Origin of the sequence: Vibrio bathopelagicus (assembly GCF_014879975.1) — a bacterium.
Taxonomy (GTDB): Bacteria; Pseudomonadota; Gammaproteobacteria; order Enterobacterales; family Vibrionaceae; genus Vibrio; species Vibrio bathopelagicus.
The window spans coordinates 1,903,156-1,960,826 of the sequence record NZ_CP062501.1 but is presented as its reverse complement, the minus strand read 5'-3'; the positions used below and the strand labels follow the sequence as shown (position 1 = coordinate 1,960,826).

The following is a 57,671-nucleotide window of genomic DNA, read 5'->3' as shown; positions in this document are numbered from 1 at the left end:
ATTTTCCCTTCTGGTCCGATAATTGTGCCACCTGCAATTCCATTATCTTTGATCATTACTTCAGTGCCATCTAAGAGAGTTACAGTTAGAATATCGTCTTCTAAGTCAAAGCCAATCGTAGGTAATTCTATAGACGCTTCACCTTCAATAGGGTTGATAGGTGCAGGGCGTTCAATTGGGTTCTCGACATTTGGTTTGCCAGTAATTGCAGCGAAAAGACGTCCGTTATCATTACGGAACGTAATTTCTGCGCCATTTTCTAAGCTCACAACAAAACCGACCTCTTGCATTTCGGCGCGAGCGATAACTTCGCCATCCATATTAGTGATTGTACCGTCAGCATTGAACACAGCTCCACTATCGGAACTTGGATGATATAAAACACCATCTTTTAAAATTAGGGTCTCACCGTTGTCTAGAGTAATGATAGTTGTACCTAGAACGTCATCTATGTCGCCGTAAGTTGGTGCTGAATCAGGCCCTTCGTGTTCGTGACCGTGACCGAATACAGTCGCAACTAATCGACCATCTTCATGGCGGATGACGATTTCTTCACCGCGGGGAGTGTTGAATGTTAAATGGGTGATTTGGCCTTCAGTTCGATGAGTTTCAACTGTGATCCCGGTGCTCTCACCAGACATAGTTAACACTTCACCATCTACGATTTTGTGGGTTGGTTTTGCATCTGAACCGTTGATGTTAAGGAAGTAGGCATCATCACCTTTGATAACCCACATGTAGTTCCCATTGTCACCTTCGATAAGTGCTACTGGCATTCCAAGTTCGTCTACAATCATGTAATTAGCAAAGAATTCATTGCCAGCAGAAGGCCCCCACTCGTCATCGCCGAACTCTGGGTCTAGCTCTGAGCCTTCGATGATTAATCGGCCGTTTTCAACAGCTAAAGTATATGATTTATCGTTGATATAAACTGTAGCAATACCATCGTCTGTGACAACTGTACCCACAATATCACCATTAGCGTTTACAACAACATCACCTTGTATAGTGAATATTTCGCCATTCACGGTTACTACCGCGTTACCTTGACCATCGCCAATAACGACTGCGTTGTTTCCTTCATCACCAATGATGTAAGCAGTATTTAGGTCTTCGTTGTAAACAACATCAGCTACGCCAACTTGTGGTCCAGGTGTTGTACCATTATCACTACTTCCTGAAGAAGAGCAGCCAGCAAGGAATGTCGCGGCAATAGCAGTACTTAGTAATTTTAGTTTCATGGTTTACTCTCAAATATTGTATAGGAACAAAGGTTGCTTCTTGCAGTGTTATGTGGCGTTCCTAGCCGATGAGAGAAGTATATGGATTGAACAAAAAAGCCTCTAATCCCTTAAAGGAATAGAGGCATTAACGTTTAGTTATTAATAAAGGAAAGTAAAGACGCTGATAACTACTGGTTATTATTGAGTAGGTTATCCAGTATCTTCTTAAGCCATAGGGTAGTAGGGCTGTTACGATTCTTGTGGTGGAAGTAAGCACACACGACAGGGTTGATATCTCGATTATCAAAAAGGATGTCGATTGCTCGTAAAGACGTTTTCTTTTCGATGCCTAAAAATTTAGAGGCAGGAAACATCATATCGGAGTTTTGTACGACATCGATAACTGCTGATGGCAGTTCCGAACGAAAGCCAATTCTTGCTTCAAGACCTTTGATTTTCAGAATTTTTTCAGCAAGCGTTTGATGGGAGTTCCAGTCAATAGCAATGATAGTCGCTAATTCAAATTTGACGCCATCTTTAACTTCAATGGAGTCTTTTTTGTAAGGGTGGCCTTCTCTTAAATAACCTTTAAAGCTGTCTTGGGCTATCGGTTGCTGTAATAGTTCTTTGGGAGCGTGGTTAATTTCATAATTGAAACCAATCAGTATCTCATCATTAATGATGTCAGCCATTGTTGTTTTAGACCAGTTTAATAACTGCACTTGAACATGTGGAGCTTGAGAGCGGATTGCGTTGAATAACTTACTGGATAGTGAACTAAGCAGAAATGGCGATAGTGCTAACTTTAGAGGCCCACGAAGTTCACCTGGATCGAACTCATTACTGTTATTGAGTGCTGACGAGAGCTCATCCAAGATAGGTGAAATACTTTCGGCTAGCATGTTGGCATGTTCTGTTGCTCGTAATCCATGGTGAGTCTTCACAAAGAGCTCATCATCGAAATGGTCACGCAATCGTTGGAGGGCTTTACTTATCGCTGGCTGAGATACGAATAGGCGCTCGGAGGCTTTCCGCATATTTCGTTCTTGATGCAGGATAATAAAAGTTCGTAGTAGATTTAAATCCAAACTAGAAAATAGGTCTTTTGCCATATTGAGAGCCCAAGTTTTATCATTATTTAATAATAAGATGGTGTTCGGTCTAGGACAAATAGATATTTCGCATAGGTGTGACGCCAATAAAATAAAACCCGCACTGGGCGGGTTTATTGGAGTCACTTACTCTTATTGAGTCACGGGTTTGATCGTTTTGGGTTGTCGGATTGCAAGGATGAGTTGCGGTAGCAGCGACATTACGATCATACCTGTCATTAGCGAATATTGGACTGGAGTAAATGATTCACCCATCAATAGCATTCCGGTAACGATGCCGGCAACAGGGTTGGCGATGCCACCGAAAGTGAAATCAACCACAGACATACGTTGTAGTAACCACACGTACATGCTGTAACCGAGTGCCGTGTTCAATCCAATCACCCACATTAGCCCCATCGCGTTACGAGAATCGAAATGGGTAACGGCATTAACATAAGGTTGAGGGTCGATGTACGCGTGAACGCCAGAAGCGACAGACAAAATCGTACCACCCAAAATCAACTGCCACGTTAATACCTTCCACCAGTGCATGCGGTTACCCAGTGATTTGGTAATGCTGCTGCCAATGATGATACACATGATAGCGGCGAACATGGCGCCTAAACCGATTGGATCCAAAGATATCTGACTCGGATTGAACAGTATCCACGCTAAGGTGATCAAGCCAATACCAGACAGGGCTTGAATTAGATGCGGGCGCTGCTTTTTCACTACCCAATGGAAGATCATCGCGAACACAGGCACTGAGATCATACCCACACCAGAAATTGCCGAAGGCAGCGTTAGTGCCATCACAAAGATCAGGCCAAAGAAGGTCGCAATATTGATAAGGCCCAATGTGAAAATTATCTGCCACTCGCCTTTTTTAGGCAGTGTCGGCTTTACTGCTAGCAATAACAAACCAGCAGGTAATGCACGCAAAGCACCGAGTAATAATGGTGGCCACTCCTGTAGCGTAAATTGCGTCACTGCATAGGTTGTTCCCCAAAAGAACGCGGGGATCATTGCTAATAATATATTCATTTAAAATATCTTTACGTTAAGATAACTATTGTGTGAACTGTATACTGAGAACTAGTGGTTGTAAAGTATCTTTATGTTAAACTAGTTTGAAGTATTCAAGACTAATAACGGAGCGAGATTGCAAATGGATGCTATCGACCGCGTAGTAGAGCAATGGGCAAAGGAAAAGCCTGAGCTAGAAACTGAGCCTATGGCAATGATGGGCCGGATTATGCGTATTGCCAAGTATATGGAGACTCAGGTTGCCGAGCTTCATAAAAAATACGACATGAAACTCGGTGAGTTTGATGTGCTAGCCACCTTGCGACGTTCTGGAAAGCCTTACCGACTCACTCCCTCAGAGCTGATAGGTTCGATGATGCTGACATCAGGTGCGATGACCAATCGCCTTGATAAGCTAGAAGCCAAAGGGCTGATCAGTCGTGAGCACAGTAAAGAAGACAGACGTAGCGTGAGCGTTCAGCTAACCAAAGATGGTCTGATTCTGATTGACCAAATGATGACTGAACATGTCGAAATGCAGAAAAAGCTGGTTAAATCTCTGTCTGCGAGCCAGAAGAAGAACACAAACCAATTGCTAAAAACATGGTTGAGTGCTTACGAGTAATCTGCTTGCTGAACTTAGTGAATTGAACGAGCTGAGTTTGATTTGAAAACCGAAGTGATGAGCTTCGGTTTTTTTGTGTCTTCAATTTGGTGTCGTGCTATTTAGTATCGGTTAATTTGGGAACGGCACTAAGCCAGAAAACCGAACAAGTTCCATCGATGTAATTCAATATTTTAGGACATCCTATTTAAGACTTCCCGTTATCAATAGATGCCACCCATCAGTATATTTCTCGTATTCCCACAATACAGAGATTACTGAAATGAAACTTAAAATAGCCCTTAGCGCAGCACTACTAGTGACGTCATTTGCATCTCATGCAGAATTGAAAATGTCGATCAACGAACAAACCAATGGCGTCGTCGTCACGGTTTATCAAGATGGAGAACGCGTTCCTAACGCTCAGGTCACCACCAATATTCGTGGGCAACAAGTGACAGAAACATCAGACAAAGGACAAGCATTTTTCTACAAGGGAAATATCCCGAGGGTGTACCGATTTGAAGCAACCACACCTCAAGGAGAGAGTGTCCAACAAAGTCGATTTATCGGACGAGATAAATAGACTTTTCGAAGTGCCTAGCTAGGAGCAAGCTAGTGAGTTTGAGCCGACGCTCTCCAGCACTTCTCTAACTTTTTTAAAGCGAGTGTTTTTGCTTTCCCCATATTGCCTATTTGCCACGCGAGCACGATATCAACGGTTCTTGCGTGGCCAATTTCCACTAAACTTCCGGCTTCTAACTCGGCGGTTATAAGCTGTTTAGGCAGAGTGCCTATACCAAGGTTACGTTGAATTGCCGTTAACTTACTACTCATTGAACTGACCGTACTGGTTTTTTGGTTTAGTAAGATGTTTTTGGTGATTTTAGGCGCTGACTTAGCGGTATCGGCAACCGCGATGATTGTGTGTTCACGTCGTGTGGATTCACTGAGTGGATTTGATTCGTTTAAGATGGAGGCATTTTTCGCAGCTACCCAGATCATTTCTACACTGCCGATGGTTTTACTGTTTACGGTATTCGGTAGCTCGATATTGGGCATTGATGAGATGAGAATATCCGCTTTTCCTGAGATTAATGCCTCCCAACCGCCCGACAATATATCCTCTTGGACGTACAGTTGCGTGCTGCACTCCGTTGCCATATCAGCGATTAATGACAACGCAATATCTTGTCCGATAATGCCGTCATAAGAAACAAACAGTTCGCTTTCCCAACCACTGGAGAAACGTTGTACTTGGTTTATGAGTTCATCTGATCCCGCTAGCAGCTGTCGGCCATTTTCCACCAACATTTGTCCTACCTGGGTAAACACGGCTCTGTGTCCTGATCGATCTAAGATCAAGATGCCGAGTTCGTCTTCCAACTTTTGAATTTGATAGCTCAATGCAGAAACGGATCGATTGAGGTGCGCAGAGGCTGACGAGTAAGTCCCTTCACGTTGTAGAACATCCAATATTTGTAAGGTGTCGAGCGGCAGTGTCTTCTTCAGAGTCTTCATAAAATCAAGCAAGTGTTTCGATGAATTTAAGCTAATGGTAACAGCATTGAGGTTGTTGAATCTTCGGATTTAGTCAGTAATTTGTATGCGAGTATGTCTACTAAAATTTCAAACAAGTTGTTCTATTTTTCTCGTTATCATCTCAATGCTAAGTCGAATAACCTATCGGCAATGAAACTTATCAAGGCTTAGAACTATGAACACCAGATGGAACGATACACTGACTTTTTTCGCTCGTATTTTATTGGCTTACTTGTTTATTCAAGCGGGTTGGGGAAAGCTATTTAGCTATGAAGGAACGGCGGGATACATGGCTTCTCAAGGAGTCAGCGCTCACTTGTTGCCTTTGGTTATTTTACTAGAACTTGGCGGTGGACTAGCGATTTTAGCTGGGTTTATGACTCGCTTTACTGCGTTGTCGATTGCGTTTTTCTCTTTAGTCTCTGGTGTTATGTTTCACTTCGACCCAAGTTCATCGGGTCAAATGATTCATTTCTACAAAAACGTCTCTGTTGCTGGCGGGTATCTTGCTTTAGCTGTACTTGGTGCAGGATCGTTTAGTGTTGATTACTGGCTGTCTAACAAGCTGAAGCAAGACACGAAATGGGCGCGCTTAGTGGCTTTTGTTCGTTAATTTCATTGATGCAGATTGATGTCCTACGAATAATAAAAACCGAAGCTGACTGGCTTCGGTTTTTGTCGTTTAAGAACTTAAGAACTTAAGAACTTAAGAACGGCTAACTGGTGAATTAAGCTTGCAGCATTTCATCACTGAACAGTTCCGCGCACCCTATACCATTGATGGCGCAGCTTTCGTCTATATCTGAAATGTCACCACTTACCCCAATAGCACCGAGTACCGTTTTATCCTTGTCTCGAATCAGTAAGCCCCCTGGTACTGGCACCATATTACCGTGTGCGAGTACGTTTACGGCGGAGATAAATGCTGGTCTGGTGTCAGCATCTTGGGCGAGTTTTCTAGAGGAACAACCCAGTGCGAGGGCTCCCCATGCTTTAGCGATAGCGATGTCTGGTCGCATCATGCTAGAGCCGTCTTGACGTTGCAAAGAAATCAACTTGCCACCACTGTCTAAGACGGCGACCGTCAAAGGCTCGGTGTGGATCTTGTTTCCTGCTTTTAAGGTTCCATCTATGATGGTTAACGCTTGTTGTAGAGTCAAACTTCCCATGTTATCTCCTAGTTTTTCAAGGGGCATATGTACCAAGCTCAGTCAGCCAATTGCTACTCATGTTCGTGAATACCATTGACGGATTCAACTTGGTACAAGAGTCCTAACTGGACTCTTGTAGTAGCCCATAGCTGGGTAAAGTTAGGAAGGCAGCGAACTCATCGGCTGTAGAAAGTTGATAGAAAAGATCGGCTGTCTCTTCAAATCGACCAGCTGCATAACGCGAGTCTCCGACTTCATGTTTTATCGTGTCTAGCTCTTGGTAAAGCCAAGAGTGGAACAGTTGTTTGGTAAAAGTTTGGCCGTCATCAAGTGTGACTCCGTGGTGGATCCATTGCCAGATGTTGGCTCTTGAGATCTCAGCGGTTGCGGCATCTTCCATCAAACCGTAGATAGGTACACAACCGTAGCCTTGGATCCAAGCTTCAATGTAATAAAGCGCGATGCGTATGTTTTTACGTACGCCCGCTTCGTCGCGGCTTCCTTCACAAGGTTTCAATAGCGTGTCTGCGTTGATCACATGCTCAGGGCTTTGGAAATCCATTTGGTTTACTTTGCCATCAAGGTGTTTATCAAAGATCGACATTGCTAAATCAACCAATGCTGGATGCGCTACCCACGTGCCATCGTGACCATTTTGAGATTCTCTTTGCTTGTCTTCGATAACTTTGGCAGTTACACACTCCATCTCTTGAGGATCTTTTGCTGGAATGAAGGCTGACATACCGCCCATTGCCAGAGCACCGCGTGCGTGACAAGTGCGAACCAACAGTTGGCTATACGCGTTAAGAAACTCTTGATCCATCCCGATCCCATGACGGTCAGGCAGGATGCGGTCTTTATGGTTCTTCAGCGTTTTGATGTAGCTGAAGATGTAGTCCCAGCGGCCGCAGTTCATCGCTACGATATGATCACGCATGGCATACAAAATCTCTTCCATCTGGAATACAGCAGGAAGCGTTTCAATCAAAACGGTCGCGCGAATGGTGCCTTTTGGTACGTGGAAATAGTTTTCGGTGAAGCTAAAAATGTCGTCCCACCACTGTGCTTCTTCCATGCTTTCAAGTTTTGGAATGTAGTAATAAACCCCTAAACCTTGTTGTGCGCGTGATTGGTAGTTATGGAAAAAGTACAAAGCGAAGTCCATCAGGCAACCACCGATAGGCTGATTGTTGAATTGGATGGACTGCTCTGGTAAATGAATACCACGTGGACGAGCAATCAGTAGCGCTGGATCGTTATTTAACTGGTAATTCTTTTGCTTCTTTTCATCGAAGTAACTAATGGTACCGAGGTTGGCGTCTCTAAGGTTGATTTGCCCTTCGACCATATTGGCCCAAGTTGGGGAAGACGCATCCTCAAAGCAGCACATGAAGACTTTTGCTCCTGAGTTCAGAGCGTTAATCACCATCTTGCGCTCTATTGGGCCGGTGATCTCTACGCGGCGATCCAGTAGCTCTGGTGGTGGTGTTGCCACTTTCCATTCTTTATTCTGGCGAATAGAGATAGTGTCTTTTCTGAAATTGGGTAACTCACCCTCGTCGTATTTAGCCTGTTTTATGTCGCGGTCATTTAGCAGGGCATGACGGCGATCTCCAAACTTATTCACGAGAGCTTCTAAGAATTTTAATGCATCTTTAGACAAGATCTCTTTGTACTCGGAGTTGTCCATATTCCCGAGTACCTGCATACACTGTACTTCTTCTCTCTCTTTTACGTCATTCATCATTGTTGTCTCCTTTAAACAATACGATGCCACTTTGTATACAAAATGCTCTTTTTAAGGATATTTATATTGCATAAATTGTAAACAAGCAAAGGGTATTTAACATTTATTTATCATTTAATCTTTTTGTAATTTATTTTTACGTAAAGATATTTTATGTAAAGCAATGAATTGTAAGCTTTTCAGGCTTGTTTGCTGTTCAAGAGGATAGGTTGATGTAACAAAAATGTTTCAATCTGGGGTTGATAAATGCTGAGGATGATTCATAGTGTACAAAAGTTAGTTTAATTGTATACAATCTGAACTGGAGGTTCGAATGGCAATTATGAAAGCGATTGAAGCAGCGGTAGAAGTGCTTAAACGTGAAGGCGTAGACATCGCATTTGGTGTTCCCGGCGCAGCAATAAACCCTATGTATGCGGCTATGAAAAAGCTCGGAGGAATCGACCACGTCTTAGCTCGTCACGTAGAGGGTGCATCCCATATGGCTGAAGGGTACACGCGTACCAATCAAGGCAATATTGGTGTGTGTATTGGTACCTCTGGTCCTGCGGGCACGGATATGATCACGGGTCTTTATTCTGCATCTGCAGATTCGATTCCAATTCTATGTATCACAGGCCAAGCGCCACGTGCTCGTCTTCATAAAGAAGATTTTCAAGCGGTCGACATTGAATCTATCGCTAAGCCAGTAACAAAGTGGGCAACCACGGTACTGGAACCTGCACAAGTGCCACGCGCATTCCAAAAAGCGTTTCATTTAATGCGTTCGGGTCGTCCTGGTCCTATTCTGATTGACCTGCCTATCGATGTTCAGTTGGCTGAAATTGAGTTTGATATTGATACCTATGAACCGCTAGAACCGTATAAGCCACAAGCAACACGTGCGCAAGTTGAGAAAGCACTAACCATGATGTCTCAATCTGACAAGCCGCTGATTGTATCTGGTGGTGGCGTAATTAACGCAGGCGCATCTGAGTTGCTGCAGCAGTTTGCAGAAATCACGGGTGTACCGGTTATCCCAACCTTGATGGGCTGGGGTTCTATCCCAGATGATCATGAATTGATGGCCGGCATGGTGGGGCTACAAACCTCTCACCGTTACGGCAACGAAACCATGCTCAACTCTGATTTTGTATTTGGTGTAGGTAACCGCTGGGCAAACCGTCATACCGGCTCTGTCGATGTTTACACCGAAGGGCGCAAGTTTGTACACGTTGATATTGAACCGACCCAAATCGGTCGAGTGTTCTGTCCTGATTTAGGTATTGTTTCTGATGCGAAAGCAGCACTTGAATTAATGGTTGAAGTTGCTCAAGAGTGGCGTGATGCAGGCAAACTGCCAAACCGAAATGCTTGGGCAAGTGAGTGTCAGGAACGAAAATCGACCATGCTGCGTAAAACCAATTTCGATGAAGCACCAATGAAACCAATGCGTGTTTATGAAGAGATGAACAAGGCATTTGGTCGTGACACTTGCTATGTAAGCACCATTGGTTTGTCGCAAATTGCTGCTGCTCAATTCCTGCATGTTTATAAGCCACGTAACTGGATCAACTGTGGTCAGGCTGGCCCTCTAGGTTGGACAACACCTGCGGCATTGGGTGTACGTGCGGCTGATCCGGATCGCGATATTGTCGCTATCTCTGGTGATTATGATTTCCAATTCATGATCGAAGAACTGGCGGTAGGTGCTCAATTCAACTTGCCATACATTCATGTGTTGGTGAACAACTCATACCTAGGTTTGATTCGCCAAGCACAGCGCCAATTTGATATCGATTATTGTGTACAACTGGCGTTTGATAACCAGAATGCACCTGAGCTTGAAGGCTACGGAGTTGACCATGTAGCGGTTGTGGAAGGTTTAGGTTGTAAAGCGATTCGAGTTCGTGAGCCTGAGCAAATTGCTGCTGCGTTTGAGCAAGCAAAAGAGCTGATGAATAAGCATAAAGTCCCAGTTGTTGTTGAGCTAATTCTTGAGCGAGTAACCAACATAGCAATGGGCGTCGAGATCAATGCCATCAATGAATTCGAACCGCTTGCCGAAAGCCGCGGCGATGCCCCGACAGCGCTTGCATACAAGTAGCTTTGTTGTACGTGTACCCGTTGAGCCAAAGCTTGGCTCAACGGAGAAGATCCAAGAGATGGGAGCTTCATTAAGTAACCGTAGCTTCACTAAGCAGTCATAGTTTCAATAAATAACGGTTTCTTTACCTAATAACCAGAGCTTCACCAAATAAAGAGTAAGGACAGAGTCATGGCAAAATTTGCAGCAAACTTGTCAATGTTATTCACGGAAGTTGATTTTATGGATCGCTTTGAAGCCGCAGCAGAAGCGGGCTTTCAGGGCGTGGAGTACCTTTTCCCGTATGCCTTTGAGGCAGACAAAATTAAAGAAAAGCTTGTCGCTAATAATTTAGAACAAGTGCTATTTAACCTACCAGCAGGCGATTGGGACGCCGGTGATCGTGGTATCGCGGTCGACCCCGCACGAGTTGAAGAGTTTCAAGCGGGTGTGCCTAAGGCGATTGCTTACGCTAAAGCGCTCGGTTGTACCCAAGTGAATTGTTTGGCTGGGATAGTTCCGCAAGGTGTTACCCAACATGACGCCCAATCGGCGTTTGTGATTAACCTGCATTACGCGGCGAACGCGCTAGCAGCAGAAGGGATCAGCCTAGTGGTTGAAGCGATCAACACGCGTGATATTCCGGGCTTCTTCTTAAATACCACTGAGCAAGCCAAAGCGATCATTAAAGAGGTAGGGAGCGATAACCTTTCTATCCAATACGACATTTATCACATGCAAATTATGGAAGGCGACTTAACGCCGACCATGCAACAGAACATTGGCCAAATCGCACACGTTCAACTAGCTGATAATCCAGGCCGACACGAACCGGGGACGGGAGAAATCAATTACCCATTCGTGCTCAATTACCTTGATGAGCTTGGCTATCAAGGCTGGGTTGGCTGCGAGTACAAGCCAAAAACAACGACTACAGAAGGCCTTGGTTGGCTACACCAGTACCGTTAATTCCGTCTGGTAACCCTCAAACGTTAAGGAGAACAACATGTCTAAAATTGCATTTATCGGTACTGGCATCATGGGTAAACCGATGGCGAGTAACCTACAAAAAGCGGGCCACGATATCTTTCTATCAGACCACTTCAATGAAGCACCTGCCGATCTGGTCGCAGCGGGCGCAACAGTTTGTCATTCCCCGGCGGAAGCGGCAGAGGCGGCGGATGTCATTATCCTAATGGTGCCAAACACACCTCAAGTTGAAGACGTACTGTTTGGTAACAACGGAGTAGAGCAAGGCCTAGCCGCGGGCGGTGCGACTGGAAAACTGGTTATCGATATGAGTTCAATTTCACCTATCGCGACCAAAGCAATTGCAGCTCGTATCAATGAAGGTGGTGCTTCTTACCTAGATGCTCCGGTATCGGGTGGTGAAGTAGGTGCTATCAATGCCGCACTGACCATTATGGTTGGTGGCGAGCAAGACGCCTTTGACAAAGCTCGTCCGCTATTCGAAATCATGGGTAAGAACATCACGCTGGTGGGTGATAACGGTGCTGGCCAAACGTGTAAGGTTGCTAACCAGATCATAGTTGCACTGAATATCGAAGCGGTATCTGAAGCCTTGGTATTTGCCTCAAAAGCCGGTGCTGATCCAGCTCGTGTACGTCAGGCACTATTGGGTGGCTTTGCTAACTCTAAGATCCTGGAAGTTCATGGCGAACGTATGGTTGAAGGCACATTTGACCCAGGTTTTAGAATCTCGCTTCACCAGAAAGACCTGAACCTTGCGCTAACGGGCGCACAAGAGTTAGGTGTCGCACTACCGAATACGGCTAACGCTCAAGAGTTGTTTGGAGAGTGTGCCGAAATGGGCGGTGAAGGCTGGGATCACTCTGCGCTGATTCAAGCGATAGAGAAGCGTTCTGACCACTCAATTCGCTAATATCCGTAACGATTAATCCGTCTCAATTCATTGGTTTTTGTCGCTGTAGTAGCTTTGTTGTAAAGCTTTGTCGCTTCAGTAGGGTTAAGGCCAATGAACCTGGGCTGCCATTACATGTAATGTCGAATTGTGAATCTACTTTGCGCCTCGACAGAACTGCGATGTGTGAGTCCACCAGTTTCAAACAGTTTGTTTATAAATCGCGTAGTTTCGTCTCCTTTTATACGCGTTCCTGATACGAGGCAGAGGTTGAAGTTGTTCCTTTCCAACTTAATCTTAGCAGGCACCCTTTCGCCTTGTATCGGGGTTCTTTTTTTCTCCGTCAACTAAGGAGTGGCTGATGGACATTGATGCTAAGCAGTTTCTGCAAACCCTTTTCTCAAGTGCTGTAAATGAGGCATTACCAAAAAATCACATCGAACCTTTTCTACCTCAAGACATTTTTTATCGCTCTGCTAATCAAGCTGGGCGCACTGTCGTGATCGGAGCGGGAAAAGCTGCAGCGTCAATGGCGGCGGAGCTTGAAGCCGTATGGCAAACAAAGAAGCAACAAGATCTTGCACTGCGTGACCTTGAAGGTTTGGTCGTGACTCGCTATGAGCACACGGCTCCTTGCGAACACATTGAGGTGATCGAAGCGGCGCACCCAGTTCCAGACGCGATGGGTTTAGAAGTGAGTCAACGTATGTTGCAACTCGTCAATGATCTTAGCGCCGATGACACGGTGATCTGCTTGTTGTCGGGTGGAGGCTCCGCTCTATTGAGTCTACCGGGTGGCGATATCAGTTTGGCAGAGAAGCAACAAATCAATAAAGCGCTGCTTAAGTCGGGTGCAGCCATTGATGAGATGAATTGCGTTCGTAAGCATTTATCTTCAATCAAAGGTGGTCGACTTGCCAAAGCCGCCTACCCAGCAAGAGTTGTGTCTTTGGCAATATCTGATGTGCCGGGAGACGATATTAGTGTGATTGCCTCTGGCCCAACCGTACCTGACACCACCACTCGTTTTGATGCAATGGCAATCTTAGAACGCTACCAAATTGAAACACCACGCTCGGCATTTGAATGGCTCAATAACCCTGAGTCAGAGACCGTTAAGCCGGATGATGTGTGTTGGAAGAATGCAGAGCATCATATTATCGCTACTCCAATGTCAGCATTAGAATCTGCCGCTGCAGAAGCTGAAGGTTTGGGGATTCCCGCTTACGTATTGAGTGACTGTATTGAAGGAGAAGCGCGAGAAGTGGCGAAGGTTCATGCTGCTTTGGCCAAACAAGTTGCTAATAATAAACATCCATTCGAGACGCCTTGCGTGCTGCTTTCAGGTGGTGAGACCACGGTGACGGTTAAAGGAAATGGTCGTGGCGGGCGAAATTGTGAATTCCTTTTAAGCTTGTATAACGAACTTAAAGGTCAAGACAATATATTTGCTCTGGCTGCCGATACTGATGGTATAGATGGTGTCGAAGACAATGCAGGGGCGTGGATAACACCTCAAACATGGCAGCAAGGTTCGAGCCAGTCTCTTAAAGCGCAAGACTACCTTGACGCGAACAACAGCTACGACTTCTTCAAGCAAGTTGATGTGCTTCTTACGACAGGCCCAACGCTAACTAATGTCAATGATTTCAGGGCTATATTGATTTTGTAGTCTGAAAACTCGTTTGTTGTGAGTAGATCTCAGAGTGTTCAAATGGTCGCCGGTGTACTGACATCAAGGCGGCCATTTTGATTTTATCGACGCTGTCAGTGTTTCGTCAGATGAGATAAGCGCTGGGGTTGAGTTATGGCATTATCTTCTGGACTAATGAAGCACGTTGATTACTATGGCTTAAGTAATGAGTTGTAAAGGATGCAATATGTCTAGGATCAGACAAAAGAATCAAGATTTAATCATCGAAGTCGCGTGCGAACAATTTGCGACTCATGGTTACGCTGCGACAAAAATGGCAGATATCGCTAAAGCTGCTGACATTCCCAAACCAAACGTATTCTATTACTTCAGTTCCAAAGATAAGCTCTACAATGCCGTGCTTGAAACTGTCACTCAGCCATTATTGGAAGCGTCTCGCCCAATTGAAGATCTCTGCGATCCTGTTGAAGCTTTATCTCAGTATATTCAGACTAAGCTTATCATTTCTCGCGACCATCCATACGCATCTAAGGTATTTGCCAATGAAGTGATGTCGGGCGCTAAGGTGTTGCCAAAAGAGATTGGCGATGAGCTGTATAAGCAATCGCAGATGATCCTTGATAAATTCTCGACCTGGTCTGCACAAGGCTTGATGGACGATGTACCTGCGCATCACCTGATGTTTACCATTTGGGCGGCAACCCAAACCTATGCCGACTTTGGCTGGCAAATTTGCAGCGTGATGCAGAAAGAGCAGATCGATGACAAAGATTATGAAGAAGCCGCTGAGTTCATCACCCAGTTAGTGATTAAAGGTTGCGGTGTGAAAGGAAAGTCTTAGTTTTTTGCTTTCGGTTTATTGGGAAAGGACATCATTTGATGTCCTTTTTTGTATACGCAGGTTCTTGTAAGAATCGCTTTTGAATAGATGCAGATTTTATACATCGTTTCGAGCAAAAGTCGCAGTGCAGCCCGTGGGATGTAGGCTCGTGTCCGACGGGGCTTTATTATCTATCAGTGTGGATGTCCAGCCGTAACTGTCTCCGATGCGTTTCACGATGATGAGGCCAAGGCCGTGTTCCGTTTTTGTATTATCATTCAGCCCTGAGCCAGTATCTGAAACCGAAATCGTGTTGGAGTTGATGGTCACTATAATCTTACCTTGTGTGGTAAATCGAATCGCATTTTCAATGTAGTTCTTTAATACCATGTTCACCAACGGTAGCGGCATGTTGAGCGTGGTGTTTGGCTCAACATTCAGAACTAACTCCACACCAGCAGTTAGCATGCCGCGGTACTTCGATACATCGATAGATTCTTGGTTAATCGCTGTAAGTGTTTTATCTGTTGAAGAGTTCTCTTGCTTAACAATATTTAGTAGCACTTCAACAGTAGTACTCATGCCATTGGCGGCTCCAAGAATACGTTCTCGTTGCTTAGCTTGAAATACAGGATCATCGGGCTTCATGGCTTGTAATTCTGCTGCGCCAATAACAATTGAGATCGGTGTTTTCAATTCATGGCTAGCGTATTTCGCAAACATCATCTCTTGCTTGGCAAGTCTGTCTTTCATTGTCGAGTAACTGTTGAGGTGCGAGGTGAGCATCTGCAACTCATCAACCGTGTGGTCGGGTACTTTGAAGTTGTCAGATTCAAGTTTAGTGAGTTGAGTACTGAGCTCTGAAATAGGCGCCATTAGTTGGTCGAACACTCGCTTGAGTGTAATCCGCAATACTATGATCAGCCCGATCATCAACAGAGTCGAAATCGCCATCAATACGCCCCAACTGTCGTCCCACAGGTCCATATCAAATGAGCTTATAGTAATGTAAGTCGGGATGGTTTCTCCCTGGTCTTCAAAAGCAAAGTGGTAGACGATAACCCCGGGAATAATAATATCTTCTTCGGAAAGCCTGATCTCAAAACGCTGTCGATCGACCGTTTCCAACGCCATTGGCGGTAGCTTTTTCAGTTGGTCGGTAAAGTCTGCCTCACCATAGTAGGCCGTTACGTTTTCTGACAGCTTGAGACTGCCTTTTGGAGAAAGAAGGCGGTAAAACTGCTGTGCTACCCCTTTATATGATTTTAGGTGATTCTCGATTTGAGCCTCTTCTTGCCACACTAAACGTAGCGAGAAAACGAAAAAGACAATGCATGAAGAGACAAGTGCGATGACCGAAAACGTTCGCATAGTGCGAATTCTGACATCCTCAATTGAGTTGCCTAGCTTTGTGCGAATTTTCATGCGAATTGAGGCTCATTGTTAGACTCGATCAATTGAAAGCCGTGTTTAGGAATGGTCTTGAGCATAGGAAAATCGAAGGGTTTATCGAGCACGTTTCGTAATAGGTAGATATGGCTGCGGAGTACGTCTTTGTCTGGAATGTCATCTCCCCACAGCATGTAGATTAGGCTTTCACGAGTGACTACGCCACCTTGAGCTTTTACTAACTCTCTCAAAATCTGAAACATGATAGGGGTTAGGTTGAGTGATTGACCACTTCTTGAAGCGGTATGTGTTTTTTCATCGATGATCACTTCACCAAAGCTCAACGACTTTTTGGCGACTAAGCCTTTATTGCGTTTTATCAGTGCTGACAGGCGAGCTTCTAATTCAGGAAACTTGAACGGTTTGGTTACGAAGTCGTCGGCACCTGAATCAAAGCTACTTAATAGATCTTCTTGGCCATTCAATGCTGTTAGCATCAATATTGGAGTGGTTACACCATTTTGACGTAACTTAGACGCCACCTCCATCCCGTCAAGCTTGGGTAGCATTACATCGAGAACGATAGCGTCGAAGTCGTTGTCCATTGCAAGCTTGAAGCCTTGTTCACCATCAGAAGCGAAGTCTGCAATGGCCTCTTTCACTTCTAAGAAGTCGGCAATAATGCCTTGTAGTTCGATATTGTCTTCAACAACCAAAATACGACTGCGTTCAAGCATCGCTCTGCTCCCACCCAAAATATACGGTCAGTAAAAATGTAGCCTATCCAAAATTATGTCGAATTTATGTCTAATTGATAGTGTTGCGCACAAAAATACAACGTCATCAGATTATTTTTCATTGTCGAACCGACTTCGACTTTAATTCGACAAAGCGAATTCAACAATAGTTCACATCAATAGGTGAGGGTTGAATTATGAACACTAAAATTATCACGCTTGCAGTTCTTCTGGGAGTATCCACAACTCAAATATCAATAACTCAAGCAACGGAGTTAATCGGACATGTTCAAGGTTTAAATAAACACAGTGTCGTGGCAGAGGTGCCCGGTGTGGTTGAGATGAATAACCTTGAAGTGGGTGATGCGGTAAACCAGCAACAGATACTGGCTCAGATAAAAGCCGATGATTTTAAGTTTAGCGTGAACAAAGCCAAAGCAAACCTAGCTCTGGCTGAGGCGGATCTCGCATTGCGCAAAGCGACCTACAACCGCTATCAAGCTCTCATCAAGAAGAACAGCCTCTCATTAGGAGAGTTAGACACTGCGCGCGCAGAGTTTCTTAGCGCCAAAGCCGCGGTTTCCGTCGCTAAAATTGAATACCAACAATCGCAAGTGGATCTTGATAACACTCAGATTGAATCCTTAATTTCGGGTTACATCTCCAATAAACCTGCGCAATCAGGCGCTTGGGTTAGCGAGGGGGATTTACTTTATGAAGTGGTCAATATCGATAAGGTGACTCTGTCATTCATGGCGAGTGAGTATGACTTAAAGCATTTTACCGTTGGTCAGGAAGTGGTGGTGTGGTCTGAAACTAACCCTGAAATCAAGATGGAAGCGAACGTGCAGCGCATTGGCGTCGAGATGCAAAACTCAACCTATCCGGTACTCGTAGAAATCACCAACCAAGGCCATCAGTTTAAACCGGGTATGTCGGTTTATGCCTCGACCGACCTTTCTATGCAAAGCATGACAACCGCTCAAACAAAATCGAATCAAATTGTATTAAATGAAGGTAAAGGGCTGTAATAATGAACTTTCTAGCATACTTCGCCAAACGTCAGTTCTTGGCTCGTATCATCACGGTTATGGTGCTGTTAACCGGTGCTATGTCGTTAATGCAGCTCAATTTGCAAGAGTACCCTGATGTTGCGATGGATACTGCTGAAATCGAAACCATCTACCCCGGTGCAACGGCCCAAGACATTGAATTGAACATTACTAATCCAATCGAGAAAGAGCTTCGTTCAGTGGATGGTATTGCGTACTTTTCGTCGGAATCTTCAGAAGGACGTTCTTTCATTGAGGTAGAATATCTGCCCGGTGAAGATGCTGCAGTGATCTTGCGAGACATTCAACAAGCGGTCGATCGAGTGGGTAATCTGCCGAAAGATATTGATTCGCCGCCAGTAGTGACTCAACAGAAAACCTCTTCTTTGGATGTGTACCATTTTGGTGTCAGCCTAGCGGGTAACAATACAGATTCGGCGTTTTTGCAGCACTACGCCTATCAGTTAGAAAAGAAAATCAACAACCTTGGCGGTGTTGGTTCTATCACTATGTCTGGCTTTAATGAGCGAGAGTTTTGGGTTGAGGTCGATCCTGAAAAAGCGCGTCGTTATCAAGTTGCTTTCGACGATATCAGCACCGCGATAGAGCAGCACAACCTGTCGCAATCGGGCGGCTTTGTTGAGTCGTGGAGTCAAGAACAGAAGATCGTCACCATGACCAAAGTGGAGTCGACGGATGATGTGTCTAACATCGTGATTAAGGCGTTGGATTCTGGTCAAGTTGTGCGAGTTTCTGATGTCGCGACAGTCATCGATACCTTTGCTCGAGCAACGCAAGCTCCAGTCATGAGCGGCAAGCCTGCAGTTATCTTCTCAATCACCAATAGCGGCAGTGCCGATGTGATCGCCACCATCGATAGCATCAAGGCATTGTTGGACAAAGAGAGCGAACGCATTGGTGATCAATTCATTTTCCAGACAAGCCTAGATCTTGGCAAAGACATGGGCGAGAAGTTCTCTATCGTGGCAACCAACGGTGCAATAGGGTTAGTGTTAGTTCTGCTGATTTTGAGCATGATCTTGCAGCGTCGCGTGGCTTTCTGGGTATCGGTCTCTATTCCATTTTGTGTATTTGGAGTGATGATGGTTCTACCAATCATGGGACTGAATTTAGACAGCATCACACTGGCCGCATTGTTGTTGGTGATCGGTATTATTGTCGACGACTCAGTGATCATTGCTGAGAGTATTTTCCAAGAGAAGGAAGCAGGTAAAAAAGGCGTAGATGCCGCGGTGTCGGGTACTTTAAAAGTGATTAAGCCATTGATGGCGAGCCTAGTGACAACCGCATTGGTGTTTATTCCAATGATGTTCATTCCGGGCACCATGGGTAAAGCCGTCGCAGTGATTCCAATTACGGTTATTGCAGCATTAGTGTTCTCATTTATCGAATGTACGTTAACGCTACCTGCTCACTTATCTTCTGCAAAAGAGAACGCTAAAAAAGTTGAAGAAAAAGACCGTTTTGAATGGGTTTCTAACCAATATTGTTCATTGCTGAATATCGCGCTCAACTACAAAAAATCGGTTATCGCATTGGCCATCGTTGGTTTCGTCGCTTCAGGTTATTTAGTGTCCTCGTTGAAAGTGGATATCTTCCCGACTGAAGCGGGCAAGTACATTGATGTGTATACCGAGGTAAAGGCTGGAACTCCGTTATCCCAAGTGCGAGAGGCTCATCAAGTTATTGAACAAGCGATTGAATCTCTGCCTGAAACCGAGCTAGTTAGCTATGAACTGACTTACTCGTCGCCAGTATCACAAGGTATCATCAATCTAACGAACTTTGACCAACGTAGCCGTTCTGCTGAACAGATTATAGCTTCACTGAATGAAGAGTTGGCGTCGTTGTCTGATGAGATGTTTATTAAGTTCTCAATTGATGCTGGTGGTCCGCCTCCGGGTGACCCGGTTGAAGTCCGAGTGCTTGGTGGAACGGAGAGTGAACGCAACCAAACGGTTGATTTGGTGATGGCTTGGTTAGAAGACTACCAAGGGGTAACCAGCATTAATCACAGTGAAGCGCTGAAAGATCCCCAGCTTAATATAGTTCCTCAGTATCACTGGCTGGCGAAATATAACCTAACGGTGACTGACCTATCGAATGCGCTGCGTGTCGGGTTTGATGGTAACAGCGTGACATCCACTTGGCTTGGTGACCAAGAAGTCGATATACGAGTGGTATTGGACGAGCAGTTCCGCGATATAGAGAAACTGAAAACCACAAAGATTTACACGGCAGACGGACAACAAGTGCCACTGAGCCGCTTGGCCATGGTTGAGCAGATTGAAATCCCACGTCTTATCAAACACTACAATGGTGAGCGTGAGGTGACAGTTTCTGCGGGGTTGTCTGACGAGAATATCAGCTCTGTCGCGCTAGCCGATGAGTTAGTTACTGAACTCGCGGGACAATACCCAGCAAGTGTGACCATTAATGTTGGTGGCGAGGCGGAAAGCACCAATGAAACCATGAGCGGTTTTATGGTGGTGTTCCCTGCGGCGATGGTGGCGATCTACTTTGTATTGGCGGTGATGTTCAACTCACTACTGCAACCATTACTTATTATGGCAGTTATCCCGTTTGCGATCATGGCTTCACTGATGGCGTTAGTCGTACACATGCAGCCGATGTCTCTGTTTGGACTGATTGGCGTACTTGGAATGACTGGAGTTGTGGTCAATAACTCTTTGGTTCTGATTAACAGGATCAACGAGCTAAGAATCGAAGGATTGAACGCGATAGACGCCGTGACGCAAGCTGCCGTCAGCCGTCTACGTCCAATTGTCATGACCTCTCTGACCACAGTAGCTGGCTTGCTACCGCTCGCTTATGGGCTAGGTGGAACGGATGTGTTTATGGGGCCAATGTCGCTCACATTAGGCTATGGCCTGTTGTTCTCGTTGCCTGTTGTACTGTTGGTGATTCCTGCTATGTATGCGTTGTTCTTTGCTAGAAAATTAAGTATCTCATCATAGATGCGGGTGAGTTGTTCATATAATTTATAGTGAAAGGTTGTATAGAGTATTAACAATAATAAGGCACCGATAGGTGCCTTATTAAATCATAAAGCCGAACCATAAAGCTGGTTTTAGGCGAAGTTAATCACACCCTTTAATAGCTCTTTGTTGTTAACCACTTGCTCTTCGTAAATCGTACCAATTGTCTCAAATTCAAATGAGTGGGTAAGCATCATGTTGGCAGTTAGTAGGCCTTTGGTCATCAGTTGCTGTACCTTACTGAAATCTTCTTGGGTGGCATTTCGACTTCCCATTAGAGTTGTCTCTTTTTTATGGAAGTCTGGGTCACTGATTTCTAGGTTTCCTTTAAATAAACCAACGAATACAATTTTCCCGCCATGACGAATATGATTTACAGCATTATTCATCGCATGGGGATTACCTGTAGCATCAATAACTGTTTGAGCTAGAGTGCCTCCAAACAAAGCTTGTAGCTGTACGTGAAAGTCCTCATCCATAGGGTTCAGTGTAGGAAGTTGTAATTCACTAGTTACATGGTCTCGACGTTCTTTTTGTGTATCGGCAACTACAACATTGGCGCCATCTGCTGCGGCAATAGCTGCAGCACCTAACCCGATTGGTCCAGCACCAACAACAAGCACAGCTTCCCCAGGTTTGATATCTGCACGGCGAATCGAGTGTGCACTAATCGCAAAAGGTTCTATAAGTGCTGCTGTAGCATTGTCGACACCATTTACTTTCAATACATTCGTTTGAGGTACTGTAATATATTCACAAAAACCACCATCTTGATGGACACCAATAACAGAAATATTTTCACAGCAATTTGTTTTCCCACTTTTGCACGATGGGCATTCATAGCAAGCTACGTAAGGGATTAGAGCAACTTTATCTCCTATTACAAATGTTTCATCTACTTGTGCACCAGTTTCACAAACAGTACCGCACAATTCGTGTCCCAATACTCGCGGATAGCTAAAGAAAGGCTGTTTTCCTGTATATGCGTGAATATCTGTTCCACAAATACCAACTGAAGCCACTTTCACAAGTAACTCGTGAGGTTGTACTTTTGGCATGTCTTGTTCAATGTAATTTAGCTGGTATGGCTTTTCGCAAATCAATGACTTCATATGTGAATCTCTTGGTTATTTGAACTTGAAATCAGTGTATTTGACCTGTTTTTTATAGCGACAAATTCTCATAAATACGTGCTTGCTATCAATGTTGATTGTTTTTTAATGGTATTTTATCTTTTGGGAGGAGATAGAATGGCAAGAAATAAAAACTTAAGAGAAACCACTACTAATCAATTACTCGATGCTGTAAGGCTTGGTCATATTGAGTCCCCTTTACCGTCTCAATCCGCTCTTGCTGATTTATTTAGTGTAAGCCGAACAACGATTAGGCATGTTTTGTCTGATTTACTAGATAAAGGCGTATTAGAGCTTGAGGGGGAAGTGTGGTTGATTGGACGAGAGCCTGAAGAAGAAGACGGCTATACGACCGCTATGTCAGAGAATGACATCCAAAGCGCGGAGTTTGAAACCTTCTTCAATGAAGCTATAAAAAACAAGCATATTATGCCAGGGCAAGAGTTCACGGAGCTTGAGCTTTCAAAGCAAGCTAAGTGTTCAACCACTGTTGTTAGAGAGCACCTTATTCGTTTTTCTCGTTTTCATTTAATTGAAAATATTAACCGCGGTCGTTGGCGCATGGTACGTTTTGAACAAAATTATGCTTCTAGCTTGTTTGAGTTTCGTGAAATGCTTGAGTGTCATGCTTTGAGTCGATTTATGAACCTGCCTAAAAATGATGATCGGTGGCAACAAGCACAATATCTATTACATGAGCATAGGCAGCTTCGTGAAGCAATGGTAAGTGAATACCAAGCTTTTTCTGAACTGGATCAAAAATTTCATTCTCTATTATTATCGGCGACCAACAATCCATTTATGGATCAATTTTACGATATCATTTCAGTGATATTTCATTTCCATTACCAGTGGGATAATAGTGATCTTCGCACTCGAAATATGGTTGCTATTGAAGAGCATATGGCGGTGTTGAGTAAAATTTTAAGTGGTGATGATATTGGAGCTATGGGAGAGTTGAGACATCATCTTCAAACGGCCAAGCGAACCATGGAAAATAGTCTGATAATGGATAAGCCAGCATAAAGGCTGGCTTATCTTTTTTGATTTTATTGAGCTTATTGATTTACGAGTTGGATAGCTTCTCTAGTTAGCTGACCGATTTTATCCCACTCGCCCTGATTGATTAATGTCTTATCGACCATCCACGATCCCCCGCAACATAGCACTCGTGGAATATCGAGGTATTGACTGATGTTGCTGGTATTGATTCCTCCGGTCGGCATCAGCTGAATATCACCGTACGGTGCCAGTAAAGATTTAACCATATTGATGCCACCAGAAGCTTCCGCTGGGAAAAACTTCAACGTGGTAATTCCCATTTCTAAAGCCGCTTCTACCGTGCTTGGGCTATTCACCCCTGGGATAATTGGAATATTGAGGTCTTGGCAAGCTTTTACTGTATTCGGGTTAAAGCCAGGGCTGACAATAAATGTTGCGCCAGCTTCTTTGGCCGCGATTACTTGTTCTCGAGTTAGTATGGTGCCCGCTCCAATCAACATATCAGGTTGTGCTTCTTTGAGTAGACGAATCGCTTCTACCGCAGCGTCGGAGCGAAAAGTGATTTCAGCGACAGGTAAACCATTTTCTGCTAGTACTTTGCCTAAAGGAAGAATGTCCTCTGCTTTATCAATTGCGATAACAGGGATGACTTTTAAGTCGGCTAATACAGAGTTTAGAGAGGTCATAATAGTTCCTTGATTGATTCGTAAATAGGCTGAGTGATGTTCTTTGAGACCACAGCCCCTTTATGTTGGATTACATGGCTAGCAAGTAAATTTCCTGCCATACAGCAGCTAGCAAGTGTTTTTCCGTTTGTATAAAGAGCAAGAAAAGCGCCATTGAAAGAGTCACCCGCAGATGTTGTGTCTACGATATGGTTAACAGTGAATGCTTCGATGTGTTCAGGTTCTTCTTGTTGGCTGAACTCTTGACAGAGACAGCCACTTTCACCGAGCTTCACAATCGCTTTTTTTACACCAAGCTTCCTCAATCTAGCTAAAGTGTCTTGTGGTGTTTTATCTGCCCATATCTGCTGCTCATCATCGAACGTCACCAAAGCTATATCGCAAGCGAAAAGCATAGCTTGGTAAGCACTCTGAGCGGCTGCCAAGCTATCCCATAACGCAGGCCGGAAGTTGCTATCAAATGCTATTTCTATGCCGCGATCTCTATATTCAGCCAGCAGTTGCATTAAAGCATTACGATCTGTTGTAGATAAAATAGCTAAGGAGATACCACTAAGAAAAATGAGGTCGCTGTCTACTAATTGCCTATTTATCGATGAAAACATAGGGTGTTTCAGCAGATATTTAGCAGCAGATTGAGAGCGCCAATATTGAAAGCTGCGCTCACCTTCATTATCAACATGAATCATATATAGACCTGTCGAATGCTTGTTATCAACAGCCACTAAAGAGGTATTAATACCTTCATCTGACCAACAGGCTCTCATCATGCTACTGAGTTTGTCATCGCCTATAGCTGTTACGTAATAGGTATTAACTTGTTCATGGCTCATACGTTTTAAGTAGATCGCAGCGTTTAAAGTATCGCCTCCAAAACTTTGTCTCATTTCGCCAAAAGGAGTGCCACTAAGCTCAATCATACACTCGCCGATAATAGCTATATTCTTTGCTTGCATTACTTACTCCTTACCCAAAGACTAAATTAGGAAGGCCAATAGAAATTACTGGAATATAGGTGATCATAATCAGTGCGATAACTAACAACGTCCAAAAAGGCATCACTTCTTTGACGAAATCTTCAATAGGTACCTTTGTTATCGAACAGGTAGTAAACATCACTGTTCCTAAAGGCGGTGTAATGGTACCGATCGCACTATTGAAAATAAAAATGATACCAAAATGTACAGGGTCAATACCGTATGATTGAGCAACGGGGCGAGTAGCGGAGCTAAGACAATCATGACGGCGTTCCCTTCTAGGAACATCCCAATGATGAGCAAGAAGATATTGACCAATAATAAGAAGGCTAGTGGGCTTTCTACTGCACCGGTTAACCAGGTTGCTAGATCTTGGGGGACACGTTCCCACGTTAGGAACTTCGAGAAACCAACGGCTACACAAATAATTAAGAGCACGTTAGCCGATGCGAGAACAGACTCTTTTGTCGCATCCCACAACAACTTACTATTCATTTGTTTATAGACAAACATTCCTAAAACTAATGCGTAGATTACAGCTGCTGCACCAGCTTCTGTTGGCGTGAATACTCCAAAGCGAATTCCACCAATAATGATGACAGGCAACAGCAGGGCTAAAAAAGCATCTTTGGCTGACAATACTATCTCTTTTGTAGACGCTCGTTTTTCTCTAAGAGGGGCATAATTCCGCTTTTTAGCAATAAAGGCGACTAACGTCATCATCATTACACACAGCATGATTCCGGGAACAACGCCTGCAAGAAAGAGCTTTCCTATGGATACATTATTTACGTAACCATAAATAATAAGTGCGATACCTGGTGGAATAATCGGCGTAATAAGCGAAGAAGCGGCCGTTACTGCTGAAGAAAAAGAAGCGCTGTAGCCACGTGCAACCATCTGCGGGACGAGGAGCTTTGAGCTCATAGCGGCATCTGCAATGTTGGAACCAGATAAACCTCCCATTAAAGTACTGAGAACAACATTAACCTGTGCTAGTCCTCCGTTCATGTGTCCAGTTAGAACTTCAGAAAATTTTAGAAGTCGTTGACTTATGCCTGAGTGGTTCATGAAAACACCAGCCATAACAAAAAACGGAATCGCAAGTAAGGTTACTGACTCTAAGCCTCCGGCTAGACGCTGAACTAACATCATCATGGGTAAATGATCATTAATCAAAAAGTAAGCTAGCGTGGCTATAAAAATGCAGAATGCGACTGGGATTCCAAGTGTAAATAAAAATAACAATGCGGATATCGGCAAAATGACGGACATGATTAGTCTTCCTTGTTGCGAGAAGCAAAGAATGAATATAGGTGCTTAAATTGGTGATAAAGCATAAACATGCCACTCACAGGTACCGCTGCGTAGATATAGATATAAGGAATTTTAAGTGCAGGGGTAAATCGGACTTGAGAAAAAGGCAATAACTTCCAACCCCAATAAACCATAAATCCTAATGCAAATATGACGAGTAAAGGGCGGATCAAGTTGTCAAGAATATTAGCTGCAGTCGCTGGGATTTTTCGGACAAGGAAGTCGATACGTACAACTTCATCTGTTCTCATCAGGGCACTTGCACCCATAAATGTCATCCAAACAAATAGTGCTAAACATACTTCCTCTACCCAAGAGCTGGGTGAATTTAAGACATAACGAGTAACGACACCATAGCTCATCAATAAAACAATTATGGACAAAAAGCTGGCAGCGATGATCGTATCAAGCTGACTGATCCTATCCAAAACCATCATCAACTTATTTTTTTCAGGTGTATTGTGCTGATTCAACGAAACTTGAGTTTCCATTATGTACTCCAGAAGCTATAAAAAATGGGCTCCCGACAGAGCCCTAAGAAACTTATAGCTGCGCTAGCTTATCTTGAACGTTTTTGTATAAATTTGGGGACCACTCAGGGAATTCAGCCTGAACCACTTTTCGTGCAGATTCTTCGAACGCTTGAATATCTACTTCATTTACCGCAACACCTTCAGATTTTAGTTGGTCAATGGCTTCCTGTTCGCTTTCAGCAATAAGAGTAGCGCCATAGCTCACCATGTCACGACTGGTTTCCAAAATAATTTTTTGTTCTTTTTCAGATAGTTGGTTCCAGAACATACTGCCCGCGACAAAAGGAGACATATGTTTGGTGTGAGCCGTTAAATTTAGGTTTTTAACGACTTCGTAGAACTTACCGCCCTGCAGTACTACCGCAGGGTTTTCTACGCCTTCAATTACGCCTTGTGATAAACCTGGGTAAACATCAGCTAGTGACATCGGAGTTGGTACGCCCCCCATTGCTTTTACTGTTGCAACGAACAAACGTGAGTGTTGAACACGAACTTTCACGCCTTTGAGGTCATCTGGTGATGTCACTGACCCTTTAGAAAGTAAGTGGCGAGTACCGTAGACTACGTCGGGTACGACAATTTTTAAGCCTTTATCAGATAGTTCGTTATTTAAGCCTTGGAACCACTCTGTATGAAGTAGCTTTGATTTTTTCTCAAACGACTGAGATAAATACGGGGCGTTTATAATACCCAGATCAGGAACGGTATCCATTAAGTAGCCATAAGAGCTAATCGTAATAATGTTTGCTCCAAACTTGGCTTGCTCCATAACTTCAGTTTCACTTCCTAATTGGCTAGAAGGGAATAGACGGAACTGAATTTCACCATTAGATTTTTCATTTACTTGCTCTGCCCAGTATTGCATCGCTTTGTCGATAGGTTCACCTGGCTGGTTACCGTAGGCAATCATTACTTCTGTTGCTGCGCTAGCACCGAAGCTAACAGCTAAAGTTAAACTAACAGCTGCAGTTATGTTTTTAAGTTGAGTTTGTAGGGTGTTCATAAGTAAGTCGTCCTTTATATTTATAATTAATATTGCTCAGAGGTTTACAGCTGCTTCATTGCGCCTTTTAAACCTAGGTTTCGGATCTGTTCGACGTAAGTTACAACTAAGTATTCAAGATTAGGTAACTGAGTCAGATCGCAATCCCAGTGATGCTCCATCGCTAAAAACTGCTTTACGTTATGTGCGTGGCCGCTTTTGGTATCGCGCCATGCCACGAAAGGTTCAAGTAGGTGCCGGTCATCACTTAATGGAATATCTTCATCGCCTCGCTTTCCTAAATAAAAACAATACAAGGCAGCAAGGCTAAAGCTTAGGTATTTTGGAGCTGTGCCCGTTGATTTTGTATATGTGATAAGTTGTGGAAGTAGGCGAGTTTTGAATTTAGTCATTGAATTCAACGAAATAGAAATAAGATAGTGCTTTATATAGGGATTTCTAAATCGGTCGAGAACGCTATCTTTAAATGACATTAAATCTTGTTCGTTCATGTCTAACGATGGGATAATTTCATGGTCCAGTAAGCAATCGAGATAGTTTAAGATATCTTGATCTTCCATTGCCTCACTCACGGTATTTAAGCCACTTAGGTAAGCCGCGGGAACCATCGCTGTGTGAGCTCCATTTAGTATTCCAACTTTGCGTTCTTTGTAGGGTTTGATGTCGTCAACGATTTTAATATTAAGCCCGCATTCGCTCAGTCTTAGTTTTTCTTGAAGCCAGCTAGGGCCTTGAATTACGAATAAGTAGTAATATTCAGCGGCAACAATAAAGTTATCTTTGTAACCCAATTCAGATTCAATCGTTTCAATTTCTTCTTTTGGGTTGCCGGTGACAATTCTATCAACTAGGGTTGAGCAAAATGTGTTTGAAGTCGAAATCCACTTAGAAAACTCAGGTTCGAGATCCCAAATGTTTGCATATTTGAGGACGATCTCTTTTAGTTTATCTCCATTCGCATCTATCAATTCACAAGGTAGATGAATAAGGCCTTTGTTGTTACACCCATTAAAGTGATGGTAACGGTGATAAAGAAATTGGGTTAGCTTTGCAGGAAAGCTAGCAGGAGGGAAGGCATCAAGAGTATCCTGCGCGTTATAGACAATACCTGCCTCTGTAGTGTTGGATACAACCCATTCGAGTTCTGGGTTTTCAGCTACACGTAATACTTCTTCATACTCACCATAGGCTAGTAGTTCACGGTTGACAGAGCTAATAACTCTTGGTTGAGAAACATTTTCTCCTTGCTCATTAATTCCTCGGATAAGTGCCGTATATAACCCATGCTGGGTATCAAGTTTCGGGTGACTCGCATCAATAGGCCTAACAATGGTTATGCCAGAATTGAAATCAGTATACTCATTGAGCAAGTCGAATTGCCAATCAATGAAAGCGCGTAGAAAGTTACCTTCTCCGAACTGAATGATTTTTTCAGGGTAGGAAGGCGTAGCGAAAACATCTCTATTAAGTTGTGTCATTTTATATCCCTAATCGATAGGTAGTTCTGTGTGTCGGACAGGTGTTATCGAAGTTGGAATTGAGTTTATGGGAAGGTATCGTTCAAACAGTCAAAAATATTCTCAAACGTGTAAGTGATCATTTTTATCTGTTTTTTATCTGTTTTTTATTTCTGAAAAAATCAGTATTAAAAGAAAAATAGCGTAATTACTCTCGAAATAGTCAGTGGATATATGTTGTAGATAGAATTTGACTGTTTTTAATTTGATTAAAATACAACTTCATGTGTAAACTAAATGAGTCGGACGGGAATCACTTAACTGGGATACCCATGAAAAAAATCATCAAAATCAATTCAAAAGACAATATTGTAGTTTGTTTGCAACCTCTTCAGTCTGGTGACAAGTTTAATATTGACGGCCAAGAGATCATCGTAATTCAAGATGTTGACCGTGGTAGCAAGTTGGCATTAAGACCTATTGGCACTGGTGAAGATATCATTAAATATGGGAGCTCTATAGGAGTTGCCTCGACTGATATTGATGTTGGTGAGTGGATTCACATTCATAATATGACGACCAAATTATCAGATACAGACACCTATATTTATACGCCGAGTTTTCCTCACTTGTTAGCGTCGTCAATTGAAGAACGATTCTTTCAAGGTTATGAGCGAGATAATGGCGATGTAGCAATACGTAATGAAATCTGGGTTATACCTACAGTTGGTTGTGTTAATGGTATAGCCAAACAAGCTATTGAACGCTTTCGTCGAAATCATCCAGAATTACGTTGTGATGGAGTCCATTTATTTCCTCATAATTACGGGTGCTCTCAATTGGGCGACGACCATGAAAATACTCGTCAAATACTGGCCAACATGGTTCAACATCCAAATGCAGGTGGAGTACTAGTTATTGGCTTAGGTTGTGAGAATAACCAAGTCGGTCCTTTTAAAGAGCTTGTAGGTGACATTGATGAAAGTCGTGTTCAGTATATGGTTGCTCAAAATGAACAGGACGAAATCGAAGTAGCAGTTAACCATTTGGAATCTATTTATCAAAGCGTTCAACTGGATACTCGTACACCTATTAGTTTTGGTCGGTTGAAGGTGGGCTTAGAGTGTGGAGGCTCAGATGGACTTTCTGGTATAACGGCTAACCCAATGCTAGGACGTTTTTCTGACTACCTTATCGGATTAGGAGGCACTTCAGTACTGACTGAGGTGCCTGAAATGTTTGGAGCTGAGCACTTGCTGTTTGAGCGCTGCATTGATAGAAAAACCTTTGATAAAGCAGTTGGTATGATAAATGGCTTCAAACAGTATTTTATAGACCATAACCAACCGATTTATGAAAACCCATCACCAGGCAATAAAAAAGGTGGTATCTCGACGTTGGAAGACAAATCTATGGGCTGTACTCAAAAAGCGGGTAGCAGCCCTGTAGTCGATGTTTTGAATTATGCGGATACACTATCTATACCAGGGCTAAATCTTCTGAGTGCTCCGGGAAATGATGCTGTAGCCACTTCAGCTCTTGCTGCGAGTGGTTGCCATTTGGTTCTTTTTACTACGGGACGAGGAACACCTTATGGAGGCTTTGTTCCAACAGTTAAAGTATCAACAAACTCTGAACTAGCACTTAAAAAACCGCATTGGATTGATTTCAATGCTGGCGCACTAGTAGAAAACACACCGATGAATACCCTTCTAGAGCAATTCATTGACTGTGTCGAAGCAATTGCTAGTGGTGGCAAGACAAATAATGAACGAAATGAAATCAGAGAGTTAGCTATTTTTAAGTCTGGAGTGACTTTGTAATCGGTCGCTTTTTCATAAATCTAGCATCGACAAATTAATGGCATCGAGAGATGCCTTTTTTATGCGTGTTTACAGTAAAAGGTTCACGGGAATTAGGCTCATAGGTTTATGGCGAACAGGCATTTCTGTGACTTGTTGTGCAATTACATATTTATCTTGAATCTGGCTCGATTAGGTATGCCATTTCATTTAAATAACAGGTTATAGTGTCGCGAAAATTAGCGGCACTGTCGTTCTCAAGCGCGAATAGCGCAGAACACTAAAGTGAAGCTTCTAACAATATTACACGCACAACATATAGGTTTAGCAATGACGCTTAAAAGCTTGGCATGCACCATTAGCGCAGTTTTACTGGCTGGCTGTGGTTCGACAGTGGCAACTCAAACATACAACGCCGATCTGATTATCACTAATGGACAAGTCCTGACTATCAACTCTGAAATGGATGTGATTGAAGATGGTGTTGTCGTCGTTAAAAACGACCAGATCATCGCGGTGGGCAATGAGGACTTGATGACTCAATACCGAGCTGAAAAGGTGATTGATGCTCAAGATGGTATTGTTATGCCAGGCATGGTCAATGCTCACAACCACCTTCCTATGATTGCGTTTCGCGGTTTAGGCGAAGAGGGTATTTCCAACCGATTGTTCGCTTACTTTTTCCCGCTTGAAGCCGAAAAGCTAAGAGTTACGATAAAGCCATTGCGGGCAAGGGCTCTCTCATCTTTCTTAACAAGATAAGTTATTTAGTGAATCCTTATTACCACATGGATGAAATGGCAAAAGCGACCAAAGAAGTTGGCCTGCGTGCTGTGCTCGGCGAAACCGTGATTAAGTTCCCAGTGGTTGATGCGAAAGAACCTTATGGTGGCATCGATTATGCCAAAGGCTTCATTGAGCAGTACCAAAACGATGAGCTGATTACGCCTGCTTATGCACCACACGCGGTGTACACGGTGAGCAAAGACAAGCTGCAAGAGATCAACAAGCTGTCTGCTCAATACGATGTGCCGGTGTTAATTCACGTTGCTGAGTTTCCGAACGAAGAGAAGCGCATCAAAGATGAAACTAAAGCAACATCCCCAGTCGAATACATGGATGAAATTGGTGTGCTGGACGAGCGTGTAGTGATTGCTCACGGTATTCACCTTTCAGAGAACGATCAAAAGCTTCTAAAACAAGCTGATGCAGGGATTTCATACAACCCAATGGCGAATGCTAAAGGCGCAACCGGAATCGCACCGGCATGGGATATGTATCGTGCTGATATGCGTATTGGTTTGGGGACAGATGGCCCAATGAGCTCAAACCAAGTCGATATCATGCGTACGCTAAGCTATGCAGCGAACATGCAACGCTTGAAGCACTCTGATCGCACTATCATGATCCCTGAACAGGTTATTGAAATGGCAACCTTAGGCGGCGCTAAAGCCCTACACATGGAAGACCAAATTGGCTCTCTGGAAGTAGGTAAAAAAGCGGACATTGTGATTGTCGAAACACAATCAGCGAACATGATGCCAAGCTACGACCCATACGCAACCTTGGTTTATCAAGCGAACCCGAGCAACATCGACACGACCATTGTTAACGGCCAAATCGTAATGGAAAACCGCGTGATGCAAACTGTTCAACTGGATGACATTCGCCAGAGTGTTGATGAGTTTGAAGCTGACATTACCGAGTTTGCCAAAGAACTGTCTAAGAAGGCGATTAAATCGAAGAGCTTGATGGATTAGGAAGTAAACCTGATTTTAAAAATCGAATAAAAATAACAAGGCCGACATTACGTCGGCCTTTTTGTTACTGGCTTATTCCCTTAACCTCGGTTCTTTGGGTTATAGCAGTGCTTAACTAATTGGAACAACTATTGCCATTCGGGATACCACTGCCTAAGAACTCGACGCGAATTTGTTCAACATCTTTTAGATATTGGTTGTTGGCTTGGTTTGTCTCATCGAAATTGTTGAGTGTGACATTCCATGAGGTGAATGGAGTAGGTTGGAAATACGCGTATTCGAACTTATTCGCTACGGCACCGTCGGTGATGATGCTGACGTCGTTGGTGGTTGGATCATCTAGGCGATAGTAGAACGCGCGCGACACGGGGTTTGAGCTGAACTGATAATCTTGGTTTTCATATCGGTCGGCATAGTTGCCTGAACTAGAGACTCGCAGATTGAGTTGCTTGCCATAGGGTAAGTTTCCACCCTCTAAGAACACTCGTACCGTGGAAAGCCTAACGCGGTCAAACGAACACAATTGGACTTGCTCTAATGGAATAGAGAAATTCAACTGTCCGGTTGTTGCAAAGTTCTCTAGTTGTTCTGGGCTAGAAATGGTGTAGTTATCGATGGTGAAGTCTTGTGGTGCAGGCTGGAAAGAAGATAGGGCATTCACATACTCACTTTCGATGGACGCCAAGTCAAACTGGTAGTCCAAGTAACTTTTGTTCAGAGAAGGCGTGATTTCGCTTGGCTTCAATGCCCAGTATTCGTATGCCTGAACATAGTTAGACAAAGCAACGAACATCGGGCGTTTGAAGTGCATTAACACTCTCGACAGTTCACGTTCAATCGAATCGAAGCTGTCGGTGTCTACTTGATAACCCTCAATAGCATCATTCAGTCTTTGTTGTTGATTGATGGTTACGTTATTGGTTAGCAGTAAGTCGACCAGCTTTGCTTGTTCCTGAGCAAAGTTAAGCTGGGTGATGTTAATTGCCTTACCCAGAAGCACCTGTTTCTCAAGCTCAAGTAAGTACTGTCTTGTCCCTTTAATTCCCAAACTATCAGCATATCTTAAGTTGCTGCGGATCTCTGTGATCATCAGATCCCACGCTAGATTGCTTTCATTAATGGTTGGGATGTTGAAGTTAAAGCCATCCATAGCTTCCGATATCTTCTGGAACTTGATGGTTGATTTAATATCCGCAGTTAACTGAGAAATACCAGAGATCGTTTTGGTGACGCTATCAATAATACCCGTGACAGACTTGATATTGGTGACGAGGTTCTTGGCTTTTTCTAATGCTTCTGGGGTTTTAGCCAATTGCTCGGTTAGGTCGTTGACGCCTGAAAGATTCCCCGTGAATACGCCACTCACTGCGCTACCAATTTCGGCGATTGCTTTGAAAATCGCCAGTGCAGCGTTGAGTTGCTGTTGGGTTTTCCAATTCTCTACGCCAACTAGATAAGTCGTTCTTGCATCGAGAGTCACTAACTCCTGAGCTTTGTATTGGCTATCTACCTCGGTCAGGCTATCGCCTATCTTGTCTATGTTGGATTGGGTTTGTGTGATGATCGAGCTTTGAGCGCGAAGAACGTCTTCAATGTTAGCGAGTGCTAACTTAGCGGCTTCGATTTTGTCTTCAATGACAGTATTTCTGTCTTGAATAATGTCCCACTGAGCTTGATACGCGACCATGGCATTCAAGTACGCTTCGTACTTGTCTTGGTAAAGTACTTTGTCGAGATAAGGTACGTAGTGGCTCTCTTTGGTACTGAAGCTAATGAACTGCTTGAACGCGACCGTTTGAAGGTAAAGGTCTGAAAGAGTCGGGTCGTCTTCCACCACAGAACCTGAGTAACGTAAGCTCTGCTCAATCCAGTTGATAAGGTCGAGGCTAAGTTCTGGGTTGGTGTCGAACAAGCTGGCTGCCATATCAAAAGAACGATTAATAATGTCTGTAAAAGGTTCGGTAGCCAGTTTCATTTGCCCGGTAATGTTTGAGTCTATGGTGGTTCTTCGGTAGTGCTCTCCTGCTAAGACAACGGATTCACCATCTCCTGTATTTCCTGTTAGGGCATCTCGTGTAATGCTGCCATCGCTTTGGAAAGCGAGCACATTAATCGGTGTTTCTATTTCGCCAGCAATCACAGAAATCGATGCTGCGGAACCTTGTTGTCCGAGCACAAACGTTGGCGTACCTTGGCCAACGATTTTGCGTGCAAAAATCAGGATGTTTTGGTTGTTTACAAGCAAGTTGAAGTTCTCTGGTACCTCGATGGTGTCTGCAAACACGACGATTTTTGAAGGGTTGGTGACGTATAGGTTCTGTTCCGCTATCCAGTCACTGAGGTTGATGTGTAGATCGGATGTTGAGCGAGATAGGACGTCAACATCTGAATAGGCAGATTGAACCCAAGTAGGGTATTCAGTTGAATTGGGTAAATTGTTCAGTTCAAGCCAGTCGCTAGAAAAAGCCTGTGGAGAAAATGAAAGAGAAATAATAATAGGTAGAAGTCTCATATTTATATCCTGTCGAAATTAGTATTCGCCAAATTTTGGGTAGCAGAAGCCAACACCTTAATTTTCATAAGGTGTGGATTCTTATTTGGAGGGGTATTTGGTTATCTCGTTATATTTTTAGCTGTCTCGTTGTTGTATATAGCGCTGCTTTTTTCGTTATCCTTCGCGCTATTTCTTCGAGATACATAGGGACTATTCCATTTCTTGAATGTACGCATTGTTTGCAAACGCTTTTGCTTTCTCGCTGATATTACTCCAGTTACTTTCTGCAACCGTTGTATTGGCAAGTGCACCTATGGCACCAAGCATTGCGTCGTCTTTCATGATGTCGGCATTATTCTGGGCTTGTTCTAATGCCACGAGCAGTGAAGTAAAGTCGGCGTTCATTTTTTGCCAATTCAGTTTCAGCTTATTAATATGTGGAATCGCATTTTCAATTTGTTGAGAAATCATATCGATACTTTCTGAAGATCGATGATAGGAGTTATATATTTTCTGCGTGTAAGTTAACTGCTCTTGAAGCTCTTTTACTTCGTTTTGTAACTCGTTACGAAGTTTGCGTGCTTTTTCTGCTTTATCGCCATATACGCCCATGATTGGACCTGCAACTAGAGGGAACCATGCATAAGTCACCGCAGTAGAGGCGACCGTAACGTAGTGAGTGTAATCTTTGTTGAGTTGAGTAATACGTGCGTTGATGTCATTCACTCGCTGCTGAAGCGCACTGCCATCATCGCTTAGGTAACCGTTGTGAGTGCCTTCCAACACATCTAACTGCAATTTTTGTGTGTCTAATGTGGCTGAGAATTCCAATAGGTCACCACCAACGTCAGACACTTCTTGCTGGTATCTCATTGAAAAACTTTGCAGGCTTTTTAGGTAAGCGATCGCCATCTTTCTATTACGTTCCACCGCTTCAATATCTTCTGGCATTGGCGAGAATGCTTTGGCCAGCATTTCATTCAAAGCATCGCTTAGCGGCTTAAGCATATAGTCTTTAATTTGGACGTAATTGGCCAAGCTTAATGACAGGTCAACGATGCTTGGATAGAGATCTTTTTTCCAATAGAAGGCGGTATCGTGAATATTTGAGTATTGCTGAACCAGAGCTTCGAAATTAGAGAAAGGAATGTCGTTAGGAATACTTAAAGTCGACTTCATACTGGCTTCTGTCACGGGCAGCGCTAAAGCACCTTCGACATAGGCTTGGATCTGATACCACTCTTGCTGCTTGAGAATAAAGTTGTCAGTTTCTAAATCGATAAATGCGCCATTATCCCCCATGATCGTGTTGTAGGTGACTTGAGGTATGTTTTGTTCTGCTGACGCTTGGTTAATTTGAACTGTAGCTGCTTGAGAAGTGAAAACAAAAGAGGAAAGTAGCCCAATTGAAATCGAAGATAATACGAGTGTTTTAGTGATTTTTTTCATCGTTTAGCCCTGTTAGATTTGTTATTAGCTTTTTGCAAAGACAATAATCCTCCTACCATCTGATGGCATTATTTAAATATTTATGAAGGGTTATTGAATGGTTTTATATTGTTATTATTGTGATTATATTTTTGTTTTAAAAACCCACTCCTTTAATGTGTTTTTTGTTTTTATAAGATTTGGTCAATCTATAGCAGATTTATAATGAAAAGTTCTATTTAGATCACATATTTGCATTCATATTGATTGTTTGTTGATCTATTGAAATTAATGATATTTAGGTCATTACTCTTGTGTCTTTTGTCAGGCTAGGTATGGAAAGGTCTCAAGGGGTTTTTATTCTATTCACAAACGTGATAAGTGATAAAAGTATAATTATCTAGATTATTTTAGTTATTACTGAATCTGTTGATTGACTTGATGAATATATAAATAGAACGAGCGTTTTAAATTTGATCTGTGCCAAAAATATACGAGTGGTTTTATATTAATCGAAGGTTTTATTAGTGAATGTTTTATTAGTTAATATTAAATTAGATTACATTTAATTAGGTTGTCTTCAATTGGTGAAGGTTTATCTTTCGGTTTAATAGGGATGGAAGTATTTAAGTAAATTGACTAATACATAGCCTGTGAGGCAATCATGTTTGCAGATTTTTGCAGGTATTTTTGGATGTTTGCCCATCAAAGTCACGCGCTTTGGCTCGCAGTGTTTGATGGGCAAGTATCTTAATTAATTGTTATTCATCGCCAACTTACCTAACTTCATGGCTGCTGCATGGTGGCGGTGCATCAGTTGCTCCATGTCTACGCCAATCACAGCGCCATCGTTGACTCGCCACTTACCGGCAACCATCACTTTATCTGCTTGTTGAGCACCACAAAGCAATAGTGCAGCGAGTGGATCGTGGCTGCCAGAGAAACGAATATCATCGAGTTTGAACATCGCAATATCAGCTTGTTTGCCAACTTCGAGCGTACCAATATCAGTTCGCCCCATAGCGGCAGCAGAGCCTGAGGTTGCCCAGCGTAGGGCATCGAAATGGGAGACGTTCGCCGAACCATATTGCAGGCGTTGTAGATACATCGCCATGCGCACTTCGGCAATCATATTGGAGCCATCGTTTGAGGCGGAACCGTCCACACCAAGCCCCACTTTGACGCCAGCGGCTTCAAGGTCGTTGTTCTTACAAATACCGGAAGCCAACATCATGTTGGAGGTAGGGCAGTGGCTGATACCGATTCCCGCTTTACCTAAACGTTTGATCTCTTCTGAATTGAAGTGAATGCCATGAGCAAGCCAAGTGCGTTCGTTTAACCAACCCACATCCTCTAGGTAATCCACAGGGCGCAGGCCAAACTTCTCAATACAGAAGTCTTCTTCATCAAGTGTTTCACATAAGTGCGTGTGCATCATTACGTTCTCACGCTCACTTATCTTAGCGGTTTCTTTCATCAGATCTGTGGTGACAGAGAACGGTGAACAAGGCGCGAGTGCGATTTGAATCATCGCCCCTTCATCACGCTGGTGGTAATCGCGAATCAAGCGTTGGCTGTCATCAATGATGGTTTGTTCGGTTTGAATGGTGTGTCGTGGAGGTAGTCCACCTTCATCTTCCCCTAGGCTCATAGAACCGCGAGTGAAAATTGCCCTTACACCCAGCTTCTCTGCCGCCTCGACTTGTAAATCAATAGCGTGCTCAAGCCCGTTTGGCAATAAGTAATGGTGATCGGAAGCTGTAGTACAACCCGACATCATTAATTCCACCAGAGCCAGTTCTGTGGCTAGGCTCATCATTTCAGAATCGAGGTTTGCCCAAACAGGATAGAGGCTTTGCAGCCAATGGAAGAGCTCTTTATTAAGTGCGCCGGGGTAGGCACGCGTTAAGGTTTGATAGAAGTGGTGGTGCGCATTGATAAGCCCAGGAGTTACAACATGACGAGAGGCGTCTACGCTGTAATCTACGGGTAAGGTTGGTTCTCTGTGTTTACCAACCAGTTCAATGATTTTATTACCTTTTATGACAATACCGCCTTCTGCATCTGCATTTGAGCCAGTGTAGATTGCGAGAGGATTCTTAATCCAGATGGTTTCCATTCATAGTAGTCCTTAGCCATCTCAGCCTTTTCAGGGAAGAGGGTCTTTATTGGTATTTATAGTTGTAAGATAAATTCGAATCAGGGGCGTTAAAACTTTCAATGTTCTAATTCGACCCTGATTCTGTGGAAATCGGTTTACGTTAGTCCGTGAATTAGTTAGCTAGTTAGTTCGCTTTGGGCTCAGGATTTTCTGATGCTGCTTGAACATTTGCTTCTGTGCTTGCCTGTTGAGTCTCTAATTGCTCGTCTGACGCCATTGCTTCTTCAGCTTGCTCTTTCATTTCTAGCTCAACTTGTGCTTGGCTTTCGGCTAGTGCTTCTTGTTCTTCTGCTCGTGAAGATTTCGGTAACACAAGGTTTAGCAGCACGGTCATGATAGTACCGGTCGTGATGCCAGAGTGAAGAAAGTTCGCTAGGTCATGAGGTAAATGTTGGAGTAATCTTGGTTCGAAGGTAACAGCTAAACCAGACGCCAAACCAACACAGATTACCAAAGCGTTACGTTTGGTGTCTGCGGCTTTGATCAACATGCGGATACCCGCGTAGGCAATCATTCCAAACATGACAAAACCTACGCCGCCTAATACTGGTTTAGGAATGGTGACGGCAATAGCAGCTAATTTCGGGAATAAACCGCCTAAAATTAGCAAACCACCTGTTGCTGCTACGACATAGCGACTTGCAACACCTGTGATACCGACAATACCAACGTTTTGGCTGAATGATGCCAATGGCATCGCCGTTAGAATTGAAGAGAGCGTACTACCAAGGCCATCACCTAGTAATCCACGTTTTAGATCTTTACCACTAACTTTGGTTTGGCAGTTGTTGCCCAATGCCATGAAGTCGCCCGTTGCTTCAGCGATAACCACGATGTATACCAAGCTCATGCTGATGATAGCGCTGGCAGAAAAGGTAAAGCCATATTTGAAAGGTTCAGGGCCACCAACCCAAGCGGCAGAGCTGATTTGCTCAAGGTCTACCATGCCGAGCGATAGCGCTACAATGTAGCCTCCCGCTAAACCAATCACGATAGCAGAGGCAGCAACGGCACCTTTGCAGTAAACCGATACACCAACCACAATACCCAGTGAGACAAGGGCTAGGAACAGTTTAGGTAGCGTGGCGAATTGTTCACTGTTGGCAGGAGAGTCTCCGACCCAATTCATGGCAACCGGTAAAATGGTTAAGCCGATTAGGGTAACCACCACACCACTTACCACGGTTGGGAACAGCTTTCGAACCTTGTCCATGTAGAAGCTAGCAGCTATGACCACGAATGAGCCGATCAGCGCCGATCCCATGATAGCGGCGACACCACCTTCGTTACCGATTGAAATCGCCACACCTAAAAAGGCAAAGCTCGAACCCATAACCACGGGCAGTCGAATGCCAACAGGGCCAAAGCCGAGGCATTGAGCGACGGTCACAATACCAGATGCCAGTAGTGCTGCATTGATCAGTGAGACGATCTCTGTGTTAGGTAGGCCGATAGAAGCGCCGACAATGAGGGGAACAGCGACGATGCCACCTATCGAGGCGAGCATATGCTGTAAAGCGAGTAAAAAGGTTAAGCCGTGAGGCGGTCTTTCATTTAGGGTGTACAGAAGTTTCATTTGATATTCCTCTGCCTGCGTTTCCATTTACAGGCGACTGGCGGTCAAATAATGACTTCTACAAACTGCGTAGGGTCATAAAAAAGGTGCATTAAAGGGACGGAATGTATCTGCGTTCCGCGTATTAATACAATTAGCTTTCTTAGCAATTTTGTCGGTAGATTGTGTGTCAGTAGCTTGGCTCATGAATGAGCCAAGCAATAAATCATGTTGCTGTATTGATTATCCGATGAATACCAGCTTGGCAACGAAGATAGCCGCTAGGAAGTACATCGAAATTGATACGTCTTTTGTTTTACCTGTCGCCAGCTTAAGTACTGTGTAGGTAATGAAACCCAGTGCGATACCATTCGCGATAGAGAACGTCAGTGGCATCATCAAAGCGGTAATCGCTGCGGGTGCACCGTTGGTGAAATCTTTCCAATCAACGTGCTGCATGCTGCTCATCATCACAAACGCTACGTAAATCAACGCGCCAGAGGTGGCGTAAGCAGGGATCATTCCAGCAAGTGGTGATAGGAAAATCGCCGCTAAGAACAAAGCGCCAACTACAATCGCAGATAGGCCTGTTCGAGCACCGGCTGCAACACCTGCAGCACTTTCTACGTAACTGGTGACAGGTGGACAACCCACACACGCACCTGCAACACTTGAGATACTATCGGCTTTCAGTGCTTTGCTCAGACCTTCAATTTTGCCCGTTTCAGGGTTAGTTAGGTTTGCACGCTCAGCCACGCCCATCAAAGTACCCGCGGTATCGAACATGTTTACAAAAAGGAAAGCCAAGATAACGCTGATCATCGAAACATCAAGCGCACCCATAATATCCATCTTTAGGAACGTAGGAGCTAAACTTGGTGGGGCTGCGAAGAAACCGTTGTAGTGAACGAGGCCAAGCATCATGCCGACCAGAGTTACACTCAAAATACCGATTAACACTGCGCCAAATACCTTGCGTTCACTCAGAACGGCGATGATAAGGAATGCGATAGCTGCAAGTAGAGCTTCAGGTTTGGTGAAGTCACCTAATGAAACCAAAGTTGCTGGGTTTTCAACGACAATACCTGCTGTTTTCAGACCAATCAGGCCCAGGAATAAACCAACACCCGCTGTCATGGAGTAACGCAGACTCACTGGGATACTTTCAATTATCCATTGGCGGACTTTGTAGAAGCTCATTCCGACGAACAAGATACCGGAGATGAACACTGCACCCAGTGCCACTTCCCAGCTGTAGCCCATTTCACTTACTACAGTGAACGAGAAGAAGGCATTCAGCCCCATACCCGGCGCAAGGCCGACAGGCCAGTTCGCAAATAACCCCATTAGCAAACAACCGATCGCAGCACCAATACAGGTTGCGACGAATACGGCCCCCGCGTCCATACCTGATGCGGCCATAATTTGTGGGTTAACGAAGATAATGTATGCCATGGTGGCGAAGGTCGTGACACCCCCGACCAACTCATTTTTCACACTGCTCCCGTGTGCCTTAATTTTAAAGAGTTTCTCTAAAATTCCGTTATTCGCATCTTGGTTGAGTATTTCTGTTTTACTCTCACTCATGTCAGCAAGTCCTTTTATGTTGTGATCCATTTATTGAATACAGCGAGATTTCAATATTAAGTTTTAAGGTTTTTCCTAGCCGCTATTTCTTTAGTTATCAATTTCTAACCATCTGTTTTCTAGTTATTAATCTCTAACTATTAACGTTGTTAGTATTTTTATATGAGCGTGTTTAATGAGCGCGCATTATTTTGGATGCACGCACTAATCTGTTTAATATTTGTCGGTTGAGCCTAGTTCGAAGTTCTAGGTCACGGGACTAACTGCCCCGATAGGTTGAGAAACTGTAAGGCGAGACGAGAAGAGGGACATGATAATGCGCTTCTGGGTCATCTAAGCCGAAACGAATCACCACATCATCTAAGAAGGGCACACCATCCAATTCTACACCTTTGCTTTTGTAGTAATCCGCAACGTAGAACACCAATTGATATTTCCCTGGTCGGAAATCATTCCCTGCCAGAATCGGCGCATCGGTTCGGCCATCGGAGTTGGTGAGTACCGTCGCCAGCTTTTCTGTTGAGTCTTCATTGACCTTATAAAGCTCTACCTTGATCTCTGCACCTGGTAAGCCGTGAGTAGTGTCTAATACGTGTGTTGTTAGTCTTCCCATAGTCCCTTAATAGCGCTTTTAGCGCTCCTCTGTTCCGTGGTTTATCTGTCTGTTTCGACCTTGCAAAGAATGCAACTGGTCACTTTGTTATCACTAACTATGTACGAACTGTACACAATTAGTAAAGCTAATTGTTGGAAAAATGTTAACCATTGTGTCGTTTTTTCTGACTTTATAGATCTTAATTATCGTTTTTTAGTGAGTTTGCACTTTGTTAAGTTTTTGTTTTTAAATGATTAAAGAGCTTAAATTTAACTTGAATAACAAAATCTTTACATTGAGATAAATAATTGTATACAATAAATGTACAGGGGTAAGGTTGCTCTGTTTATCGAGAATCCATTTGATTGAAACATTTGGTGACTCACTTAAAGAGCGGCTAAGCCAACCACTTATGTTAGGAGTACTTGGATGAATAAGGATTATTCAAGAAATTTGATCGGTTACGGAGCTAACCCTCCAAACCCTCAATGGCCAGGTAATGCGCGCGTCGCGGTTTCTTTTGTATTGAACTATGAAGAGGGCGGTGAGCGTTGTTTGTTACATGGAGACGACGAGTCTGAAGCCTTTCTTTCAGAGATCCCGTCAGCACAACCGATCAAAGGCGAACGTCACATCAGCATGGAATCCATCTATGAATATGGTAGCCGTGTGGGTGTATGGCGTGTTCTTCGCTTGTTCGATGAATATGAAATCCCACTGACCGTATTTGCGGTCGCTATGGCGATCGAACGTCACCCAGACGTTGCCAAAGCCATGGTCGAAGCGGGGCATGAAATCTGTAGCCACGGTTACCGCTGGATAGACTATCAATACATTGATGAGTCTGAAGAGCGTGATCACATGACCAAAGCGATTGAGATCATCCAGCAAGTGACGGGCCAACGTCCACAAGGCTGGTACACAGGTCGTACAGGGCCGAATACTCGTCGTTTAGTGGCAGAAGAAGGCGGCTTTCTTTATGACTCAGATGCCTACGATGATGACCTGCCTTATTGGCATACCGAAACGGGTCACCCTCAATTGGTGATCCCTTACACACTCGATGTGAACGACATGCGTTTTTCTACCGCGCAAGGTTTCAACTCAGGTGAACAGTTCTTCCAGTATCTAAAAGACACTTTTGACACCCTTTATATGGAAGGCGAAACCGCACCGAAAATGATGTCGGTTGGGTTGCACTGTCGGCTGATTGGTCGCCCCGGTCGTATTGCTGCGTTAAGACGTTTCCTAGATTACGTCAAACAGCACGACAGTGTGTGGCTATGTCGTCGAATCGATATTGCCAATCACTGGCACCAACATCATCCATACCAACAACAAGCTAATCATCAACAGAAAAAATGACAAAGCGAGAAGCAAGGAGGCTATACGTGACTGAATTTCGATCATGCCAACCAACAACCATGGAACGCGATACCTTTGTCGCTCATTTCGCTGATGTTTACGAACATAGCCCATGGGTTGCAGAAGTGGTGTATGACCAAGGTTTGAATGCCGAAGATGACCATATCGAGAATCTTCATCTGAAAATGGCAACAACCTTGTTAAATGCAGAGCAAGGCAAACAGTTGGCTTTGATCAACGCTCACCCGGATTTAGCCGGCCGAGCAGCAGTAAACGGCGAACTCACAGAGTCGTCGACAAAAGAACAAGCGGGGGCGGGCATTGACCAGTGCAGCGCCGAAGAATTTGAAAAATTCACTTCTTACAACAACAGCTACAAAAGTCGCTTCAATTTCCCTTTTATCATGGCGGTGAAGGGAGCCAATCGTTACCAAATTCTTGAGTCGTTCGAGATGCGATTAGGAAATGATAGTGAAACTGAGTTTGCTACGGCGATTCAAGAGATCAACAAGATCGCGATGTTTCGTCTCTGGGATATGTAAGTTAACGGAGTTAACAGCTATCTCAGCCCAGTCTTGGTGCGCTAAGAGCCCGCTTTATAAGCGAATAAGCCACTAAGTTCTCATTTTATTATTACTTGATTAATTGGATAGGATTACACGGACATGACCCAAACATTTGAACAATACATAAACCTTGCAGACGAAAAACTCGGTGCAGAAGCTATCTTCGCAACAGACGATTTTTTCGCGGATAAAAGCCGTCTACTCAGCCACGCAGCGCCAGAGTGGAAAGACGACTTATACGACGATAACGGCAAGTGGATGGACGGTTGGGAAAGCAGACGTAAACGTGGCGAAGGTTATGACCACTGTGTCGTTCGCCTTGGTCTAGCTGGCACCATTGCTGGCGTTGATGTTGATACCTCTTTCTTCACTGGTAACTTCCCACCTTCGGCTTCAATTGACGCGTGTTATTCACCACAAGGTGAACCAACTGACTCAACAGAGTGGCAAGAAATTCTGCCTTCAATGGCACTACAGGGTGATCACCATCATCTTGAAGAGATTGAAAGCGACCTAGTATTTACTCACCTACGTTTGAACATCTACCCAGACGGCGGTGTTGCACGTCTACGTGTTTACGGTCGACCAAGCGTGGATTGGGACGCAATAGATTCTCAGCAACAAGTTGACCTAGCAGCCGTTGAACACGGTGGTCGAGCACTCGCATGTAGCGATGAGCACTATGGCAACAAAGCCAATATCTTAGGCCCAGGCCGCGGTGAAAACATGGGGGACGGTTGGGAAACAGCACGTCGTCGTACACCGGGTAACGACTGGGTTATCGTGGCACTAGGCCATCCAGGTAACATTGAACGTATCGTTGTGGATACTGCCCACTTCAAAGGTAACTACCCAGACAGCTGTTCGATTCAAGCGGCTTACGTGAAAGGCGGTACCGACGACCAAGTTGCAACACAAAGCCTATTCTGGCGTGAACTGTTGCCTGCTCAAAAGCTGCAAGCACACGAGATTCACGAATTCATTTCTGAGGTTAATGACCTTGGTGCGATTACCCACGTACGTGCAAACATATTCCCAGATGGTGGTATCAGCCGTTTGCGTCTATTTGGTACGAAAGCGAAATAGGTAAGGAAATGAGTATGAGTAATGGAATACGTCGTTTATCAATCGAACCGTTAACCAAGCAGGCTTTTGCAGAGTTTGGCGATGTTATCGAGTCCGATAATAGTGATTTCTTCATGATCAACAGTGGATCAACACGTCGCTACCACCAGTTAGCGACAACGGATGTGCAAGACCAAGGCGGAGAAGCCATCATCAGCATCTTCCAGGCCACACCGTTGAGCTACCCACTGACCATCAAAATGTTAGAGCGTCATCCACTTGGCTCTCAGGCATTCATTCCATTACTTGGTCAACCCTATTTAATTGTTGTTGCGCCAAAAGGCGATGATCCAACATTAGCCAATAGCCGAGCTTTCTTGAGCAACGGCCGTCAAGGAGTGAACTATCACAAAGGGGTGTGGCACCACCCAGTTCTCGCCCTCACCGATCAAGACCAGTTCTTGATCGTCGATAGAGGCGGCGAAGGACACAACTGTGATGAAGTTTATTTCGACAACGACCTAGTGGCATTGCATTTGGACGATCTGCCAACGGACGACAATAAGGAAGAGCAACGTTTAGCTAAAGCGTTGTGATACAGGAGTTTATTATGGATCCGCATATTACAGAGTGGTTGAACTTAGCAATACGCTGGGCTCACATGATTGTTGGTGTTGCGTGGATAGGCGCATCATTTTACTTTGTTTGGTTAGAGAACAACCTTAACCGAGTAAACCCAAAAACGGGCCTTTCTGGCGACTTATGGGCAATTCACGGTGGTGGTATTTATCACCTGGAAAAATACAAACTTGCACCGCCAGAGATGCCGGAGCACCTGCACTGGTTCAAATGGGAAGCTTACTTCACGTGGATCACCGGTGTGTGTCTACTGGGTGTGGTTTACTACCTTAACGCTGAGATTTACCTGATTGCACCGGGCTCTGGTCTTGATTCAACCACTGCAATTGCGATTGGTATTGGTTCATTCGTTGCCGGTTGGTTTATCTACGACCTACTGTGTGACTCACCATTAGGTAAAACCCCAGTGTTGCTTGGCGTTGTGCTGTTTGTGCTGCTCGTCGCTGCGACATATGGCCTAACTCAAGTGTTCAGTGGCCGTGGTGCTTACATTCATGTGGGTGCAATCATTGGTACCATCATGGTGGGTAACGTATTCCGAGTTATCATGCCTGCACAACGTAATTTAGTGAAAGCGATTGAAGAGAAGCGCGAACCGGATCCGGCATTGCCAGCGAAAGGTCTACTGCGTTCTCGTCACAACAACTACATGACACTGCCAGTGTTGTTCATCATGATCAGTAACCACTTCCCAAGCACTTATGGCTCGGAATACAACTGGCTGATTCTTGCTGGCCTAGCGATCTTCAGTATCTTGGTGCGTCACTATTTCAACACCCGTCACGGTAGTCAGAAATTTGCATGGACAGTACCAGTCGCGGCATTGGGTATGATCACTCTTGCGTTTGTGACTTCACCTTACGCGAAAAAACAGATGACCCCAGTTGTACAGGCGCAAGTCGTTCAAGAAGTGCAAGTAAGCGCGACTGAATCGACGGTAGAAGAGGCTGCTTCAATCGATACTGCTTCAACTACAACTGATGCTCCAGCTTTACCAGCAGACCACGCAGCTCAAACCGCTAGCGCAGGAGTCAGCTTTGAAACCATCAACAAGGTCATTCAAGAGCGCTGTTCTGTGTGTCACTCTTCAACCCCTAGTCACGCCGCTTTTGCTGCTGCGCCTGCGGGTGTAATGTTTGATACGCCAGAAGAGATCAAAGCCAACGTCCCAAGGATTGTTGCTCAAACCGTAACAACCAAGGTGATGCCGCTCGGCAACATGACTCAAATGACCGACGAAGAACGCGCACTCATCGGCACTTGGGTAGAGCAAGGCGCTACGCTTCAATAATGATGCGAATCCTTTACCTAAGAGCATGAGTCTTAGGTGAGGCTTGGGGAGAGTTTGGTTTACGGGCACGCACCAAACTCCTCCCACCCTGTTTCCCCGGTTCCTATAACCGGGGCTTTTTGTTTTTGGGGTAATTTTGTTTACGGGCAATCAGGTGCAGGAAAGTGGAAACCGAGTGCTTTATTGATTAAATCTGCAGAATGAGGGAAGGTGAATTAAGCTGATTGGTGAGGTTGAATATTACAAACTGCATAGCCGATACAATGGTAGATGCAGTCGAGCACTTCTTGTTCTTCACCTTGGATCTTAGCTTGCAGCCCTTTGATGCCTTTCTCGGTTGGCATAATCGGGCCAAATGCCACAATTGCTGCTACAAAGCTAGGTTCGTTATCAATGGCTTTTTGCCATGTTTTTGAAAAGGCACTGGTTGATTCATAGCTTAAGTGCTCATTGATAATCTTTGCAAACAGAGGCTCGAGTTCTTTGGCAATATCGGCTTTTCTGTCGAAGTGGGCGTTAATCCCTGATTTAGACACGCCAGCTTTTTTTGCGATATAAGCAAAGGTTGCCTTGTCGAAACCTTCATGCAGTGCAATATCAAATGCAGCATCGATAATTTTCTGTCGTGTAATAATCGCTTGTGCAGCGCTTGCTCTTCCCACTCTTGCCTCCGAATGTTGGATGATGGTTGTTTTTATGTGCCATCGATAATAAGCAGTAACAGGCCGTAGAATAAAGGCACAAAGCTTGCGATACAATCGCTCGTTAAGTCACTGAATATCAATGGGCTCAAACATGCCTCATCGAGATCATGCTATTGAAATTATACATTTAGCACATAGAATAGGGGTTGTTAACCTTTATTTTTTGAAAGGGGTGACTCTATATTCAAATTTAGGAATCCAACTCCAATAGAGTTGAGCGGCTATTCTGACTTTTGGTTACGAAGTAGCTTGACGATAAGTTTGACTAAACGTAGACTTTGAAAATAAAGGGCGACGACCTTTATTTGGAGGGTGTAACAACAGTTCGTTGGCTTTGGCTAATAAATAATTAGCGATAAAACAAAAACCACGATCAAATAAAGGGTGTTGACCTTTAAAGTATCATTAAATATTAGTGTGTTATTGAAGGTGTTGGAGTCAACAAGGCTTATTTCTGGAGAGAGTGATGGGAGAAGAAGTGGAACCAATTTACGTTTTTCTTTGTATTAGCAGCATCGTGATGAGTGTTCTATGCATTGTCGCTGCATTTCTGATTTATCGAATGATCAAGCAGAACATTGACGATCGATGATGACTCTCTCTGATTGTATATTTAACAGAGTAAGACACGATATTTCAACAACCATTTGCCAATCCCTCAACTAGGACATCAGCTTTAGATGAGGTTTCGGGGGAGTTTGGTCGCAGGCATACGTCAGACTCATTTTCCCCATCTTCCCCCCGGCTCCTATCGCCGGGGATTTTTTATGCATTTACTCAGAGCGCAGGTCTCGGAAGACAACACATCCACCTTATAGAAGCTACGATGAAAAAATTAGTTATTACCACTTTCACTATATCGCTATTGTCTGGATGTGCGACTCCGCCACAGCAATTAGCAGCACAGCATGTAAGCCCCTTACAATATGAAAATTTTAATTGTGAACAAGTTGACCGTAGTTACTCTGACGTTATACAACGGCAGGATGTGCTAGAAATAGAGCTTCAAACCTTGGCAGAAAATGATGCACTTCAGATGACATTCGGTATGCTTTTGTTTTGGCCTACTCTCTTTTTCCTTGAGGGAGGTGATGGCTCTCAGGCTACCGAGTATACCCGGCTCAAAGGTGAGGCATATGCACTTAAATTTGCTTCTATAGAGAAGAAATGCCCTGACTTCACAATTAATAAAGTGGAAGAGCAAGTAAATCAATCTTTAGAAAAGGAAAAGCCGAGAGGTAAAACGAAACGGGTTCGTTGCGGGATGTACTCTACTTGTGAAGTGGAAATTTAACATTGACGGTAGCAACTGAAATGATTCCGTAAAAGTTTAGCCATTCATTGCATGTTAAGGAAATTATGCATCGATATACCAATGCATGCTGCCTTCTACACTTCTGAGTTTGAGCCAAAAAAAATCGCTCTATAATGGTGCGATATGGTTGTGTATGCGCTGAACTACCGTGTAGAAAATAGTTGCTAAAACTGGTTTTATTAAGACAGAGATAAAGGATAAATATGGATATTGCCGTACTAACATTTGATGGATTCAACGAGCTAGATTCTTTCATCGCATCGGGTATTTTGAATCGAATGAAAGAGTTTGGCTGGAATGTGCAGATTACTAGCCCCACAGAATCAGTGACTTCAATGAATGGAGTCACAATTCAATCTCAGCAACCTCTGGAGTTTGCCAATACTGCTGATGCGGTGTTGTTTGGTAGTGGCATGCTGACCCGCGATATCGCCAAAGATGCTAAATTACTCTCAAGATTGAACCTCAATCCACAAACACAATTGATTGGCGGTCAATGTTCAGGGACTTTGTTAATGTCGGTATTGAGATTGCTGAATCAAGTTCCAGCCTGTACTGATTTAACAACGAAACCATGGGTAATTGAATCGGGTGTGACTGTGTTGGATCAGCCGTTTTATGCGGAAGGTAACATTGCTACAGCGGGTGGCTGTTTGTCGTCTAAATACCTAGCAGCATGGGTTATCAGTAAGCTCGCAGATCGAGCACATGCCGAAGCTGCCATTCACTATGTTGCGCCTGTCGGCGAGAAAGAAGAGTCAGTTAATCATTGCATGTCGATAGTAAGCACTTACGTTTAAAATTATTCATTACGTGCGCAGTCCTGTATAAGATACTTAATATGAATCTCTACCCAAGGCATTTTCTGTTCCAAATTGACTTTAATTGGGACTGTCATTTGTTTCTGAGTTAGGAGGGGCGTATCCAACGTGTTCATTTTAGAGCGATTCCCTTCGCTTACTTCAATTCTTGGTGCTGTTTTTACTTTCCCCTTACACTCTTTTCTAATATCGCTCTTAGTATCAAATCACTCCTTGTTTTAATGGCAAGCAACTCATTATGAAGAACTTTTTTGATAGCGAACTCATGCTCTCTAGCTCCTTGAATTTCGTTTTGCTATCGCTTGGGCTAACGCTCCTTTTACACCTTCCCATTTGGTGTGGGTTCAACTTGAGCCGACGTAAATGGAAACTGATGGACTATTTGTGGCCATTATTGGCAGGGATCGGGATGCTCGGTGCAGTATCTGAGATTCGTGCGAAAGTGGCGGGTGATTGGGTTGAAACAGAACAAACCAGAGCAGTGGTGATTCTAGAATCGGTTCAGCAGTTTTCTTTGGATAAGCTGAGAAGTGATATCTGCACAGGTCAACCATCTTTAGATAACCAGGCTCAGCATCATGAAGCGTGTTTGTGGTATTTGAGCACCGCAATGACGTTCAAAGATGTTGATTTCACCTTATTACCCAACGCATCGGATTTTACGGTTCCTGCGCCTAGTGTATCGCTTGTTGAAAGTGATGCGGTGTGGGTGGATGGTATGCTGAGTCAGTATGAGAAGCAGAAAAACCAATACATAAGAACCAGAGAAGCGCAGGTGAAGCAACCGTTAGAAAGTATCTTCTGGTATGTGAGTCCTTACTTAGTCTGTTTCGCAATAGCGCTGCGCCTTACTAAAGTAACGGCAGAGCTTAAACTGGATAAGTGCGTAAAGTGAGGTAAGAATATTGGTCACTACATCGATATGCAGTGACCATGTTGTTGGTATTATGGGTATCGATAGGCATTAATCCATTTCAACAATGAGTTTACCGTTAGCTTGGTTGGCATCCATTAGCGAGTGAGCCTTTTTGGTATCTTCATATTTAAATACCTGAGAAATAATCGATGGCATTTTTCCGTCGAGTATTTGGTCCGCAACCCAGTCAAGCGGTGACTCTTCTAGTGGTAGTTCGTTACCTAGCATTCCACTTTGGAAAAAGCTTAGTTTTACTGAGCTTGGTAAGTCTGACATTAAACCAAAGTTCTCAATCACAGGTGCGCCGCCAAGAAGGCCGACTACAGTGACTTCACCCCATGGTCTAATCGCTTTCATTGTATCAACAACGGTTGATGCACCAACAACTTCCAGGGCTTTATCGACACCTTCAGGAAGAATAGCTCGTACTTTGTCACCTACATGACCATCATCGATAAGAACGTTATCTGCCCCCATGGACTTCAAGAACTCAACCTTATCTTCACTGCGTGTTGTTGCGAAGATGGTTAAGCCTTTTGCTTTAGCATAAGTGATGGCTGCTAAGCCAACTGCTGACGTTGCCCCTCTAACTAATAACGTTTCACCTGATTGAATGTTTAGCGTTTTGTCCAATGCACCCCATACCGTTGAGTAAAGCTCTGGTAATGAAGCGAGAGTGGTAAAATCAATATCACTATTAATTTTTTTCACGTTGGTTTTGTTTACGGCAATGATTTCTGCATAACCACCGTGGCGAGCAAACATCATTCCGCCCATTGCTGTAACAACCTTGTCCCCTTTCTGATACGTACCTGATGGGTCGAAGATAACTTCGCCAGCAGCTTCAATACCCAGTGCCAATTCAGGGTTTAGTTGACCAAAGTGGCCTGCTCGGTAATAAGTTTCTGCTTTATTGAGGCCAAATGCTTTTACTTTAATTTTGACTTCATTTTCTTGTGTTTCTGGTTCATTAATATCAATCAGAGTAAGAACTTCTGGAGAACCTGCTTGTGCTGCGATAATAGCTTTCATAATTTTATTCCTATGTTTTTTCGTTAAATCTCGTGTTGAGAACTGCAGTATCAAGCAAACCAAAAAGAACAACAATATGGTAAAATTACAATGGACTATCCCATATTTGGAATTATTGTATGAAAGATCTAAGTCTTAATGGAGCACGAATTTTCGTTGCGGTTGTGGACAAGGGCTCTTTTACAGCTGCAGCTAAAGAGCTCAATGTTCCACTCACGACAGTAAGTAGAAAAGTCTCAGAGTTGGAAGAAGAACTAGGCATTCGTTTATTGGAAAGGACAACGAGAAAACAGAGATCAACAGAAGCTGGCGACATCTTATATAACTCTTTTGTTCGTGCATTCAATGAGATTAATAACGGCCTTGAGACTTTATCTGACAATGAACAAGCCATAAGAGGGCGGATTAAAATATCTATTCCTCCCTCTTTTCATATTGTGTGGCCATTGTTACAAGCTTTCAAAGAGGCTTATCCAAACATTGAAATTGATACTGTAGTGACGACAGAAAAGTTAGATTTAATTTCAAATGGGATTGATGTTGCCTTTCGTGTTGGGAGCATTAACAACTTATCGCATGTAGTTCGCCGTTTAACTTCTTATCGTCATAAGCTGGTTTCTTCTCCTGAGATGGATCCAATCGCTAAGCCATCGGAGCTTTATCATAAATCTTGTATTGCATGGGGTTATCCGGGAGAAAGTATTGTCTGGAGCTTAGGAGATGAAAAAATAAAAATTGAGCCGAAAGAGGTATGTAATGACTATTCTCAACTTAAGTATAGTGTTTTAAATGGTCAGTACGTTACGGAACTGCCGCCATTCTTATGTGAATGTGAGATTAAAAGAGGGGAGTTAATCGAGGTTTTACCTGACTTCCCTATGCCTTTATTCGAAATCAGTTTGCTTTACCCTTCCAGAAAGCAGCTTCCGCGTTTAACTCGGTTGTTCATTGATCATAGTGTTCAGTATTTTAACGAAAAAGCCTGACTATAGAGAATTCAATTGAGAGGTGATGGCGTTAACATCAGAGCATTGGCACCTGCCATAAGCTAGAGAGTCCTATGGCTAGTAGACATGCTCAGAAGTTACAACTACGGTTTTAACTAAGAGGTGATTTATGACAAGACAATTGATTGCAAGCACAAGTCCTTACGCTCCGGTTATCGGTTTTTCTCGGGCAGTGAGAGTGGGTAACCATATTTCAGTTGGCGGCACTGCGCCTATCGATGAGTACGGGATGACGGTAGGTGTTGGAGACCCCGCAGCGCAAACTCAACAGTGTATTGAGACCATTAAAGCGGCGCTTGAAAGTGCAGGTAGCGGCTTAGGTGATGTGGTAAGAACTCGGATAATGTTGACCAACATTAACGATTGGTCAGAGGTGGCGAAAGTGAGAGGCCGTTATTTCAGAGATATCTTGCCTGTTGATACCGTGGTTGAAGTCAGTCGCTTCATCAACCCTGAATGGCTTCTTGAAATCGAAGCTGAGGCGATTGTGAGTCAAGACAAGTAACTAGAGGATTCAATAACGGTTCTTTGTATGGAATACACCTAGAGGTCACAGCTTAACCGCCCTAGTTACCGTATTTTTAAATGGTGTGAATTTGGTTTGAGGGAATGATGAAATTATCGAATAAACAAAGTGGTGTTTTAAAAGGAATGGTCTCAGCTATGCTGACTTCAGTCGTCGTCATCGCAGTTGCGGTTGTATTCGACCCCTTCAATTACTCAGAAATTAGCCAAGTATCAGAACGACTTACTGTTTTAGCGCTGTCCTTACTATTTCCAGTTCTATTTTTAATTGCATCAATTGGTCGGCTCGCCAAGTTCCGTTTTTTTAGCCCGGAAGACATTGATGGCAGTGGTCTAACGTCTGGCACAAACGAAGCGATGATTTTACAGAGCTTACTCCAAAACACGTTAGAACAACTTGTGATTGCGCTTGGTGTGTATACGGCTTGGAGTTTATTAATGCCAGCTTCATGGTTATCGGTCGTGCCATTATGCTCGATGTTGTTTGCCATTGGGCGAATTTTCTTTTTTAAGGGGTACAAACAAGGTGCTCCAGCCAGAGCCTTCGGTTTTGCTCTGACATTTTATTCCACCGTATTAATGTTCTTAGTGCTGATCGCCTATCAACTTCTAGCGCTCATAAGTTAGTTCTCAGGCTTGGTCGTTATCATGCAAGATAGGCGATGTAATGCCGTCTAATTAAAAACACTGTTCAATAGTTCAAGTGTTAGATATCATTCTGCTCAATTTTATAAACAGTAGGGTGTGAGTATGATAAAGCTAGGGGTACCTTTACTCGTTTTGTTCTCGGGCGGCGTATTTGGCGTGAATGAACCTGTGTTTTTAGGGCACGGAAAACAATATGAGATACCGACACCGAGTTTTTCTGAAAGGCAATGTGGAAGTATCATTTGTAAAGAGAGAGCTGCGATACAAACTGTACCGTCAATCGGTGACATACCTGAAAGAGAGCCGAATGATACTTTGGATACGATTGGTAGTGCTATCTACTTTATTGGTGAGCTTGGGTTTGCAGAGAACCTCAACGAACCTAACTATCGCGTTTACCCTTCAAACTAAGTTTAAAACACCTTCCATCTAGTGGCGGTTAAGTCCGTCATTTTTGTTTTCCCTTCCGGCTCTCTTCGCGAAAACTCCTCTTTTCTGATGATATTACAGTGTAAGTGACAGCCTTGATTCGGATCGAATGCTTTTAAAGCGGTGGTCTACACTTCATGGTAACCAAGGAGTGCACCATGAAAGATCTCAATGACATTATGGCTACGTTAAATAATTACGCAGACGCGTATTGTGCAAAGGATATTGAAGCACTGATGCGTGTATTTGATGTGAATGGCCACATTTCAGTGATAGGGACGGGCGAAGATGAGTTGTGTTCAGGTGCAGAATCAGTAAAGCAGCTATTTCTGAGAAATTTTTCTGAAGCCACAGCGATAAGATTTGAATGGGGTTGGTCAGATACTGTGATATCGGGTAATCATGCTGTGGTTTCACAGTGTTTAACGATCCATTTGAATGCGGGTGGATCGTTTTTGTCTATCCCTGTTCGTTGGAGCGTGATGCTAAAGAAAACGGACCGCTGGGTGTGGCTGCACAGACATGCTTCATCGGCCGCGACTTCTCAGGGGGAAGGGCAGGCTTATCCGACTCGATAGTAAAAGGTTTACGGCCTTCAGGTCGACAAAGACAACGCAAATGATAGCAATATCGGCAGCGTTACCACGCTCAGGAAGTTGCCGAATAACACCATAGACGCAACCTTGGGTGGCTCTACGTTGAACCTTTCTGCAAACAGGTAATTCATCACTGCGGGTGGCAGCATGGTGAACAGCACCATCATTTGTAAGTGCAGCGTAGGCAGAGGAATAAAGAAGTAGATGATCGTAAAAGCGATGGCTCCAGTAAATAGGGATTGCGCTGTACATAACAAGCCGACCTTTAATCCGCTAAGCCTCAAGTTGACCATTTGCGAACCCAGTGACAACAGCATGATAGGGACAGCGGCTTGCCCAAGCAGTGACGTTGCTTCGTAGATTGGGTTCCACACTGCAATGCCGGATAAGTTCAGTGTCATCGCCAATGCTGCCGCTAAAAATATCGGCATCTTGAGGATCTGTTTGATTGGGTTGCCTTCGCTTAGTAGCGCCAAGCCCACACTGATATGAACACACGCCGACACCACAAACAGCAGTACCGCTGGGGCTAATGCGCTCTCGCCAAAGGTATACGTGAACAGGGGAATCGCAAGGTTACCACTGTTGCGGAACATGTGTGGTGGAGCCCAAGCCTTGAAGTTGAGCTTAAAGATCTTACAGATCGGAATCATCAACAAAGCTGGCACTAATACCGCGACCAAAGAAGCAGAGATGAGTGGCAACTGTTCGGTGTCGAGCGGCATGGTGGTCAGCGACGCAAACACCAGAGCAGGAATACAGACATCCATATTAATGCGATTGATCGGTTTGAAATCGGGCTTGAGCCAACGACCTACTGCAAAGCCAGCACTGGCGAGTGCAAAAACGGGAAACAGAATGCTGACGACCTGTTCGAACATAGAATTCCTTTCTAAGTGGAGTGTTGGTTCTGTTTTAAACGGACAAACTTCGACCTAATAGCATTTAATCTACTAACACTTAACCTATCAACATAAAGCGTCTTCGTCATGGGTGTTGAGCACACCACGAGTAATAATTTGTATTTCTTTGAATTAAGGACAAAAAAAGACCAGCGGAGTTAACGACTGGTCTTTTAAAGCTAGGGGAATCTGGACGGATTCTTTAACAACAAAGGCTACCTAGCATGTGTTCATTGTTAGCGCGCTAGCTAACGAGTTTTTTGTAATCTTTGAAGTTCACGTCGTAGGCTTTTTCACCGTAGATGTAAGTTTCGCTGACGGTTCTATCGTCACCTAAACTCATTAGCACGAACAGTCTCTCTTCAAGCTTGGTCGCTTGTTCCATTCTAAAGCGCATCAGTTGTGTCGCGTGCAGATCCAACACGACGAAATCTGCTTCTTTACCGACTTCTAGGTTACCGATCTTGTCTTCTAAATGCAGCGAGCGTGCGCCACCCAGAGTTGCTAAGAACAGTGATTTAACCGGGTGTAGTTTCTCTTGTTGAAGCTGCATGATTTTATACGCTTCGCTCATGGTTTGCAGAATTGAGAAGCTGGTACCAGCGCCAACGTCTGTCCCCATCCCAACACGAATACCGTGCTCTTCCATTTTTGGCAGCTTGAATAAGCCAGAGCCTAAAAACAGGTTTGAAGTAGGGCAGAAGGCGATTGCAGAATCGGTATCCGCTAGGCGCTTACATTCGCAGTCTGATAGGTGAATACCGTGTGCGAATACCGAACGCTTATGCAGCAAGCCATAGTGGTCATACACATCTAAATAGCTGTCGCGTTCGGGGAACAATTCTAGAACCCAGTCGATTTCTTTCTTGTTTTCAGAAAGGTGGGTGTGCATGTACACATCTGGGTATTCTTCTAATAGCTTACCAACCGTCGCCAATTGTTCTGGGGTGCTGGTTGGTGCAAAGCGAGGCGTCACAGCGTAGTGCAAGCGACCACGGTTGTGCCATTTCTCGATGAGTTCTTTTGAATCTTTATAGCCAGATTCAGGGGTATCGGTGAGGTAATCAGGCGCGTTGCGATCCATCAAAACCTTACCCGCGATCATACGTAGGTTACGTTTTTCAGCTTCTTCGAAGAACACATTGACCGACTCTTTGTGCACAGTGCCGAACACGAGTGCTGTCGTGGTACCGTTGCTGGCCAGTTCGTCTAGAAATAGCTTCGCCACTTTGTGTGCGTAGACTGGGTTTTTGAAGCGTTTTTCTTCTGGGAAGGTGTAGTTTTCCAACCAATCGAGAAGCTGCTCACCGTAAGACGCGATCATCCCTGTTTGAGGGTAGTGGATGTGCGTATC

At 44.0% G+C, this 57,671-nt stretch carries 49 protein-coding genes and 3 pseudogenes (2 of these 52 only partly in view); 27 read left to right on the top strand and 25 right to left on the bottom strand.

What is annotated here, in order from left to right; genetic code table 11:
- The 3 genes from IHV80_RS24890 to IHV80_RS24880 all read right to left on the bottom strand — a co-directional run.
- Positions 1 to 1,241, bottom strand: the 5' portion of a protein-coding gene (locus tag IHV80_RS24890) for a hypothetical protein (RefSeq protein ID WP_192891422.1). Its footprint begins 442 nt before the window's first position; the window shows 1,241 of its 1,683 coding nt (coding positions 1-1,241); the start codon lies at positions 1,239 to 1,241; the stop codon falls past the left edge of the window.
- Between the two features lie 170 nt (positions 1,242 to 1,411).
- Positions 1,412 to 2,335: a LysR family transcriptional regulator gene (locus tag IHV80_RS24885; protein ID WP_192891421.1), complete on the bottom strand. Its 924-nt coding sequence runs from the start codon at positions 2,333 to 2,335 to the stop codon at positions 1,412 to 1,414.
- A 132-nt stretch (positions 2,336 to 2,467) separates the two neighbouring features.
- Complete coding sequence (locus IHV80_RS24880) at positions 2,468 to 3,361, bottom strand: DMT family transporter (protein WP_192891420.1); 894 nt, start codon at positions 3,359 to 3,361, stop codon at positions 2,468 to 2,470.
- A gap of 124 nt (positions 3,362 to 3,485) precedes the next feature.
- On the opposite strand from IHV80_RS24880, the gene IHV80_RS24875 reads away from it, so the two are divergent.
- Together IHV80_RS24875 and IHV80_RS24870 are read left to right on the top strand one after the other, a co-directional pair.
- The gene (locus IHV80_RS24875; protein ID WP_017054932.1) at positions 3,486 to 3,968 is read left to right on the top strand and encodes a MarR family winged helix-turn-helix transcriptional regulator; all 483 of its coding nucleotides are present in this window, start codon (positions 3,486 to 3,488) and stop codon (positions 3,966 to 3,968) included.
- 262 nt (positions 3,969 to 4,230) lie between these two features.
- The gene (locus IHV80_RS24870) at positions 4,231 to 4,533 is read left to right on the top strand and encodes a hypothetical protein (protein WP_192891419.1); all 303 of its coding nucleotides are present in this window, start codon (positions 4,231 to 4,233) and stop codon (positions 4,531 to 4,533) included.
- A 29-nt stretch (positions 4,534 to 4,562) separates the two neighbouring features.
- On the opposite strand, the gene IHV80_RS24865 is transcribed toward IHV80_RS24870, so the two are convergent.
- Positions 4,563 to 5,468, bottom strand: a complete 906-nt coding sequence (locus IHV80_RS24865) for a LysR family transcriptional regulator (RefSeq protein ID WP_192891418.1) — start codon at positions 5,466 to 5,468, stop codon at positions 4,563 to 4,565.
- Positions 5,469 to 5,664: 196 nt separating this feature from the next.
- On the opposite strand from IHV80_RS24865, the gene IHV80_RS24860 reads away from it, so the two are divergent.
- Positions 5,665 to 6,102, top strand: coding sequence for a DoxX family protein (locus tag IHV80_RS24860; RefSeq protein ID WP_086714508.1), 438 nt, complete (start codon positions 5,665 to 5,667; stop codon positions 6,100 to 6,102).
- 115 nt (positions 6,103 to 6,217) lie between these two features.
- Here IHV80_RS24860 and IHV80_RS24855 read toward each other — a convergent pair whose 3' ends face one another.
- Positions 6,218 to 6,658 (bottom strand): GlcG/HbpS family heme-binding protein, encoded by a 441-nt coding sequence (locus IHV80_RS24855; protein ID WP_060980973.1) that lies wholly within the window; start codon positions 6,656 to 6,658, stop codon positions 6,218 to 6,220.
- Between the two features lie 103 nt (positions 6,659 to 6,761).
- Positions 6,762 to 8,387: a malate synthase A gene (gene aceB, locus IHV80_RS24850; protein ID WP_192891417.1), complete on the bottom strand. Its 1,626-nt coding sequence runs from the start codon at positions 8,385 to 8,387 to the stop codon at positions 6,762 to 6,764.
- A gap of 313 nt (positions 8,388 to 8,700) precedes the next feature.
- Between aceB and gcl the strand changes: the two genes are divergently transcribed.
- The 5 genes from gcl (at position 8,701) to IHV80_RS24825 (ending at position 14,829) form a co-directional block, all read left to right on the top strand.
- The gene (gene gcl / locus IHV80_RS24845; RefSeq protein ID WP_146490254.1) at positions 8,701 to 10,473 is read left to right on the top strand and encodes a glyoxylate carboligase; all 1,773 of its coding nucleotides are present in this window, start codon (positions 8,701 to 8,703) and stop codon (positions 10,471 to 10,473) included.
- 171 nt (positions 10,474 to 10,644) lie between these two features.
- Complete coding sequence (gene hyi / locus IHV80_RS24840) at positions 10,645 to 11,421, top strand: hydroxypyruvate isomerase (protein WP_192891416.1); 777 nt, start codon at positions 10,645 to 10,647, stop codon at positions 11,419 to 11,421.
- A 37-nt stretch (positions 11,422 to 11,458) separates the two neighbouring features.
- Positions 11,459 to 12,355 carry a 2-hydroxy-3-oxopropionate reductase gene (locus tag IHV80_RS24835; protein WP_086714501.1) on the top strand — a complete coding sequence of 299 codons (897 nt, stop codon included), beginning with the start codon at positions 11,459 to 11,461 and terminating at the stop codon, positions 12,353 to 12,355.
- Between the two features lie 340 nt (positions 12,356 to 12,695).
- Positions 12,696 to 14,006: a glycerate kinase type-2 family protein gene (locus tag IHV80_RS24830; protein WP_192891415.1), complete on the top strand. Its 1,311-nt coding sequence runs from the start codon at positions 12,696 to 12,698 to the stop codon at positions 14,004 to 14,006.
- A gap of 208 nt (positions 14,007 to 14,214) precedes the next feature.
- Positions 14,215 to 14,829, top strand: a complete 615-nt coding sequence (locus IHV80_RS24825; protein ID WP_192891414.1) for a TetR/AcrR family transcriptional regulator — start codon at positions 14,215 to 14,217, stop codon at positions 14,827 to 14,829.
- 96 nt (positions 14,830 to 14,925) lie between these two features.
- Here the strand turns inward: IHV80_RS24825 and IHV80_RS24820 are convergent, their stop codons facing one another.
- Together IHV80_RS24820 and IHV80_RS24815 are read right to left on the bottom strand one after the other, a co-directional pair.
- A complete protein-coding gene (locus IHV80_RS24820; protein WP_192892221.1) occupies positions 14,926 to 16,179 on the bottom strand; it encodes a sensor histidine kinase in 1,254 nt (417 codons plus the stop codon).
- A gap of 50 nt (positions 16,180 to 16,229) precedes the next feature.
- Positions 16,230 to 16,934, bottom strand: a complete 705-nt coding sequence (locus IHV80_RS24815; protein ID WP_192891413.1) for a response regulator transcription factor — start codon at positions 16,932 to 16,934, stop codon at positions 16,230 to 16,232.
- A gap of 197 nt (positions 16,935 to 17,131) precedes the next feature.
- Here IHV80_RS24815 and IHV80_RS24810 point away from each other — a divergent pair, with 197 nt between their 5' ends.
- Together IHV80_RS24810 and IHV80_RS24805 are read left to right on the top strand one after the other, a co-directional pair.
- Positions 17,132 to 17,965, top strand: a complete 834-nt coding sequence (locus IHV80_RS24810) for an efflux RND transporter periplasmic adaptor subunit (protein WP_192891412.1) — start codon at positions 17,132 to 17,134, stop codon at positions 17,963 to 17,965.
- A 2-nt stretch (positions 17,966 to 17,967) separates the two neighbouring features.
- A complete protein-coding gene (locus IHV80_RS24805; protein ID WP_192891411.1) occupies positions 17,968 to 20,985 on the top strand; it encodes an efflux RND transporter permease subunit in 3,018 nt (1,005 codons plus the stop codon).
- Between the two features lie 113 nt (positions 20,986 to 21,098).
- Here IHV80_RS24805 and IHV80_RS24800 read toward each other — a convergent pair whose 3' ends face one another.
- Positions 21,099 to 22,118 carry a zinc-binding alcohol dehydrogenase family protein gene (locus IHV80_RS24800; RefSeq protein WP_060980983.1) on the bottom strand — a complete coding sequence of 340 codons (1,020 nt, stop codon included), beginning with the start codon at positions 22,116 to 22,118 and terminating at the stop codon, positions 21,099 to 21,101.
- Between the two features lie 138 nt (positions 22,119 to 22,256).
- Between IHV80_RS24800 and IHV80_RS24795 the strand changes: the two genes are divergently transcribed.
- Complete coding sequence (locus tag IHV80_RS24795) at positions 22,257 to 23,165, top strand: GntR family transcriptional regulator (RefSeq protein WP_060980984.1); 909 nt, start codon at positions 22,257 to 22,259, stop codon at positions 23,163 to 23,165.
- Positions 23,166 to 23,197: 32 nt separating this feature from the next.
- On the opposite strand, the gene IHV80_RS24790 is transcribed toward IHV80_RS24795, so the two are convergent.
- The 6 genes and pseudogenes from IHV80_RS24790 to IHV80_RS24765 form a co-directional block, all read right to left on the bottom strand.
- A complete protein-coding gene (locus IHV80_RS24790; RefSeq protein ID WP_192891410.1) occupies positions 23,198 to 23,827 on the bottom strand; it encodes a bifunctional 4-hydroxy-2-oxoglutarate aldolase/2-dehydro-3-deoxy-phosphogluconate aldolase in 630 nt (209 codons plus the stop codon).
- Positions 23,824 to 24,783 (bottom strand): sugar kinase, encoded by a 960-nt coding sequence (locus IHV80_RS24785; RefSeq protein WP_192891409.1) that lies wholly within the window; start codon positions 24,781 to 24,783, stop codon positions 23,824 to 23,826. The genes IHV80_RS24790 and IHV80_RS24785 overlap by 4 nt, the downstream gene beginning before the upstream one ends.
- A 10-nt stretch (positions 24,784 to 24,793) precedes the next feature.
- Positions 24,794 to 26,079 (bottom strand): annotated as a pseudogene (locus IHV80_RS24780) (TRAP transporter large permease).
- Between the two features lie 2 nt (positions 26,080 to 26,081).
- On the bottom strand, positions 26,082 to 26,612 hold the full coding sequence (locus IHV80_RS24775; RefSeq protein WP_192891408.1) for a TRAP transporter small permease: 531 nt from the start codon (positions 26,610 to 26,612) through the stop codon (positions 26,082 to 26,084).
- 52 nt (positions 26,613 to 26,664) lie between these two features.
- Entirely contained in the window at positions 26,665 to 27,657 is a 993-nt protein-coding gene (locus tag IHV80_RS24770) for a C4-dicarboxylate TRAP transporter substrate-binding protein (RefSeq protein WP_060980989.1), read from the bottom strand.
- Positions 27,658 to 27,701: 44 nt separating this feature from the next.
- The gene (locus tag IHV80_RS24765; RefSeq protein WP_192891407.1) at positions 27,702 to 29,135 is read right to left on the bottom strand and encodes a tagaturonate reductase; all 1,434 of its coding nucleotides are present in this window, start codon (positions 29,133 to 29,135) and stop codon (positions 27,702 to 27,704) included.
- A gap of 311 nt (positions 29,136 to 29,446) precedes the next feature.
- Between IHV80_RS24765 and IHV80_RS24760 the strand changes: the two genes are divergently transcribed.
- The 3 genes and pseudogenes from IHV80_RS24760 to IHV80_RS24755 form a co-directional block, all read left to right on the top strand.
- Complete coding sequence (locus IHV80_RS24760; RefSeq protein ID WP_192891406.1) at positions 29,447 to 30,937, top strand: UxaA family hydrolase; 1,491 nt, start codon at positions 29,447 to 29,449, stop codon at positions 30,935 to 30,937.
- 309 nt (positions 30,938 to 31,246) lie between these two features.
- Positions 31,247 to 31,628, top strand: a pseudogene (locus tag IHV80_RS25495) (amidohydrolase family protein); the annotation flags it as partial.
- Between the two features lie 64 nt (positions 31,629 to 31,692).
- Positions 31,693 to 32,676, top strand: a pseudogene (locus IHV80_RS24755) (amidohydrolase family protein); the annotation flags it as partial.
- 115 nt (positions 32,677 to 32,791) lie between these two features.
- Here IHV80_RS24755 and IHV80_RS24750 read toward each other — a convergent pair.
- The 6 genes from IHV80_RS24750 to uraH form a co-directional block, all read right to left on the bottom strand.
- Positions 32,792 to 35,188 carry a hypothetical protein gene (locus IHV80_RS24750; RefSeq protein WP_192891405.1) on the bottom strand — a complete coding sequence of 799 codons (2,397 nt, stop codon included), beginning with the start codon at positions 35,186 to 35,188 and terminating at the stop codon, positions 32,792 to 32,794.
- Positions 35,189 to 35,380: 192 nt separating this feature from the next.
- On the bottom strand, positions 35,381 to 36,619 hold the full coding sequence (locus tag IHV80_RS24745) for an alpha-xenorhabdolysin family binary toxin subunit A (RefSeq protein ID WP_192891404.1): 1,239 nt from the start codon (positions 36,617 to 36,619) through the stop codon (positions 35,381 to 35,383).
- Between the two features lie 733 nt (positions 36,620 to 37,352).
- Positions 37,353 to 38,717, bottom strand: coding sequence for an 8-oxoguanine deaminase (locus tag IHV80_RS24740; protein ID WP_192891403.1), 1,365 nt, complete (start codon positions 38,715 to 38,717; stop codon positions 37,353 to 37,355).
- 166 nt (positions 38,718 to 38,883) lie between these two features.
- A complete protein-coding gene (locus IHV80_RS24735) occupies positions 38,884 to 40,335 on the bottom strand; it encodes a nucleobase:cation symporter-2 family protein (RefSeq protein ID WP_192891402.1) in 1,452 nt (483 codons plus the stop codon).
- Positions 40,336 to 40,557: 222 nt separating this feature from the next.
- Positions 40,558 to 41,901, bottom strand: a complete 1,344-nt coding sequence (locus IHV80_RS24730) for an NCS2 family permease (RefSeq protein WP_086714484.1) — start codon at positions 41,899 to 41,901, stop codon at positions 40,558 to 40,560.
- A 259-nt stretch (positions 41,902 to 42,160) separates the two neighbouring features.
- Positions 42,161 to 42,514, bottom strand: a complete 354-nt coding sequence (gene uraH / locus IHV80_RS24725; RefSeq protein WP_055319165.1) for a hydroxyisourate hydrolase — start codon at positions 42,512 to 42,514, stop codon at positions 42,161 to 42,163.
- 411 nt (positions 42,515 to 42,925) lie between these two features.
- Here uraH and puuE point away from each other — a divergent pair, with 411 nt between their 5' ends.
- The 5 genes from puuE (at position 42,926) to IHV80_RS24700 (ending at position 47,422) form a co-directional block, all read left to right on the top strand.
- Positions 42,926 to 43,861 carry an allantoinase PuuE gene (gene puuE / locus IHV80_RS24720; protein WP_192891401.1) on the top strand — a complete coding sequence of 312 codons (936 nt, stop codon included), beginning with the start codon at positions 42,926 to 42,928 and terminating at the stop codon, positions 43,859 to 43,861.
- 26 nt (positions 43,862 to 43,887) lie between these two features.
- Positions 43,888 to 44,403, top strand: a complete 516-nt coding sequence (uraD, locus tag IHV80_RS24715; protein WP_192891400.1) for a 2-oxo-4-hydroxy-4-carboxy-5-ureidoimidazoline decarboxylase — start codon at positions 43,888 to 43,890, stop codon at positions 44,401 to 44,403.
- Positions 44,404 to 44,526: 123 nt separating this feature from the next.
- The gene (gene alc, locus IHV80_RS24710) at positions 44,527 to 45,513 is read left to right on the top strand and encodes an allantoicase (protein ID WP_192891399.1); all 987 of its coding nucleotides are present in this window, start codon (positions 44,527 to 44,529) and stop codon (positions 45,511 to 45,513) included.
- Positions 45,514 to 45,527: 14 nt separating this feature from the next.
- Positions 45,528 to 46,088 carry an ureidoglycolate lyase gene (locus IHV80_RS24705; protein ID WP_060980999.1) on the top strand — a complete coding sequence of 187 codons (561 nt, stop codon included), beginning with the start codon at positions 45,528 to 45,530 and terminating at the stop codon, positions 46,086 to 46,088.
- A 14-nt stretch (positions 46,089 to 46,102) separates the two neighbouring features.
- A complete protein-coding gene (locus IHV80_RS24700) occupies positions 46,103 to 47,422 on the top strand; it encodes a urate hydroxylase PuuD (protein WP_192891398.1) in 1,320 nt (439 codons plus the stop codon).
- A 215-nt stretch (positions 47,423 to 47,637) separates the two neighbouring features.
- Here IHV80_RS24700 and IHV80_RS24695 read toward each other — a convergent pair whose 3' ends face one another.
- Positions 47,638 to 48,084, bottom strand: coding sequence for a TetR/AcrR family transcriptional regulator (locus IHV80_RS24695; RefSeq protein WP_192891397.1), 447 nt, complete (start codon positions 48,082 to 48,084; stop codon positions 47,638 to 47,640).
- A gap of 868 nt (positions 48,085 to 48,952) precedes the next feature.
- Here IHV80_RS24695 and IHV80_RS24690 point away from each other — a divergent pair.
- The 3 genes from IHV80_RS24690 to IHV80_RS24680 all read left to right on the top strand — a co-directional run bounded on the left by IHV80_RS24690 (position 48,953) and on the right by IHV80_RS24680 (position 51,157).
- Positions 48,953 to 49,420, top strand: coding sequence for a metal ABC transporter ATP-binding protein (locus IHV80_RS24690; protein ID WP_192891396.1), 468 nt, complete (start codon positions 48,953 to 48,955; stop codon positions 49,418 to 49,420).
- Positions 49,421 to 49,644: 224 nt separating this feature from the next.
- Positions 49,645 to 50,241 (top strand): DJ-1/PfpI family protein, encoded by a 597-nt coding sequence (locus IHV80_RS24685; RefSeq protein WP_192891395.1) that lies wholly within the window; start codon positions 49,645 to 49,647, stop codon positions 50,239 to 50,241.
- Positions 50,242 to 50,635: 394 nt separating this feature from the next.
- Complete coding sequence (locus IHV80_RS24680) at positions 50,636 to 51,157, top strand: hypothetical protein (protein ID WP_192891394.1); 522 nt, start codon at positions 50,636 to 50,638, stop codon at positions 51,155 to 51,157.
- Positions 51,158 to 51,226: 69 nt separating this feature from the next.
- On the opposite strand, the gene IHV80_RS24675 is transcribed toward IHV80_RS24680, so the two are convergent.
- The gene (locus IHV80_RS24675; protein WP_192891393.1) at positions 51,227 to 52,210 is read right to left on the bottom strand and encodes a zinc-binding dehydrogenase; all 984 of its coding nucleotides are present in this window, start codon (positions 52,208 to 52,210) and stop codon (positions 51,227 to 51,229) included.
- Positions 52,211 to 52,329: 119 nt separating this feature from the next.
- Here IHV80_RS24675 and IHV80_RS24670 point away from each other — a divergent pair, with 119 nt between their 5' ends.
- The 5 genes from IHV80_RS24670 to IHV80_RS24650 all read left to right on the top strand — a co-directional run bounded on the left by IHV80_RS24670 (position 52,330) and on the right by IHV80_RS24650 (position 55,397).
- Positions 52,330 to 53,196, top strand: coding sequence for a LysR family transcriptional regulator (locus tag IHV80_RS24670; RefSeq protein ID WP_192891392.1), 867 nt, complete (start codon positions 52,330 to 52,332; stop codon positions 53,194 to 53,196).
- A gap of 130 nt (positions 53,197 to 53,326) precedes the next feature.
- A complete protein-coding gene (locus tag IHV80_RS24665) occupies positions 53,327 to 53,722 on the top strand; it encodes a RidA family protein (protein WP_192891391.1) in 396 nt (131 codons plus the stop codon).
- A 104-nt stretch (positions 53,723 to 53,826) separates the two neighbouring features.
- The gene (locus IHV80_RS24660) at positions 53,827 to 54,369 is read left to right on the top strand and encodes an MAPEG family protein (protein WP_226088550.1); all 543 of its coding nucleotides are present in this window, start codon (positions 53,827 to 53,829) and stop codon (positions 54,367 to 54,369) included.
- A 123-nt stretch (positions 54,370 to 54,492) separates the two neighbouring features.
- Positions 54,493 to 54,801 carry a hypothetical protein gene (locus IHV80_RS24655; RefSeq protein WP_192891390.1) on the top strand — a complete coding sequence of 103 codons (309 nt, stop codon included), beginning with the start codon at positions 54,493 to 54,495 and terminating at the stop codon, positions 54,799 to 54,801.
- Positions 54,802 to 54,977: 176 nt separating this feature from the next.
- Complete coding sequence (locus IHV80_RS24650; protein ID WP_192891389.1) at positions 54,978 to 55,397, top strand: nuclear transport factor 2 family protein; 420 nt, start codon at positions 54,978 to 54,980, stop codon at positions 55,395 to 55,397.
- A gap of 17 nt (positions 55,398 to 55,414) precedes the next feature.
- On the opposite strand, the gene IHV80_RS24645 is transcribed toward IHV80_RS24650, so the two are convergent.
- Entirely contained in the window at positions 55,415 to 56,296 is an 882-nt protein-coding gene (locus IHV80_RS24645; RefSeq protein WP_192891388.1) for an AEC family transporter, read from the bottom strand.
- Between the two features lie 265 nt (positions 56,297 to 56,561).
- On the bottom strand, positions 56,562 to 57,671 hold the 3' portion of the coding sequence (gene guaD, locus IHV80_RS24640) for a guanine deaminase (RefSeq protein WP_192891387.1). 225 nt of this gene lie beyond the right edge of the window; the window shows 1,110 of its 1,335 coding nt (coding positions 226-1,335); its start codon lies beyond the right edge, outside the window; the stop codon is at positions 56,562 to 56,564.

What these genes read in the sequence shown, in the direction of transcription:
- IHV80_RS24885 (WP_192891421.1), bottom strand. Translation starts at nt 2,335, where the DNA reads ATGGCAAAAGACCTATTTTCTAGTTTGGATTTAAATCTACTACGAACT.
- IHV80_RS24880 (WP_192891420.1), bottom strand. Translation starts at nt 3,361, where the DNA reads ATGAATATATTATTAGCAATGATCCCCGCGTTCTTTTGGGGAACAACC.
- IHV80_RS24875 (WP_017054932.1), top strand. Translation starts at nt 3,486, where the DNA reads ATGGATGCTATCGACCGCGTAGTAGAGCAATGGGCAAAGGAAAAGCCT.
- IHV80_RS24870 (WP_192891419.1), top strand. Translation starts at nt 4,231, where the DNA reads ATGAAACTTAAAATAGCCCTTAGCGCAGCACTACTAGTGACGTCATTT.
- IHV80_RS24865 (WP_192891418.1), bottom strand. Translation starts at nt 5,468, where the DNA reads ATGAAGACTCTGAAGAAGACACTGCCGCTCGACACCTTACAAATATTG.
- IHV80_RS24860 (WP_086714508.1), top strand. Translation starts at nt 5,665, where the DNA reads ATGAACACCAGATGGAACGATACACTGACTTTTTTCGCTCGTATTTTA.
- IHV80_RS24855 (WP_060980973.1), bottom strand. Translation starts at nt 6,658, where the DNA reads ATGGGAAGTTTGACTCTACAACAAGCGTTAACCATCATAGATGGAACC.
- aceB (WP_192891417.1), bottom strand. Translation starts at nt 8,387, where the DNA reads ATGATGAATGACGTAAAAGAGAGAGAAGAAGTACAGTGTATGCAGGTA.
- gcl (WP_146490254.1), top strand. Translation starts at nt 8,701, where the DNA reads ATGGCAATTATGAAAGCGATTGAAGCAGCGGTAGAAGTGCTTAAACGT.
- hyi (WP_192891416.1), top strand. Translation starts at nt 10,645, where the DNA reads ATGGCAAAATTTGCAGCAAACTTGTCAATGTTATTCACGGAAGTTGAT.
- IHV80_RS24835 (WP_086714501.1), top strand. Translation starts at nt 11,459, where the DNA reads ATGTCTAAAATTGCATTTATCGGTACTGGCATCATGGGTAAACCGATG.
- IHV80_RS24830 (WP_192891415.1), top strand. Translation starts at nt 12,696, where the DNA reads ATGGACATTGATGCTAAGCAGTTTCTGCAAACCCTTTTCTCAAGTGCT.
- IHV80_RS24825 (WP_192891414.1), top strand. Translation starts at nt 14,215, where the DNA reads ATGTCTAGGATCAGACAAAAGAATCAAGATTTAATCATCGAAGTCGCG.
- IHV80_RS24820 (WP_192892221.1), bottom strand. Translation starts at nt 16,179, where the DNA reads ATGCGAACGTTTTCGGTCATCGCACTTGTCTCTTCATGCATTGTCTTT.
- IHV80_RS24815 (WP_192891413.1), bottom strand. Translation starts at nt 16,934, where the DNA reads ATGCTTGAACGCAGTCGTATTTTGGTTGTTGAAGACAATATCGAACTA.
- IHV80_RS24810 (WP_192891412.1), top strand. Translation starts at nt 17,132, where the DNA reads ATGAACACTAAAATTATCACGCTTGCAGTTCTTCTGGGAGTATCCACA.
- IHV80_RS24805 (WP_192891411.1), top strand. Translation starts at nt 17,968, where the DNA reads ATGAACTTTCTAGCATACTTCGCCAAACGTCAGTTCTTGGCTCGTATC.
- IHV80_RS24800 (WP_060980983.1), bottom strand. Translation starts at nt 22,118, where the DNA reads ATGAAGTCATTGATTTGCGAAAAGCCATACCAGCTAAATTACATTGAA.
- IHV80_RS24795 (WP_060980984.1), top strand. Translation starts at nt 22,257, where the DNA reads ATGGCAAGAAATAAAAACTTAAGAGAAACCACTACTAATCAATTACTC.
- IHV80_RS24790 (WP_192891410.1), bottom strand. Translation starts at nt 23,827, where the DNA reads ATGACCTCTCTAAACTCTGTATTAGCCGACTTAAAAGTCATCCCTGTT.
- IHV80_RS24785 (WP_192891409.1), bottom strand. Translation starts at nt 24,783, where the DNA reads ATGCAAGCAAAGAATATAGCTATTATCGGCGAGTGTATGATTGAGCTT.
- IHV80_RS24775 (WP_192891408.1), bottom strand. Translation starts at nt 26,612, where the DNA reads ATGGAAACTCAAGTTTCGTTGAATCAGCACAATACACCTGAAAAAAAT.
- IHV80_RS24770 (WP_060980989.1), bottom strand. Translation starts at nt 27,657, where the DNA reads ATGAACACCCTACAAACTCAACTTAAAAACATAACTGCAGCTGTTAGT.
- IHV80_RS24765 (WP_192891407.1), bottom strand. Translation starts at nt 29,135, where the DNA reads ATGACACAACTTAATAGAGATGTTTTCGCTACGCCTTCCTACCCTGAA.
- IHV80_RS24760 (WP_192891406.1), top strand. Translation starts at nt 29,447, where the DNA reads ATGAAAAAAATCATCAAAATCAATTCAAAAGACAATATTGTAGTTTGT.
- IHV80_RS24750 (WP_192891405.1), bottom strand. Translation starts at nt 35,188, where the DNA reads ATGAGACTTCTACCTATTATTATTTCTCTTTCATTTTCTCCACAGGCT.
- IHV80_RS24745 (WP_192891404.1), bottom strand. Translation starts at nt 36,619, where the DNA reads ATGAAAAAAATCACTAAAACACTCGTATTATCTTCGATTTCAATTGGG.
- IHV80_RS24740 (WP_192891403.1), bottom strand. Translation starts at nt 38,717, where the DNA reads ATGGAAACCATCTGGATTAAGAATCCTCTCGCAATCTACACTGGCTCA.
- IHV80_RS24735 (WP_192891402.1), bottom strand. Translation starts at nt 40,335, where the DNA reads ATGAAACTTCTGTACACCCTAAATGAAAGACCGCCTCACGGCTTAACC.
- IHV80_RS24730 (WP_086714484.1), bottom strand. Translation starts at nt 41,901, where the DNA reads ATGAGTGAGAGTAAAACAGAAATACTCAACCAAGATGCGAATAACGGA.
- uraH (WP_055319165.1), bottom strand. Translation starts at nt 42,514, where the DNA reads ATGGGAAGACTAACAACACACGTATTAGACACTACTCACGGCTTACCA.
- puuE (WP_192891401.1), top strand. Translation starts at nt 42,926, where the DNA reads ATGAATAAGGATTATTCAAGAAATTTGATCGGTTACGGAGCTAACCCT.
- alc (WP_192891399.1), top strand. Translation starts at nt 44,527, where the DNA reads ATGACCCAAACATTTGAACAATACATAAACCTTGCAGACGAAAAACTC.
- IHV80_RS24705 (WP_060980999.1), top strand. Translation starts at nt 45,528, where the DNA reads ATGAGTAATGGAATACGTCGTTTATCAATCGAACCGTTAACCAAGCAG.
- IHV80_RS24700 (WP_192891398.1), top strand. Translation starts at nt 46,103, where the DNA reads ATGGATCCGCATATTACAGAGTGGTTGAACTTAGCAATACGCTGGGCT.
- IHV80_RS24690 (WP_192891396.1), top strand. Translation starts at nt 48,953, where the DNA reads ATGAAAAAATTAGTTATTACCACTTTCACTATATCGCTATTGTCTGGA.
- IHV80_RS24685 (WP_192891395.1), top strand. Translation starts at nt 49,645, where the DNA reads ATGGATATTGCCGTACTAACATTTGATGGATTCAACGAGCTAGATTCT.
- IHV80_RS24680 (WP_192891394.1), top strand. Translation starts at nt 50,636, where the DNA reads ATGGACTATTTGTGGCCATTATTGGCAGGGATCGGGATGCTCGGTGCA.
- IHV80_RS24675 (WP_192891393.1), bottom strand. Translation starts at nt 52,210, where the DNA reads ATGAAAGCTATTATCGCAGCACAAGCAGGTTCTCCAGAAGTTCTTACT.
- IHV80_RS24670 (WP_192891392.1), top strand. Translation starts at nt 52,330, where the DNA reads ATGAAAGATCTAAGTCTTAATGGAGCACGAATTTTCGTTGCGGTTGTG.
- IHV80_RS24665 (WP_192891391.1), top strand. Translation starts at nt 53,327, where the DNA reads ATGACAAGACAATTGATTGCAAGCACAAGTCCTTACGCTCCGGTTATC.
- IHV80_RS24660 (WP_226088550.1), top strand. Translation starts at nt 53,827, where the DNA reads ATGATGAAATTATCGAATAAACAAAGTGGTGTTTTAAAAGGAATGGTC.
- IHV80_RS24655 (WP_192891390.1), top strand. Translation starts at nt 54,493, where the DNA reads ATGATAAAGCTAGGGGTACCTTTACTCGTTTTGTTCTCGGGCGGCGTA.
- IHV80_RS24650 (WP_192891389.1), top strand. Translation starts at nt 54,978, where the DNA reads ATGAAAGATCTCAATGACATTATGGCTACGTTAAATAATTACGCAGAC.
- IHV80_RS24645 (WP_192891388.1), bottom strand. Translation starts at nt 56,296, where the DNA reads ATGTTCGAACAGGTCGTCAGCATTCTGTTTCCCGTTTTTGCACTCGCC.